This is a genomic window from Chamaesiphon sp., from assembly GCF_041738855.1.
Classification (GTDB): domain Bacteria; phylum Cyanobacteriota; class Cyanobacteriia; order Cyanobacteriales; family Chamaesiphonaceae; genus Chamaesiphon.
This window is the reverse complement of the sequence record NZ_JBGSPA010000004.1, coordinates 1-57,671: the sequence shown is the minus strand read 5'-3', so window position 1 is coordinate 57,671 and position 57,671 is coordinate 1. Positions and strand designations below refer to the sequence as shown.

55 protein-coding genes, 1 tRNA gene and 3 pseudogenes (1 of these 59 running past the window's edge) are annotated in these 57,671 nt (G+C 48.1%); 30 read left to right on the top strand and 29 right to left on the bottom strand.

Annotated features, from left to right (window positions below):
• The 3 genes from ACEW9I_RS00735 to ACEW9I_RS00725 all read right to left on the bottom strand — a co-directional run.
• Positions 1-1,053, bottom strand: partial view of an ATP-binding protein gene (locus tag ACEW9I_RS00735; RefSeq protein WP_373538460.1) — the 5' portion only. It extends 525 nt beyond the left edge of the window; the window shows 1,053 of its 1,578 coding nt (coding positions 1-1,053); its start codon is at positions 1,051-1,053; its stop codon lies beyond the left edge, outside the window.
• A 228-nt stretch (positions 1,054-1,281) separates the two neighbouring features.
• Entirely contained in the window at positions 1,282-2,697 is a 1,416-nt protein-coding gene (locus ACEW9I_RS00730; protein ID WP_373538474.1) for a reverse transcriptase family protein, read from the bottom strand.
• Positions 2,698-2,903: 206 nt separating this feature from the next.
• The gene (locus tag ACEW9I_RS00725) at positions 2,904-3,083 is read right to left on the bottom strand and encodes a hypothetical protein (protein WP_373538459.1); all 180 of its coding nucleotides are present in this window, start codon (positions 3,081-3,083) and stop codon (positions 2,904-2,906) included.
• A gap of 447 nt (positions 3,084-3,530) precedes the next feature.
• On the opposite strand from ACEW9I_RS00725, the gene ACEW9I_RS00720 reads away from it, so the two are divergent.
• Positions 3,531-4,124, top strand: a complete 594-nt coding sequence (locus ACEW9I_RS00720) for a hypothetical protein (protein WP_373538458.1) — start codon at positions 3,531-3,533, stop codon at positions 4,122-4,124.
• Positions 4,125-4,190: 66 nt separating this feature from the next.
• Here ACEW9I_RS00720 and ACEW9I_RS00715 read toward each other — a convergent pair whose 3' ends face one another.
• Together ACEW9I_RS00715 and ACEW9I_RS00710 are read right to left on the bottom strand one after the other, a co-directional pair.
• Positions 4,191-5,654: an isochorismate synthase MenF gene (locus tag ACEW9I_RS00715; protein WP_373538457.1), complete on the bottom strand. Its 1,464-nt coding sequence runs from the start codon at positions 5,652-5,654 to the stop codon at positions 4,191-4,193.
• A 13-nt stretch (positions 5,655-5,667) separates the two neighbouring features.
• A complete protein-coding gene (locus tag ACEW9I_RS00710) occupies positions 5,668-6,393 on the bottom strand; it encodes a DUF502 domain-containing protein (RefSeq protein WP_373538456.1) in 726 nt (241 codons plus the stop codon).
• Here ACEW9I_RS00710 and ACEW9I_RS00705 point away from each other — a divergent pair.
• Positions 6,382-6,579 carry a hypothetical protein gene (locus ACEW9I_RS00705; RefSeq protein ID WP_373538455.1) on the top strand — a complete coding sequence of 66 codons (198 nt, stop codon included), beginning with the start codon at positions 6,382-6,384 and terminating at the stop codon, positions 6,577-6,579. The two genes, ACEW9I_RS00710 and ACEW9I_RS00705, sit on opposite strands and share 12 nt — an antisense overlap.
• 86 nt (positions 6,580-6,665) lie before the next feature.
• Here ACEW9I_RS00705 and ACEW9I_RS00700 read toward each other — a convergent pair whose 3' ends face one another.
• Entirely contained in the window at positions 6,666-7,421 is a 756-nt protein-coding gene (locus ACEW9I_RS00700) for an HpsJ family protein (protein ID WP_373538454.1), read from the bottom strand.
• A gap of 166 nt (positions 7,422-7,587) precedes the next feature.
• Between ACEW9I_RS00700 and pgl the strand changes: the two genes are divergently transcribed.
• The 3 genes from pgl (at position 7,588) to ACEW9I_RS00685 (ending at position 9,918) form a co-directional block, all read left to right on the top strand.
• Positions 7,588-8,316, top strand: a complete 729-nt coding sequence (pgl, locus tag ACEW9I_RS00695) for a 6-phosphogluconolactonase (RefSeq protein WP_373538453.1) — start codon at positions 7,588-7,590, stop codon at positions 8,314-8,316.
• Positions 8,317-8,566: 250 nt separating this feature from the next.
• Positions 8,567-9,361 (top strand): FHA domain-containing protein, encoded by a 795-nt coding sequence (locus tag ACEW9I_RS00690; RefSeq protein WP_373538452.1) that lies wholly within the window; start codon positions 8,567-8,569, stop codon positions 9,359-9,361.
• Positions 9,362-9,606: 245 nt separating this feature from the next.
• Positions 9,607-9,918: an FHA domain-containing protein gene (locus tag ACEW9I_RS00685; protein WP_373538451.1), complete on the top strand. Its 312-nt coding sequence runs from the start codon at positions 9,607-9,609 to the stop codon at positions 9,916-9,918.
• Positions 9,919-9,932: 14 nt separating this feature from the next.
• On the opposite strand, the gene dnaN is transcribed toward ACEW9I_RS00685, so the two are convergent.
• The 5 genes from dnaN to grpE all read right to left on the bottom strand — a co-directional run bounded on the left by dnaN (position 9,933) and on the right by grpE (position 16,067).
• Entirely contained in the window at positions 9,933-11,099 is a 1,167-nt protein-coding gene (gene dnaN / locus ACEW9I_RS00680; RefSeq protein ID WP_373538450.1) for a DNA polymerase III subunit beta, read from the bottom strand.
• Positions 11,100-11,257: 158 nt separating this feature from the next.
• Positions 11,258-11,479: a sulfurtransferase TusA family protein gene (locus ACEW9I_RS00675; protein ID WP_373538449.1), complete on the bottom strand. Its 222-nt coding sequence runs from the start codon at positions 11,477-11,479 to the stop codon at positions 11,258-11,260.
• Between the two features lie 174 nt (positions 11,480-11,653).
• Positions 11,654-12,790, bottom strand: a complete 1,137-nt coding sequence (dnaJ, locus tag ACEW9I_RS00670; RefSeq protein WP_373538448.1) for a molecular chaperone DnaJ — start codon at positions 12,788-12,790, stop codon at positions 11,654-11,656.
• A 418-nt stretch (positions 12,791-13,208) separates the two neighbouring features.
• Positions 13,209-15,203 (bottom strand): molecular chaperone DnaK, encoded by a 1,995-nt coding sequence (dnaK, locus tag ACEW9I_RS00665; protein ID WP_373538447.1) that lies wholly within the window; start codon positions 15,201-15,203, stop codon positions 13,209-13,211.
• A 102-nt stretch (positions 15,204-15,305) separates the two neighbouring features.
• A complete protein-coding gene (gene grpE, locus ACEW9I_RS00660) occupies positions 15,306-16,067 on the bottom strand; it encodes a nucleotide exchange factor GrpE (protein ID WP_373538446.1) in 762 nt (253 codons plus the stop codon).
• A gap of 121 nt (positions 16,068-16,188) precedes the next feature.
• Here grpE and ACEW9I_RS00655 point away from each other — a divergent pair, with 121 nt between their 5' ends.
• From ACEW9I_RS00655 to ACEW9I_RS00635, 5 genes are all read left to right on the top strand, one after another.
• Complete coding sequence (locus tag ACEW9I_RS00655) at positions 16,189-16,350, top strand: hypothetical protein (protein ID WP_373538445.1); 162 nt, start codon at positions 16,189-16,191, stop codon at positions 16,348-16,350.
• A 189-nt stretch (positions 16,351-16,539) separates the two neighbouring features.
• Positions 16,540-18,531 (top strand): GspE/PulE family protein, encoded by a 1,992-nt coding sequence (locus tag ACEW9I_RS00650; protein ID WP_373538444.1) that lies wholly within the window; start codon positions 16,540-16,542, stop codon positions 18,529-18,531.
• A 179-nt stretch (positions 18,532-18,710) separates the two neighbouring features.
• Complete coding sequence (locus tag ACEW9I_RS00645; RefSeq protein WP_373538443.1) at positions 18,711-19,808, top strand: type IV pilus twitching motility protein PilT; 1,098 nt, start codon at positions 18,711-18,713, stop codon at positions 19,806-19,808.
• 187 nt (positions 19,809-19,995) lie between these two features.
• Complete coding sequence (locus ACEW9I_RS00640) at positions 19,996-21,222, top strand: type II secretion system F family protein (RefSeq protein ID WP_373538442.1); 1,227 nt, start codon at positions 19,996-19,998, stop codon at positions 21,220-21,222.
• Positions 21,223-21,310: 88 nt separating this feature from the next.
• The gene (locus ACEW9I_RS00635; protein ID WP_373538441.1) at positions 21,311-21,904 is read left to right on the top strand and encodes a hypothetical protein; all 594 of its coding nucleotides are present in this window, start codon (positions 21,311-21,313) and stop codon (positions 21,902-21,904) included.
• A 170-nt stretch (positions 21,905-22,074) separates the two neighbouring features.
• Here the strand turns inward: ACEW9I_RS00635 and ACEW9I_RS00630 are convergent, their stop codons facing one another.
• On the bottom strand, positions 22,075-22,836 hold the full coding sequence (locus tag ACEW9I_RS00630; RefSeq protein WP_373538440.1) for an RNA methyltransferase: 762 nt from the start codon (positions 22,834-22,836) through the stop codon (positions 22,075-22,077).
• A gap of 27 nt (positions 22,837-22,863) precedes the next feature.
• Between ACEW9I_RS00630 and ACEW9I_RS00625 the strand changes: the two genes are divergently transcribed.
• On the top strand, positions 22,864-23,007 hold the full coding sequence (locus ACEW9I_RS00625) for a DUF2256 domain-containing protein (RefSeq protein ID WP_373538439.1): 144 nt from the start codon (positions 22,864-22,866) through the stop codon (positions 23,005-23,007).
• Positions 23,008-23,165: 158 nt separating this feature from the next.
• Here the strand turns inward: ACEW9I_RS00625 and folE are convergent, their stop codons facing one another.
• From folE to ACEW9I_RS00605, 4 genes are all read right to left on the bottom strand, one after another.
• Positions 23,166-23,861, bottom strand: coding sequence for a GTP cyclohydrolase I FolE (folE, locus tag ACEW9I_RS00620; protein ID WP_373538438.1), 696 nt, complete (start codon positions 23,859-23,861; stop codon positions 23,166-23,168).
• Between the two features lie 63 nt (positions 23,862-23,924).
• Complete coding sequence (locus ACEW9I_RS00615) at positions 23,925-24,656, bottom strand: SDR family oxidoreductase (RefSeq protein WP_373538437.1); 732 nt, start codon at positions 24,654-24,656, stop codon at positions 23,925-23,927.
• Positions 24,657-24,846: 190 nt separating this feature from the next.
• Entirely contained in the window at positions 24,847-25,848 is a 1,002-nt protein-coding gene (locus ACEW9I_RS00610) for an acetyl-CoA carboxylase carboxyltransferase subunit alpha (RefSeq protein WP_373538436.1), read from the bottom strand.
• 194 nt (positions 25,849-26,042) lie between these two features.
• Complete coding sequence (locus tag ACEW9I_RS00605) at positions 26,043-27,077, bottom strand: long-chain acyl-[acyl-carrier-protein] reductase (protein ID WP_373538435.1); 1,035 nt, start codon at positions 27,075-27,077, stop codon at positions 26,043-26,045.
• Between the two features lie 276 nt (positions 27,078-27,353).
• Here ACEW9I_RS00605 and ACEW9I_RS00600 point away from each other — a divergent pair, with 276 nt between their 5' ends.
• The 7 genes from ACEW9I_RS00600 to ACEW9I_RS00570 all read left to right on the top strand — a co-directional run bounded on the left by ACEW9I_RS00600 (position 27,354) and on the right by ACEW9I_RS00570 (position 34,988).
• Positions 27,354-28,235, top strand: a complete 882-nt coding sequence (locus ACEW9I_RS00600) for a carbohydrate ABC transporter permease (protein ID WP_373538434.1) — start codon at positions 27,354-27,356, stop codon at positions 28,233-28,235.
• A 4-nt stretch (positions 28,236-28,239) separates the two neighbouring features.
• Positions 28,240-28,896, top strand: coding sequence for a lipoyl(octanoyl) transferase LipB (lipB, locus tag ACEW9I_RS00595; protein ID WP_373538433.1), 657 nt, complete (start codon positions 28,240-28,242; stop codon positions 28,894-28,896).
• 415 nt (positions 28,897-29,311) lie between these two features.
• On the top strand, positions 29,312-30,400 hold the full coding sequence (gene aroC / locus ACEW9I_RS00590; protein WP_373538432.1) for a chorismate synthase: 1,089 nt from the start codon (positions 29,312-29,314) through the stop codon (positions 30,398-30,400).
• Positions 30,401-30,685: 285 nt separating this feature from the next.
• Positions 30,686-31,531 carry a DUF6816 family protein gene (locus ACEW9I_RS00585; RefSeq protein ID WP_373538431.1) on the top strand — a complete coding sequence of 282 codons (846 nt, stop codon included), beginning with the start codon at positions 30,686-30,688 and terminating at the stop codon, positions 31,529-31,531.
• Between the two features lie 249 nt (positions 31,532-31,780).
• Positions 31,781-32,914, top strand: a complete 1,134-nt coding sequence (locus ACEW9I_RS00580) for a cyclopropane-fatty-acyl-phospholipid synthase family protein (protein WP_373538430.1) — start codon at positions 31,781-31,783, stop codon at positions 32,912-32,914.
• Positions 32,915-32,947: 33 nt separating this feature from the next.
• Entirely contained in the window at positions 32,948-33,565 is a 618-nt protein-coding gene (locus ACEW9I_RS00575; protein WP_373538429.1) for a glutathione S-transferase family protein, read from the top strand.
• Between the two features lie 154 nt (positions 33,566-33,719).
• Entirely contained in the window at positions 33,720-34,988 is a 1,269-nt protein-coding gene (locus ACEW9I_RS00570) for a lipid-A-disaccharide synthase (protein ID WP_373538428.1), read from the top strand.
• Between the two features lie 23 nt (positions 34,989-35,011).
• Here ACEW9I_RS00570 and ACEW9I_RS00565 read toward each other — a convergent pair whose 3' ends face one another.
• On the bottom strand, positions 35,012-36,418 hold the full coding sequence (locus ACEW9I_RS00565; protein ID WP_373538427.1) for a serine/threonine protein kinase: 1,407 nt from the start codon (positions 36,416-36,418) through the stop codon (positions 35,012-35,014).
• Positions 36,418-38,652: an ankyrin repeat domain-containing protein gene (locus tag ACEW9I_RS00560; protein ID WP_373538426.1), complete on the bottom strand. Its 2,235-nt coding sequence runs from the start codon at positions 38,650-38,652 to the stop codon at positions 36,418-36,420. The genes ACEW9I_RS00565 and ACEW9I_RS00560 overlap by 1 nt, the downstream gene beginning before the upstream one ends.
• Positions 38,653-38,927: 275 nt before the next feature.
• Between ACEW9I_RS00560 and ACEW9I_RS00555 the strand changes: the two genes are divergently transcribed.
• Together ACEW9I_RS00555 and petN are read left to right on the top strand one after the other, a co-directional pair.
• Positions 38,928-39,830 carry a ParA family protein gene (locus ACEW9I_RS00555; RefSeq protein ID WP_373538473.1) on the top strand — a complete coding sequence of 301 codons (903 nt, stop codon included), beginning with the start codon at positions 38,928-38,930 and terminating at the stop codon, positions 39,828-39,830.
• Positions 39,831-40,092: 262 nt separating this feature from the next.
• Positions 40,093-40,182 (top strand): cytochrome b6-f complex subunit PetN, encoded by a 90-nt coding sequence (gene petN / locus ACEW9I_RS00550; protein WP_015160344.1) that lies wholly within the window; start codon positions 40,093-40,095, stop codon positions 40,180-40,182.
• A gap of 45 nt (positions 40,183-40,227) precedes the next feature.
• Here the strand turns inward: petN and ACEW9I_RS00545 are convergent.
• The 3 genes and pseudogenes from ACEW9I_RS00545 to ACEW9I_RS00535 form a co-directional block, all read right to left on the bottom strand.
• Positions 40,228-40,539, bottom strand: a pseudogene (locus ACEW9I_RS00545) (antibiotic biosynthesis monooxygenase).
• A gap of 1 nt (position 40,540) precedes the next feature.
• Complete coding sequence (locus ACEW9I_RS00540; RefSeq protein WP_373538425.1) at positions 40,541-41,581, bottom strand: AAA family ATPase; 1,041 nt, start codon at positions 41,579-41,581, stop codon at positions 40,541-40,543.
• A gap of 80 nt (positions 41,582-41,661) precedes the next feature.
• Complete coding sequence (locus ACEW9I_RS00535) at positions 41,662-42,630, bottom strand: hypothetical protein (RefSeq protein ID WP_373538424.1); 969 nt, start codon at positions 42,628-42,630, stop codon at positions 41,662-41,664.
• 281 nt (positions 42,631-42,911) lie between these two features.
• Between ACEW9I_RS00535 and ACEW9I_RS00530 the strand changes: the two genes are divergently transcribed.
• Positions 42,912-43,532, top strand: coding sequence for a hypothetical protein (locus ACEW9I_RS00530; RefSeq protein WP_373538423.1), 621 nt, complete (start codon positions 42,912-42,914; stop codon positions 43,530-43,532).
• A 94-nt stretch (positions 43,533-43,626) separates the two neighbouring features.
• Here ACEW9I_RS00530 and ACEW9I_RS00525 read toward each other — a convergent pair whose 3' ends face one another.
• Positions 43,627-44,130 (bottom strand): molybdenum cofactor biosynthesis protein MoaE, encoded by a 504-nt coding sequence (locus ACEW9I_RS00525; protein WP_373538422.1) that lies wholly within the window; start codon positions 44,128-44,130, stop codon positions 43,627-43,629.
• 71 nt (positions 44,131-44,201) lie between these two features.
• Here ACEW9I_RS00525 and ACEW9I_RS00520 point away from each other — a divergent pair.
• Positions 44,202-44,288 (top strand) — tRNA-Ser (locus ACEW9I_RS00520).
• 67 nt (positions 44,289-44,355) lie between these two features.
• Here ACEW9I_RS00520 and obgE read toward each other — a convergent pair.
• On the bottom strand, positions 44,356-45,408 hold the full coding sequence (gene obgE / locus ACEW9I_RS00515; protein WP_373538421.1) for a GTPase ObgE: 1,053 nt from the start codon (positions 45,406-45,408) through the stop codon (positions 44,356-44,358).
• Positions 45,409-45,657: 249 nt separating this feature from the next.
• Here obgE and ACEW9I_RS00510 point away from each other — a divergent pair, with 249 nt between their 5' ends.
• The 3 genes and pseudogenes from ACEW9I_RS00510 to ACEW9I_RS00500 form a co-directional block, all read left to right on the top strand.
• Entirely contained in the window at positions 45,658-46,062 is a 405-nt protein-coding gene (locus tag ACEW9I_RS00510; RefSeq protein ID WP_373538420.1) for a type II toxin-antitoxin system RelE/ParE family toxin, read from the top strand.
• Complete coding sequence (locus ACEW9I_RS00505; RefSeq protein ID WP_373538419.1) at positions 46,049-46,351, top strand: helix-turn-helix domain-containing protein; 303 nt, start codon at positions 46,049-46,051, stop codon at positions 46,349-46,351. Before ACEW9I_RS00510 ends, ACEW9I_RS00505 begins: the two co-directional genes overlap by 14 nt.
• A 6-nt stretch (positions 46,352-46,357) precedes the next feature.
• A pseudogene (locus ACEW9I_RS00500) lies at positions 46,358-46,465 on the top strand (glutathione S-transferase); the annotation flags it as partial.
• A gap of 111 nt (positions 46,466-46,576) precedes the next feature.
• On the opposite strand, the gene ACEW9I_RS00495 reads toward ACEW9I_RS00500, so the two are convergent.
• From ACEW9I_RS00495 to ACEW9I_RS00485, 3 genes are all read right to left on the bottom strand, one after another.
• Positions 46,577-47,617 carry a fatty acid desaturase gene (locus ACEW9I_RS00495; RefSeq protein ID WP_373538418.1) on the bottom strand — a complete coding sequence of 347 codons (1,041 nt, stop codon included), beginning with the start codon at positions 47,615-47,617 and terminating at the stop codon, positions 46,577-46,579.
• 270 nt (positions 47,618-47,887) lie between these two features.
• A complete protein-coding gene (gene bioB, locus ACEW9I_RS00490) occupies positions 47,888-48,904 on the bottom strand; it encodes a biotin synthase BioB (RefSeq protein WP_373538472.1) in 1,017 nt (338 codons plus the stop codon).
• A 148-nt stretch (positions 48,905-49,052) separates the two neighbouring features.
• A complete protein-coding gene (locus tag ACEW9I_RS00485; RefSeq protein ID WP_373538417.1) occupies positions 49,053-50,003 on the bottom strand; it encodes a diguanylate cyclase in 951 nt (316 codons plus the stop codon).
• Between the two features lie 473 nt (positions 50,004-50,476).
• On the opposite strand from ACEW9I_RS00485, the gene ACEW9I_RS00480 reads away from it, so the two are divergent.
• From ACEW9I_RS00480 to ACEW9I_RS00470, 3 genes are all read left to right on the top strand, one after another.
• A complete protein-coding gene (locus ACEW9I_RS00480; RefSeq protein ID WP_373538416.1) occupies positions 50,477-51,454 on the top strand; it encodes a DNA polymerase III subunit delta' in 978 nt (325 codons plus the stop codon).
• Positions 51,455-51,514: 60 nt separating this feature from the next.
• Positions 51,515-52,933 (top strand): protein kinase, encoded by a 1,419-nt coding sequence (locus ACEW9I_RS00475; RefSeq protein ID WP_373538415.1) that lies wholly within the window; start codon positions 51,515-51,517, stop codon positions 52,931-52,933.
• 222 nt (positions 52,934-53,155) lie between these two features.
• Positions 53,156-54,868 (top strand): alkaline phosphatase, encoded by a 1,713-nt coding sequence (locus tag ACEW9I_RS00470; protein WP_373538471.1) that lies wholly within the window; start codon positions 53,156-53,158, stop codon positions 54,866-54,868.
• Positions 54,869-55,019: 151 nt separating this feature from the next.
• Here the strand turns inward: ACEW9I_RS00470 and ACEW9I_RS00465 are convergent, their stop codons facing one another.
• Complete coding sequence (locus ACEW9I_RS00465) at positions 55,020-55,154, bottom strand: hypothetical protein (RefSeq protein WP_373538414.1); 135 nt, start codon at positions 55,152-55,154, stop codon at positions 55,020-55,022.
• Here ACEW9I_RS00465 and ACEW9I_RS00460 point away from each other — a divergent pair.
• Positions 55,148-56,170, top strand: a complete 1,023-nt coding sequence (locus tag ACEW9I_RS00460; protein ID WP_373538413.1) for a PRC-barrel domain-containing protein — start codon at positions 55,148-55,150, stop codon at positions 56,168-56,170. The two genes, ACEW9I_RS00465 and ACEW9I_RS00460, sit on opposite strands and share 7 nt — an antisense overlap.
• A gap of 96 nt (positions 56,171-56,266) precedes the next feature.
• Complete coding sequence (locus tag ACEW9I_RS00455; protein ID WP_373538412.1) at positions 56,267-56,827, top strand: hypothetical protein; 561 nt, start codon at positions 56,267-56,269, stop codon at positions 56,825-56,827.
• A gap of 314 nt (positions 56,828-57,141) precedes the next feature.
• Here ACEW9I_RS00455 and ACEW9I_RS00450 read toward each other — a convergent pair whose 3' ends face one another.
• Together ACEW9I_RS00450 and ACEW9I_RS00445 are read right to left on the bottom strand one after the other, a co-directional pair.
• Entirely contained in the window at positions 57,142-57,411 is a 270-nt protein-coding gene (locus ACEW9I_RS00450) for a pentapeptide repeat-containing protein (protein ID WP_373538411.1), read from the bottom strand.
• A 75-nt stretch (positions 57,412-57,486) separates the two neighbouring features.
• Positions 57,487-57,671 (bottom strand): annotated as a pseudogene (locus ACEW9I_RS00445) (IS4 family transposase); the annotation flags it as partial.

Sequence of the window (57,671 nt, the reverse complement as noted above, 5' to 3'; positions counted from 1 at the left end):
GCCCGTACCTTTGCCGATGGGCTTGGTTGTAAAAAATGGCTCAAAAATTCTGGACATCAATTCTGGCTCGATGCCTACGCCCGTATCTGCAACTGTAATCGCGACATAATTACCGCCCCGTGTATAGGGGTGGAGTTTGGGATACTCATCACTGAGCACGATATTTTCTGCCATAATCGTCAACTCACCACCAGTTGGCATCGCGTCGCGGGCATTGACACACAAGTCGATCAGCACTTGATGGAGGTGGTTGGCATTGGCAGAAATCGTCCACAGGTGACTATTCTCGATTTGGAGGCTGACTGCGATCGATCTGGGAAAAGTTTGCCTGACGATATGTAATACGTCGGCGAGGAGATGTCGCGGTTGGAGGAGTGTATGTTCGCTATCGCCACTTCTGGCAAAAGCGAGAATTTGCGAGACCAATTCCCGTCCGCGCTGAGAATTTTCAGCTAGGGTGGTCAGTAATTTGTGCGTGCGCTCGTCTAGATTCTTGAGTCTGAGTGGGAGCAGCTCGGTAATCGCGACGATCGGCGTGAGGATATTGTTGAGGTCGTGGGCGATCCCACTTGCCAGGGTGCCGAGATTCTCTAGTCGTTGCGCGTGCAGGAATTGACGTTCCAATAGTTGATGCTGGGTGATGTCAGAATCGATCGCCAAAATCGATTGGGGGGTATCGCTAGTGGCGGCGACTAGATACCAATGACTGGCGACAGCGATGCTGTTTCCGGCTTTAGTGAGGAGCTGAAGTTCTCCGCTCCATTCGCCACGAGTGAGTGTCTGCTCGATCGCCGTTTGATATTGCGGATCTTCAAGATGGTAGAGAAAGTCTGTTACTTGTTTGCCAATTGCTGTCTCGGTGGGCCATCCATACATCTTGTGGGCACTTCGATTCCAATATTTTATTTCACCCTGAATCGACCACAGGAAGACGGCGTCTGTAACCAAATCTAATAAAACTGACTGCTCGCAACAAAGGTAGTGCAGTTCCTCAATTTGGGAAGGAGCGACTGATGCCTCATGAACAACTGTGGATCGATGACTAAACTCCATGCCTTATTCGAGGTATCGATACCCCGCTCTCGCTCGGCTGACTCTTCTAGCATAGCTCTAGATTTAATTCTTAACCATAAATTCTTAAACAAATATTAAATAAATTGATATTTTTGATATTTATATGTTAGTGACTCCTCGATGTCAAATTAGAGATTTAGGGTAGTAGATGGATGGTGGATGGTGGATGGCTTGCACTGAGCGTAGCCGAAGTGTGAATGGTGGGGACTATCGGCGTCGCTTGGCGTACTTGTTCTGAATGCGGTGGACGATCGCCAAAAATTCACGACCTTTAGTAGGATTGACCATCGCGACATAGTTGGCAAATCCAACGATCGATTGTAAGAGATCCGCGCCTTGTCCCCATTGTTTGCCAGCTAAACCATCTTTCTCGATCTGGTAGAGGGTGGCGCGAAACCGCCGGAGGGCGGCGCGATCGACATTGAGCTTCTCATTGACAATTACTCCCGTCACCTCTTGTTGCTGCGACTGTCTCAGGACACGGGTTTTGGCGGGATGGAGCGTCAATCCTTCATGAGTGACGATGCCGTGGGTACCTTGTAAGATATTGCCGATCTCGCGGAGCTTGTCGCTGTCAGTAGTCGAAAAAGTCAGATCGTCAGCATAGCGAGTGTAAGTATAGCCGCGATTGCTAGCCATTCGATCGAGTCGGCGATCGAGTCGTCTACAGAGTAAATTGGTCAATGCTGGGCTACTGGGCGCACCTTGGGGCAAATGCCGCTCGGTTTGGGCGATATAATAAGTCTTGCCATCTAGCTCGACGGCTGTCACCTCCGGCTCGGTGCAAATCAAACCCAAAATCGTAGCAATGGCTTCAGAGTACCCAAGCGATCGAAAAATCCCTTTGACGCGGTGGTAAGAGATCGATGGAAAAAAGTTCTCCAAATCGAGATTGATGACCACGGCTGCGCCGACATGGCGTTGCGCGTTGGTAACGATCGATCGACCCCGCCGGAAGCCGTGGGCGGCAGGATGGAGGACGATTTGCTCCAAGATATTGTCGAGAATCCATTGCTGGGCTTGCTTGAGCCGTGGTAACGGTGCGGAGATCTGGCGGACACCACCAGTCTTTTTGGGGATCTCAAAGCGCACATAGTGCGAAATTGTCGCCACCCGACGGGAGAAGGCGAGAAACCGCAACTGACCGATGGTGATGCCCATCGCGATCGCCAGATCGGCGGCGGTGTGCAAGATGGGCAGCCGATGCTGCTGCAAGCGATCGAGATCGGACTCGGTAAAATTTAGACCCGCCGAAACACCTTCCCCCAGGTAGCCGATCTCGCGCTCCTGCTGTGCGCTCCAAGCGGCGGCGCGGGCTTGTCGTTCGCGTTCGCGTCGCTCTTTGGTTTCTTGCTGCATGCGCCGCGACTCTGCCATCCGCAGCTTGACGGCGGCTTTTTTGAGTGCTTCCTCATCGTATAGGCGACGGTTTTCGGCTCTGAGGGTATCCAATTCGCGCTGGATCTCGCCACGACGGCGAATTTCATCTGCCGGATCGTTGGGGATCTCCCCATTTGCCGCCCAGAAGCCCAGCCGAATCATCTCGTCGAGGATGAATTCATCCTTCGAGGTTTGGCGAATTCGATCGTAGAGATCCTGACGAGTGCGGGGCTGTTCGGTCATGATGTTGTAGCTGAATAATTGGCGATCGCTAGTAATATTTATCAGACGGGATTGCCACATCTCGATCGCCTAGCAGCTCGGAATTGATACCTCAGTACTTGCGTACTGAAGCAATTGTATCATCAGGCTGAAAAATTGCCAAGACCTCTAACGGTGTCCAGCAGACGCTCGCTCGTCACCTGATGGGTAAGATCCCCATCAGGCGACTAATTACGACCGAAGGCGTAAAAGCGATGCTTGCAGGGTTGCTGCTGACAGCGATAAGGATAACGATTGATGAGTGAAAACAGCCGATCTTCAAGATCGACTCGTTGCGATCGGGCAATGTCGGCACTGCCGCATTTTGGGCATTTGCGCTCGACTTGAGCTTTGGCATTAGAAATCATCGGCTTAAAAGTAGATAGTGTGGGTAGATATTAGTTACCAAGTCTAACCAATCCCGATCTGGACTAAGTATAAATTAGGTATGATTGGACACTGATGCCAACGCTTAAATGCATCATTCTGGTCATAAATAAGCCAAATGGCTGATATATTTGATAAACGAGCTAACACATGAGTAAAAGTTATTTGTCATCGAGCGCGAAGATCGCTCGATCGAGGGATTGATTAGCCGCGCCAAATGTTTAATATTGCTGATAATTGTTTGCTCGTCCGCAGTGAATACTTTTACAGCTTTACGGAATCAGACATTGGTAAAATGTAGTTGAAATCAGAGCTTAATCATCTCTACAGCGACTTCAATCTGCAAAAGTTCCCACAACTTGTTGGGTCGATCGCTTCAATTTAATCCCTCATCTACCGAACCCCGTTGTACCTGCAAGGAGCGCATCATGGCATTCAACTCACACTCCGAATCTCACTACCTAGCTGAAGCTGAAGCTGAATTAATGGATTGCCTCCTCGCAGCTCCGACAGTTGAGTATCCTTGGAATCCAGCCGATCCTGACACCGCAGACTACTTTACCGAATCCGATCGGCATTTTAGTTGGGATGGTTGGTCGGATGACGAGATCGCACAGCAATCTCAATCTTTTTTGACGAGTGTCCAATCTTGTTGGGAGCCAGTTAGTACTGAGCCAGAACCAAGCCCACTCGCCGCAATTACCACCAAGTTCGGAGCTAGAGTCCCGCAACAGTGGCTGGCTCAAATCGCTGCCAATGTCAGCAATCTGGCGAATACCAATCTCGAACCTGTCGAACAACTAGTCCAATCAGTGCGGGATTTGCTATCAAATTGGGCGACTGACGATCTGTTGGTGATGGCACGTCCTTATGCTTATGCGATGCGGTGCAATCCCGGTGTAGACAACCCCGACAATATTGTCAGACCGTTAATATGGACAGAATTATCGGAAATAGAACGAGCAAAATTGACGATCGCGATCGCGCAATGTGCGCTCGATTCAATCTCAGATCGCAACTAGCACGCTCTGCCCCAGTGTTACCCGTGGCAATATCTACAACTATAATTTAAGGCGATAAGATCGAGATTACGCCAATGATAAATCGGAAATCTGTTGTGGAGATAGTTCGGTAAATAAGTCCGTAAAGTGGCGAATTTTGTTTTCGATTTCGTCCCACTCTTCTGCCGATTGAGAACCTCTAACGATGCCAGCACCTGCGAACAATAATAACCGATCGCGATCGACTAACCCCGAGCGAATAGCAACTGCGAACTCAGTATCATCGTAACCCACCCACCCCACAGGAGCTGCATACCAGCCTCGGACAAAGGGTTCTAGGTCTTGAATCAATTTTAAAGCTTGAGGTCTGGGCACACCGCCGACAGCGGGTGTCGGATGGAGCTGAGGCAAGATCTCGGCATCAGTGAGATCCGGCTTTAAGATTCCATGACATTGGGTATATAAATGTTGAACTTTATTGAGTTTGAGGATCGTCAACTGGCGATCGATACTGACGCGATCGCACAACCGATCTAAAGTTGTTTGTAAGTTATTGACAACTAATTGATGCTCGTGGATATCTTTGGCTGAATTGAGTAAGTTGTCACTCAATTGACGATCGATTCCTGCGGATGCGCCGCGCTGACGCGTCCCAGCAATCGCTTCAGTTTTCAATACTCGATCTTGACGGTAATACAGTCGCTCTGGAGAAGTACCAATAAAGGCAGTAGTGGGATCGATTTGGAAACAAAAATGATAAGTATGCAGATTGTGCGGTTTGAGCGATCGCAATAATGATTGCGGCTGCAAATCGGTCGTGAATGTTAGGGTTGATTGTCTGGCAAGGACAATTTTGTCCAGCTTTAAATCTGCAAATTTAGCTAGAGCTAAGTCGATATTTCGATGCCAATCGAGCTGAGTTGGTCGATCGACGCGTTCGCACAGGAGCGGCTGACTCGAATCTTCAGCCACTGCTCCTGAGTCGATTTCTGGTTGAGCAAAATCGAGTTGATTGAGTTCGGCAAGGATGGCACTCAAGGCTTGGTGAGCGATGCGATCTCGTGGTGCATCCAATCTTTCTCCACCTAGATCGCCTACCCAATTGCAGCAAAAATTACAGGCAAAAAAAGTATCGATGCCATCCGTCCATAGCTCGAATCTCGGTACGATAAACCGATAATTACCAAATAGTTTCCAACTTGGATCGATCGCTTGCTGTTGACTAAAACCGATTCCCCCATAGTAGCGAACTTGGGGAAAGAGCGGTGATAGATTTTGCCTCAGTTGCCCAAAAATAGTTGGGTAGTCGATCGGGATGTCCCCAGCGATCGCATTGAGAACACCGACTCCCGCCATTGCAAAACCACCCTGGCGATCGGACCAATAAGTTTTCACGTCTGCTGTTTGGCGTGCTAACCAATTCAATGGTTCGAGGGTGGCAATCTGGACTTCAACTCTCAAAATTTTTCCCGCCATCGCTGGTGGGAGATCGATTAAATCCTCTTTGAAAAATTTTTGAATCTCAGTGGCTATCTTCAGATAAAAATCCATTGTAAGCTATGAATTATAAATTGTCCTCCTGAGCGACAATGGGAGCAGTTACAATCGTCAGGGGAGGATCGACCACAGGTGCCCGACCGGAACTCAAAGCTGCTACTGCTACATTACCAGGATTGACAATCCCACCCGAAATTACTACTTTAAACGCATCTTCAATTGACATTTTCAGATCCAAGACATCGGTCTCGGCGACCACTGCATACCATCCGGTTGTAGGATTGGGAGTAGTCGGGATAAATAGGTTCAACATCCCGTGGGGCATCTGGGACTGAATCTCACTGTCGAGCGTGCCAGTTACAAATGCCAATGCCCAAATCCCTTTGCGCGGATATTCTACCAATACTACCCGCCGGAATTTGTTGCCCGAATCCTTGAGGAGGGTTTCTAACAATTGTTTGAGCGTTTTGTAGACTGCGCCTGCAAGTGGGATCGCCTGAAGGACTCTTTCACCAAAATCTAACAGCCACTTGCCCGCGATATTCCGCGCCATCAACCCAATTAGCAAGATCGTCAACAAGGGTGCCGTCAAGCCGACCAAGAGGTTCAATATCGATACTAGCACTGGCGGCAGTCCATCAAAGGGATCGATCTGCTTGGGGATACTAGTCAAAAAATTGATGACCCAGGTTGCCACATTGATCGATAGCCAGATGGTGGTGGCGAGGGGAATCACGACCAGTAATCCAGCTATTAAATCATTTTTTAAGTCCTGCTTGAAATGTTGGAACACAAATCTCCGACTGTTAGGACGATTGGTAACGATCGACTTACCTACTCATACTATACAAAGCTTTGTGCGATCTGGCGAGGGGTGAGATGCAGCCATCTGGCGATGATATTCGCTGGGATCGGTGGCTGGGATTTGAGTGCCGCCGTTGTCAAAATTCAACTAGTCCCTTCCCACCAGGGCAAATAGACAATCACCATCCACCCTTGACCCTTTTCAACCACTACCCTAGATATCTAATTTGACACTAGTGTCAAATTAGTATCGCCGATCGATTATTTGAGTACTCGTCTCAATCCAGCCCAGCCGATCGTGATATAAGCAATCGCCAAGAGTAGACTTGCCATACTAGTACGAACACCAGTTTTTAACAGCCGATCGCTGGCTTGAGTTTCAGCTTTCTGTTTTTGTTTTTGCAACTGTTGGAGGTTTTGTTCTGACTCTTGGGCAAATTTTTTGGGGTCGGCAAGCAACAGCTCTAGTTTGGATTTGGTAAGCTGGAGACCAGCTAGCCGTTCGCCTTGAGCTTGACCACTGGCGAGTTCTTTGTCAATGGCAGTAATTTGTTCTCTAATTTTGTCTTTACTTTGAGCGTTGATTTGTTGGAGGTTGGTTTTGATGCCTTGCTCTAGCTGGGTCACCTCATCACTGATTTTTTTGAGATCTTGGGCTTTAAAGTCATTGGTGGTCATCAATTGAAACGGAATAATCAAGATAAAAATCAATCCCAAGAGACTCGCCAGACTAAACGTGCCAATCCGCCAGGTGTTCCCCCGTTCGCCACCATCTTCAGTCGAGACAATCTCAATCCAATCACCAGCAATGACAAAGGCAATCCCCACCAATGGTAACAGCCCACGATCGACTAGCTGACTAGTGGCGTACAGCCACCAGCGATTGCCTTCCAGGATCAGGTTTTCAGGTGGAAATAACAGCATGAAAACTAGATCGATCAGGGAAGATAGAATCAGTACTGCACCTGCGGTTTTGAGTGCAAGGGGGGTCAGAAAACTACTAACAGTAGGTTGCATAGTCTAAATTATGGAGATGTTAAGAATCGATCTGGGCAGAATACGAACAAATGAATAGTGGAGGAGCTAACCAACTAGATTATCTTGTTTTGGGGAAGTTCCCATCGATCGACCCCTAGTCTCGCCTAAAATCTAATTATTCAGTTTAGCCGCTATCTCGACTTTTATGACTTCTGAAATACTCATTTCCCCAGAGCCACAAGCATTAATCGACACCGCTTTAGCTCTGATTGTGGAACGAATTCTGACGGCAGTTGGCGAACGACAATCTTGTGCGATCGCGCTATCTGGCGGTTCGACACCGCAACCATTGTACGCGGCTCTGGCTGGTGCTGACTTACCGTGGCAACAGATCCACATCTTTTGGGGTGACGAACGCTATGTCCCCGCCGAGCATCCCGATAGTAACTACGGGATGGCCAAACAAGTCTGGCTCGATCTGGTACCAATTCCGCCAGCGAATATCCATCCGATGCCGACAGATTTGACTGAGCCGCAACTGGCAGCGGCAGAGTACGAGCGACAAATCACGACTTATTTTGTGCCAGCAACTGGGGCAATTCCAGTTTTTGACATTATCCTCCTGGGCATCGGTGATGATGGGCATACAGCCTCTTTATTCCCCCATACGGCAGCTTTGACGGTAGTCGATCGCTTGGTAACTATCGGTGACAAAGACGGACAGCCCCGGATCACTTTTACCTTTCCGCTCATCAACCAGGCAAGGAGTGTCATCTTCCTGATTTCCGGCACTAGCAAACAAGCGGCTCTAGCCGAAATTTTTGCACCGATGGGCGATCTGGCAGCCTATCCAGCCAGAGGTGTCCGACCTCAAGGGGAATTATTATGGCTATTAGACGCAGCGGCTGGCGAACAGCTCGGTAGTGGCACATAGTGTGTTTGAGATAATACGTAACACAAAATACCCAACCCTACACTTAACTCTGATAGAATTGAGACGAGTTAAGTACTTAATACTTAAAATTTAATTTTTTGACGATCGTCCATCCGCAACTGTAAACACGACAATCCGGAGTGAGCAACTAACTGCGAAGCTTTTCAGCCAGCATTACCAGCCACTAGCTCCCTAGCTCCGGCCAAATTGGCATCAGTTAAGTCCCTAAAACTTAAAATTTAATTTTTTTATGATCGTCTGTCCGAACTGTAAACATGACAATCCGGAAGGAGCAACTAACTGCGAAGCTTGTTATACAGCATTGCCAGCCACGAAAGCTTGCCCAAACTGTGGAGCCTCGATCCAACTCGATGCGACATTTTGTGGACAGTGCGGTCATAACCTCAAATCTACGGAGTCGAATGCGCCTATTCTGCTGCCACCACCTGCTATTGGCGCGATAACTTCGCCGCCAGCAATGGCGAGTGTCAGCCTACCACCGACAGTGCTCACTCCTCCAGCGGCAGATATTTTTGTACTGCCACCCGAGCCGACACCAGCAGCCATCAGCCCTGAGTCGCCCATAGCCGAGCCAGCAGTCGCAGCACAGAAGACGAGTGAAGTCGCACCGCCAGTAGTCCCACTAGCTGTCGAGCTAGAGCCAGCAGTGGCACCCACGACAGCACCGCCACCGCCCCCAGTCCCATCGGTAGTGCGGCAACTCCTGCATCTCCAAACAAATACCCCAATTGAGATTCCACCACAGCTTCAAACGATCCATTTAGGTAAACCTAACGATCTAGTAGCTCCAGATATCGATGTATCGAGTTTTCCCTGTGCGGAGGTGGTGTCGCGAGTTCATGCAAATATCCAGTTAGAAGGAGAAAATTATTACATTGAGGATGTTGGTAGTGCTAATGGTACCTATATCAATCACAATGTTTTGGCAAAAGGCAATCGTCATTTGCTACGTCCTGGAGATCGGATCGGATTGGGGAAGGGGGATTTAGTCACTTTTCTATTTCAATCACCCACAGCACACTAGATCGAGCTGCATTGATAGTTTGCCGCCCGAGTCGATCGTCGCACTTCAAGGCGATCGACTAGCGGAATGACACTCGCATCGAGTAAGCTGCACTTAGAGGACTGATGCAAAGTTCGATCGAGTCCTCTGACCTTTGCATCAGTCAGGATCGAGTACCACTTACAGAGAGACTCACATTCTGCGGCAGTTGTTCGCACCGAGGTTGACTCGTATTCATTGGTTCAATTTTCACTAGTTACTACTAAATGTTATCTACGCTCGTCCTCAGTTTACTTAATTCCATTCCCGTACAGAGTTGGACATTTACCTCTGGTGATGTCATTCGGATTGGACGGGCGACAGATAACCAAGTAATTTTATTTAGTGCGGTTGTCTCTCGACATCATGCCGAATTACGATGGGATGAAACTAGTGGTTGGCAGATTTTTAATATTAGTCCCAATGGCACTTATGTAGACGGCGAAGCGATTAGCAGTATTAAAGTAATCGATGGTATGACGATCCGGCTGGCGACATCTGGGCCAAAAATTCAAATTAAAGTAGAAGTTGCTAATTAAATAGGTGACAGTGATTAGCTTCTGAGCTGGACTGGCATGACTAGATAGGTCATTTTTACACCACCGAGCGGGGTCAGGATGACGGGTTCGAGGGGACCATTGAGATTGATGGCGATCTCCTGGGTAAGCAGTGTTTTCAACCCATCCATCAGGTATTTGATATTAAACGCAATATCTAAGTCCGCGCCAGATATCTGTGCCATTAAGGATTCTCTACCGCTGCCTCGATCTTGGCTTTCGACGGTAAGATCGATCGACTGCTTGGTACTATCGATACTGAACTTGACAAGATTACTGCGATCTGCTAGCACGGCAATCCGTTCTAAAGCTGTCAGTAGTTGCTTGCGATCGAGCGTAATCTGGCGTTGGAACTGCTTGGGAATTAGTAAGCGATAATCAGGATATTTGCCTTCAAGTGTCCGCGTCGTCAACTTGCGATCGGCCCAGCCAAATACGACCTGTCCCTGTTCGAGCTGCAATCCCAACCTGTCAACTTCGTGCCCGCTCCCGAGCATTTTTTCCAGCTCTCGCAGTGCTTTGGCAGGGACGGTAACTTCAAACGATCCGGTGTTGGGTTGCGCTCCGCGCTCCGCTGGAGCATCTACACTTGGTTCGTAATCACTGGGATAGACCTCAACAATTCCTAGTCGGTGCCCGTCGGTGGCGGCAAATTCCAGCCGCTCCGGCTCAACTTTGAGATACACTCCAGTCAACACTTGCTTGCTTTCGTCCTGGCTACAGGCGACTAATGACCCTTTCAAGCCATCGATGAAGGCGGTGGCACTGAGTTGATTTGGTTCGCCGTCCTCGATCGCCGGTAGCTCTGGGAACTCTTCAGCACTCATTCCCAGCACCTGATAGCGACCGGAGGCGGAGGTAATTGTGACGAGATTTTCGCCCGCTTCATCGTCGATCGTAATCTCGCCGCTGGGCAATTTGGCGACAATATCCGTCAATAACTTGGCAGGTAGTGTCAACATTCCTGCTGCTGCTACCTGGGCACTAAAATTAGTTTGGATGCCCAAGCTGAGATCGAATCCAGTGAGCTGAATGCGATCGGGATCTTGACTGACTTCAATTTTGATATTCGCGAGGACTGGATGAGTCGGACGCGTGGATACAGCTCTGGCTACCAATGCTAAGTTGATATTTAGATCTTGCTGGGTGCAGACAAATTTCATGAATTAGGCTTTAGGTTTTAGGTTTTAGCGGATGCGCGATACGTAGGCTTTGCCGAGGGTTTAGCGACCCAAACACATGCGGAGGTTCCCTCCGCATGTGTTTGGGTCAAGACAGCACAGCAAGCGGGCTTTAGGGGTTAGGCTTTAGGTTTTAGGGTTTAGGCTGGGTTGCGGACTTGGAGAACGAAGAATTCTTGACGATCGATGATTTGGTCAATCGTGTAGCCTGCCATCTTGAGGCTATCGGGGACTTGTTCGATCGGTTCGCCAGCATCCAACCATACTTCCAATAGTTCTCCCGCCGCCATCTGTTCGAGCTTCATCTTGGTGCGGACAAAATTAATCGGACATGGTGTCCCGCGTAGGTCTAGTTGAGTCATTGATTTAGGCTTTAGGTTTTAGATGTTAGGCTTTAGGTTTAGGCTTTTGGAGGGTGGGCAGTAGATTTTGGAGGGTGGGCACTGCCCACCATCTAGGTATTAGGCATGATTCTTTCGACCGCTCGTACCGACCTCACATCCAAACCCTAATACTTAAAGCCTAAAGCCTAAAACCTACTTAAAGACATTACCAAAGATACTACCTATACCACCCTTGCCGACGCGATCGCCGCGTAGTTTGGCGAGTTTTTCGAGGAGATCGCGTTCTTCAGTACTGACTTTCGCTGGGATATCGATTTGGATTGTCAGCAAATGATCGCCTCGGCTGACCTCATTACCTAGGCGTGGCACACCTTTTTGTTCGAGTTTGAGGACGGTATTTGGTTGGATACCTGCGGGAATATTTAGCTCGGTTGCCCCATCGACAGTATTGATTTGAATGTGGCTGCCGAGAATTGCCTGGAGATAACTGATTTTGACTTGGGAGAGGATATTAATCCCCTCACGGCGAAACTCGGCATCTTCTTCGACATGTAAATAGACATAAAGATCTCCGGCTGGCCCACCACGCAGCCCAGCATCGCCTTCTTTACCGATCCGCAGTTTGGTACCATTATCGACCCCTTTGGGGATGGATATTTTGAGCTTCTTGGTTTCCTGCTTGCGTCCGGCACCGTTACAGACTTCACATTTATCTTCAATGACTTGACCGTCACCATTACAGGTCGGACAGACCGAGACTTGGGTGAAATTGCCAAAGGGGGTGCGAGTGTTGCGGCGGACTTGTCCGGCTCCGCCACAGGTGCTACAAGTTTGAGGGACAGAGCCTGGTTTTGCGCCTGTACTCTTGCAAGTGGTGCAGGCTTCGAGATGTGGAATCCGAATTTCTTTCTCACCGCCGAAGATGGCTTCGTGGAAATCTAGCTTGAGATCGAGGCGGAGATCTTCACCTCTGGCGGGGCCATTGCGACGGCGGGTAGTTTGTTGTTGTCCTGCTGCACCACCAAAGCCATTGAAGAAAGCATCGAAGATATCGGCAAACCCTCCCATATCGCCCGCGTCGCCATATCCAGGGGCTGATCCGCCGCCTGAAGACACTCCAGCTTCACCAAAGCGATCGTAACGAGCGCGGAGTTCTGGCTCGGAGAGGACTTCATTGGCGCGGTTGATTTCTTTGAAGGTGTCTTCCGCCCCAGGCTCTTTGTTGACATCTGGGTGGTATTTCCGCGCCAGTCGGCGATAGGCGCGTTTAATTTCTTCCTGATCGGCATCTCGTGAGGTGCCAAGGATTTCGTAATAGTCGCGTGCCATAGAGAAGTTCTATCTTACAAGGAGTGTGCGAAAAGCAGGATCGGGGGTGGGATGGAGCGGATCGGTAAGGAGCTAAAAACTCGATCGCAGCGCGAATTATTGTTACTAGTTTGACAACACGCTTTGGGCTTCAATCCTCAGCAGCGATACCGCTGGATCGTAGCGCGATTTACAGGCTTAGCAAAGCTCGATCGCCATTTTCGCTGCTGATTTAACAATGTGATATTTATTGTAAATGAATCGGGTCTAAGTGATGGAGTATTAACCGTAATTATCTATTCCCGTACCTGTGATAAATTAGCGATCTAGGGTGGATGGTGGATGGTGGATGGTGAATGGTGAATAGACAGGTTCTCTATTTTCCCAATCCCAGACCCTAAAGCCTAAAGCCTCAAGCCTCAAGCCTAGAGCCTCAAGCCTACTCCACGACTTCATAGTCAGTAGTAGCTGTCTCGTCATCATAATCTAATGTGAGTGTGCTGGCGACCTTTTTGGCTGGGGGTGGTGGGGGTGGTGGGGGTGCTGCGGCTCTACTGAGGGGCGCGTGTCTAGTCCGCCCATTAGGATTGGGTGGCTCAGTCTTGGTGGACTGGTTGGGAGTGGTGCCTTGTTGATAGACGGCTGCACCCATTGCGAAAATTTGTTGCTGGAGCCGATCGATCGCTTGTTGGACATTTTCTAAGTTGGCTGATGGTTCGAGCAGCAGCATTTGGAGTTCTCTGGCGGTCTTTTCGGCTTGTTCGCGGAGCAGATCGTTGATGAGATGACCGTTGTCTTTGAGGGCGATATCATAGGTGTGGAACAGGGCATCGGCTTGGTTTTTGAGTTCCACCAATTGGAGTCTGCGCCAGTCATCTTGAGCGTAGGTTTCGGCTTCTTTCCGCATCCGCTCGATATCGACTTTGTTGAGTCCGCCTGTATTGGTAATCGAGACGGTTTGTTCGCGTCCTGTCCCGCGATCTTGGGCTGAGACCTTCAAAATCCCATTCACATCGATATCAAATGCCACTTCAATTTTGGGTACCCCACGGGGCGCAGGGGGGATGCCTGTGAGCAGAAATCTACCCAGGCTCTTGTTATCTTTTGCCATTGCCCGTTCACCCTGGAGGACATGGATTTCGACGGAGGTTTGTCCGTCAGTGGCGGTGGAAAATTCTTGACCTTTACTAGTCGGAATGGTGGTGTTGCGCTCGATGATCTTGGTGAAGACTTCGCCCAGGGTTTCAATGCCCAGCGAGAGGGGGGTGACATCGAGGAGGAGGACATCTTTGACATCGCCACCGACTACTCCCGCTTGAACGGCAGCACCCATCGCGACGGCTTCGTCGGGATTGACCGATCGATCGAGTTCTTTACCGCCAAAGAAGTCTTGAATGGCACGTTGGACGGCAGGAATGCGGGTGGAGCCACCGACGAGGAGGATGCGATCGATTTCTTTAGTTTGGAGATCGGCATCTTTGAGTGCGCGCTGCACAGGTTCGAGCGTGGCTTCGATCAGAGCCGAGACCATTTCCTCAAATTTAGTCCGTGTTAATTCGATTTCTAGATGTTTGGGGCCTTGAGCATCGGCGGCGATAAACGGGAGGTTGATCGTCGTGCTCATCATGGTAGAGAGTTCGATTTTGGCTTTTTCGGCAGCTTCACGCAAGCGTTGCAGAGCCATTTTATCTTTCAACAGATCGATCTTTTCCGTTGTCCGAAAGTGTTTGATCATCCAGCGGACGATTTCATTGTCAAAATCATCCCCACCCAGATGGTTGTTGCCAGAAGTCGCTTTGACCTCATAAATGCCGTTACCAAGTTGCAGTACCGAGACATCAAATGTCCCCCCACCCAAGTCAACTACCATGATTTTTTGCTCGGTATCGGCTTTGTCCAAGCCGTAGGCAAGCGCAGCAGCAGTCGGCTCGTTGATAATCCGCAATACTTCTAGTCCCGCGATCGTCCCGGCATCTTTGGTAGCTTGGCGTTGGGCATCGGTAAAATAAGCTGGAACCGTGATCACGACTTGCTCGATTGGCTGTCCCAAAAAATTTTGGGCATCCTTCTTGAGCTTTTGGAGGATCATCGCGGACACCTCTTGCGGTGTGTAGGTACGTCCGCGAATCTGCACATCAACAGTATTGTCGCGCCCTTTGATGCAACTGTAAGGGACGCGATTGCGTTCTGTTTCTGTGTCTTCCCACCGCCGCCCGATAAAGCGTTTGATACTATAGACGGTGTTTTCCGCATTAGTAACGCCTTGGCGTTTGGCTAGTTGTCCGACTAATTGTTCGCCACCTTTGGCAAATCCAATGATACTGGGAGTGGTGCGACCACCTTCAGAACTGGAAATGACCACTGGAATCCCGCCTTCGAGGACGGAGACACAGCTATTGGTAGTACCGAGGTCGATGCCGATGACTTTTGCCATAAAATTGAGGCAATCTCTAAAAAAGTATGCAGGGAAAGGGGGATATTATCGATCGAGCTTGGCGGTGAGGAGGATAACTAAATCTCAGTTAACATCTGAGATTTAGTTATCGACTGACGAGTTAAACGTACCCACATCTTCTGGTGATAATTGTTCTGGAAGCGCAGCTACTTTGACCAAAGCGTGTCGTAAGATCCGATCGCCCAGGTAGTAGCCGCGCTGAAGCTCGTCAATCACGGTACCTTCAGGATGTTCTTCGGTGGGTTGACGCATGACGGCTTCATGCAGATTTGGATCGAATTGTTGCCCAGCCGATTTCATGGGTGAGACGCCAATCCGTTTGAGACTGTCCACCAGTTGTTTGTAGACGCTTTGATAGCTTTTGTGAATGCCCATTTCCCCATCACCTTGAGGTTTGATCTGGGTGCGAGCACGCTCAAAATTATCGACAACACTCAATAGCTCGATGATGGTGGCGCACTTGGTTTTAAGTTCGACATCTTCTTTTTCTTTGCTACTGCGCTTGCGGAAGTTGTCAAAATCGGCGGCAATCCGCAGATATTGGCTTTGAAAGGCATCTCTTTGGTTGGAGACCTCCGCCAGCTTTGTCGTCAGTGACTGAAGATCCGATCCAGACGGTGCGACCGTCTCAGGGTCTACAGATGTCTGCGCCGCTCTGGCGAACGATTCAGGAGTAGCTGCGCCGCCCTCAACTACCACGTCTGGATCGATTGCCGCTGTCGGAGCGGTAGCGGATGACGTTACGGTCTCTGCGGCGGGTTGAGGTTCGAGATTGTCTGAGGGTAGTGGTGATGAGAGCGTCTCATCATCTGGTCTACTCTGCTGCTGTGGGGTTTCACTCATCTTCATTCATTCTCTGTTAACAGACTGCTAGGCGATATTCGTAGCTAACTTTGCCAATGGCGACGCTATGCGTGCAAGTGGGTGCAAACTAACGGTTCGCACAAAAGCGCGAGTCGCTCGGTTGGCACAGCCGCTCGAGAGTCCAAATGACTCCCTAAATACATACTTTAAATATATATCGAGCGGTACGGCTAGTGCGGTAAATACGCCTTTTGAGTATAAATCCGATCGGCGATCGACGGGCATTTTTGCAGTAGCGATCGGCAATAAATTCAAGATTTAGCGGTGGAGATCGCCCCAGTTTGAATTGTGTACCCACATCAAATGGTCTCAACTCATAGTGCCCACCTTAGCGACACAAAGTATCATTGACCCTTCCCCCTTGACCCTTTTGCCTTTGCCAAACACCTGAGCGTTAGATTTAATCGATCTGTGGGCATACTGTAAAGCTAAGGAGATAACTACAGCAGCTATGACTCAATCTTCATCGCCCAAGCGGGCACTCATCGTCCGTAATGACTTTTCTCCGTTCGGCAATAAGCTGATCCAATCGGGTTATGTCAATGCGGAACAACTCAAACAAGCATTGGTCGATAGTCGTGCCAACAACCACCCATTGACAGATGTGTTGGAGTCCCTGACAGGCAAATCTTTGCCTGCGGAGTTGCAACAGCAATACAAAAAGCAACAGTTGTTTGAGCTGAAGATTGTCTATGGCTTGAATGCGGTGGATATCGCCTCCACTCAAATCAACAAGCTCCAAGTTCGGGAATTAATCAATACTTTTATTAGTGCTGATAGTTGTCGGCAACTTAAATTATTACCGATCGGGAGACTGGATGGCGATCCACCGATTCTGACCGTGGCAATGGTCAAACCTGACGACCTCCAAGCCAAAAATGACTTAGACAAAATCCTCCGTCCCCATGGGATCGGTTGGCGTAGTGAGGTGATCGCGCCTGAAGATTATCAAAAACTGCTAGATGGCTACTTAGACGAACGCATTCGGCAAGATGCGGCGGATAACTCCAAAAAAAATCTCAGTATCGAAATCGAGAACTTCGATACGCCCGAACTCGGGAATGCCGAGGCGGAAATCGACGATGAGATCGACGTTCAGGGCGCAGAAGCAGCACCTGTGGTCAAGTTGGTCAACCAAATTCTGGCTAAGGGTTTGATGGAAAAAGTTTCGGATATTCACATCGAACCGCAGGAAGAGGGGTTGAGAGTCCGGTTTCGGAAAGATGGGGTGCTGCGGCAGAGTTTCCCGATTTTACCCAAGCATATTATTCCCGCCGTCATTTCTCGCTTCAAAATCATCGCTGAGTTGGATATCGCCGAGCGGCGGTTGCCACAGGATGGTCGGATTCGCCGGACATTTGAGGGTCGCAAAGTAGACTTTCGGATGAGTACTCTCCCGAGTAGGTATGGGGAGAAAGTCTGTATGCGGATTTTGGATAACTCTTCTACTCAGCTCGGTTTGGACAAGTTGATTAGCGATCTCCCAACTTTGGAAATGGTGCGCGCGATGGGTAGTCGTCCCTTTGGATTGATTCTAGTCACGGGGCCGACGGGTTCTGGTAAATCGACGACACTTTATTCGCTGTTGGCAGAACGCAACGATCCGGGCGTCAATATCAGTACGGCTGAAGATCCGATCGAGTATGCGCTCCCAGGCATCAACCAAGTACAGGTGATCCGTGAAAAAGGGATGAACTTCGCATCGATCCTGCGCGCCTTCATGCGTCAAGATCCCGACATCATTCTGGTGGGAGAAACCCGCGACCAAGAGACGGCTAAAACCTCGATGGAGGCCGCCCTCACTGGTCACATGGTCATGACTACCCTCCACACCAATGACGCAGCAGGATCGATCGCGCGGCTGGATGAGATGGGCGTGGAACCGTTCATGGTTTCGGCGGCACTCATCGGAGTCGTCGCCCAACGACTCCTCCGCCGCGTCTGTGTCGAGTGTCGCACTCCCTACCAGCCCACTCGTGAAGAACTCGCTCGCTTTGGCTTGTCTGCGTCTGGAGACGCAGTTATCACCTTCTACAAAGCCAATGAGTTGACCAACGAGGCGATCGAATCAGCCAAAGCTGCTGGCGAACTCTGTAAAAACTGCAATGGTGTCGGCTATCGCGGTCGGATCGGTGTCTATGAGGTGATGCAAATTACCGACGAGCTAGCGACGCTGATCAACCAACGCGCTCCCTCCGCCATTATCAAGGAGACTGCCGTCCAACAGGGGATGAAAACGCTCCTAGCATACAGTCTCCAAATGGTGCAAGAAGGTCACACCACCCTCACTGAGGTCGAGCGAGTCACTTTTACCGACTCGGGGCTAGAAGCCGAACTCAAAGCCAAACGCAAAACTACCCTCGTCTGCGGCACCTGCTCCGCTGCCCTCCTGCCGGAATGGCTCGATTGTCCATATTGTATGACGGCAAGATTTAGTGACTAGGTGTTAGGTTTTAGGCTTTAGGCTTTAGGGTTTTAGGACGCTTGCATTCCCCTCACCCACACACTCTAATTCCTGACCTAACACCTAAAGCCTAGTTCCTGACCCAACACCTAAGACCTAAGAATTAAAGCCTAGTTCCTGACCTAAAGCCTAAAACCTAACACCTAAAGCCTAAACCTATGTCTGAATTAATGATCGAAGACCTCATGGAGCAACTCGTCGAAATGGGCGGCTCGGATATGCACATCCAAGCAGGTGCGCCCGTCTATTTCCGCGTGAGTGGCAAACTTGCACCTGTCGGTGCAGAACCGCTCAGCCCTCAAGATTGCCAAAAACTGATCTTCAGTATGCTCAACAATACACAACGCAAGGAACTCGAACAAACTTGGGAAATAGATTGTTCCTACGGCGTCAAAGGATTGGCACGATTTCGGGTCAATGTTTATAAAGAACGCGGTTGTTATGCCGCCTGTTTGCGGGCACTCTCTTCCAAAATTCCCAACTTCGATCAGATGGGTTTGCCCGAAATCGTGAGGGAAATGAGCGGTCGTCCTAGAGGCTTGATCTTGGTGACGGGGCCGACTGGTTCTGGTAAAACTACCACGATGGCAGCAATGATCGATCTGATCAATCGTACTCGTGCCGAGCATATTTTGACGATCGAAGATCCGGTTGAATACGTTTTTTCCAATGTCAAAAGCCTCATCCACCAACGTCAAAAAGGTGAAGATACCAAAAGCTTCTCCAATGCCCTCAGAGCCGCCTTGCGCGAAGATCCAGACGTGATCCTAGTGGGAGAACTGCGGGACTTGGAAACCATTAGTTTGGCGATTAGTGCCGCCGAAACGGGTCACTTGGTCATGGGGACGCTCCATACTAGTTCCGCCGCTCAAACGATCGATCGGATGCTCGATGTCTTCCCCCCCGAACAACAACCCCAAATCCGCGCCCAGCTCTCCAACTCCCTTGTCGCCGTCTTTAGTCAAGCTCTCGTCCAAAAGAAAAAACCCAAACCTGGCGAATTCGGACGCGTCCTCGTGCAAGAAATCATGATCGTCACGCCAGCCATCTCCAACCTCATCCGCGAAGGCAAAACCGCCCAAATCTACAGTGCTATCCAAACTGGAGCCAAACTAGGCATGAATACCATGGAGTCGATCCTCGCCAAACATATTCGAGAAGGTACCATCTCCTTTGAAGTGGGTGTCTCCAAATCCTCCCGACCCGACGAACTCCAACGTCTGATCGGATCTACGCCGATGGCAACTCGGAATTAGGCTTTAGGCTTTAGGTCTTAGGTTTTAGGTTTCAGAATGCTTATATTCAGCTAATACCCAGTGTCTAATCTACCTCCTCTACCCCTAAAGCCTAAAACCTAAAGGCTAAAGCCTTCCTATCCCTAAAGCCTAAAGCCTAAAGCCTCCCTACCCTTAAAGCCTAAACACCCCCTATCCCCTAAAACAGATGCCAACTTTTATCGCTGAAGTCCGTGACTCCCAAGGGAATGTCAAACAAGAAAAAATTGATGCTCAAACAGTAGAGTCAGCACGGACAAAACTCAAGAAAAAATATCAATTCATTCAAAATATTCGACCAGCCAGATCCTTTGATATCACCAAGATCGATCTCAAAGATATTGAAGCAGCCATGAATCCGGTGACTGTGCGGGATAAAGCTGTTTTCTCTCGTCAGTTTGCGGCGATGGTCAATGCTGGTGTCGCGATGGTGAGATGCTTGACAGTACTGTCCGAGCAGTGTGGTAACCCCAAATTACGCAAAGTCCTTGCCCAAGTCAGTGTCGATGTCCAGCAAGGAATCAACCTATCTGATGCGATGCGTCGCCACCCAGAATGCTTTGATACGCTGTATGTGAGTATGGTGCAAGCGGGAGAAGTAGGGGGGGTACTCGATGAAGTCCTCAATCGCCTCGCCAAAGTGCTAGAGGACATGTCTCGCCTCAAGAACCAAGTCAAGGGGGCGATGGCTTATCCAGTTGCGGTGGGTATTTTGGCAATCATCGTCTTCTTGGGGATGACAATTTTCTTGATTCCAGTATTTGCAGGTATTTTCAAAGGTTTGGGTACCGAGTTGCCGGAATTGACACTGTTTATGTTGGGTATCAGTGGGATTTTGACTAGTTGGATGGTCGTGATTCCGATCGTCGTGGTGGGTGGGTTGATTTTTGCTTACACTCAATACTATAAAACCACGATCGGTAAACTTACAATGGATCGGTTTTTCTTGAAGATGCCCATTATTGGTGACCTCAATGAAAAATCCGCTACAGCGAGATTCTGCCGGATTTTTGGGACATTGACGCGATCGGGTGTACCAATCCTCAACTCGCTCGATATCGTCCGCGATACTGCTGGCAATCAAGTAATTTCCAATGCGATCGAAAAATCCAAAATCGAAGTCCAACAAGGGGGAATGCTTAGTAACGCCCTGATGCGGGAAAAGGTTTTCCCACCACTAGCGATTCAAATGATCAGTATCGGTGAGGAAACTGGGGAACTAGATACGATGATGATGAAAGTCGCTGATTTCTATGAAGATGAAGTCGAACAAGCAGTCAAGGCTCTAACTAGTGTCCTGGAACCCATTATGATGGTCTTCCTCGCTGGGATGGTCGCTGTAATCTTGCTATCAATGTACTTACCAATGTTCAAAGTATTCGAGAAACTCGGTTAAAAAAGTTTAATCGCTTGATAGTGGATCGTTGATACCTCTAAAAAAATCACCGATCGACTATCGAGCGTCACCGATCGACTAATTTAAAATGTCTATTAATAGATCCGATTACGAACAGCTTTTGGCTCGATATAGCAACCATACTGAAGCAGTGGAACTACTCAAGCAGTATCGTCCCTATCTGGAAATGATTCCTAGTATGAGACGCTCTGAAGAGAGTTTGATTACGATGCCTTTACCTGTGATTAAACTGCGGAAGGTATTATTAGAACAAGTAAGTCAGTTTTCACCGATCGCTGCTACCTCCAAAACGATCTTACTGCCCTGCGATCTTGCCTATTTGATGTGCGATCCAGAGTGGAAAATTAAGATGGGTGGAGAGATTTTTATATTCATCCATCGTCCTGAAGAAGATCTCTCCGACTTACTCGCCCGCTGGCGCAAAACACAGGTATTATTAGACCATGATTATGAATGGGTAATGCCTCAATATTATCGACATATTATCAGTGAAGGTGCCGAACATATTTATCCATTATTTGTCTTGTTTAATCAGACACCTGCACATATCAAGCAGGGGCTAATCGGAGCACATTTACCAGTGACGATCGTCTCGATGGAGCAAACACATTTGGCTGACTTAATCCAACCCGATCCCCCAGAGGAGCGGCTACACCAATAAGGGAATTGCCGCAAAATAATCTACCAAATTATAGGGTGTGTTAGCGCAAGCGTAACGCACCAAGACAATACTAATAATAAATTTTCAGACATATTTTAAGGTCTAAAAATTGACTAAAATAAAACTGTAAATGATACGGTACGCTTGGGCTAACACATCCTACGTTTGCTCTAATCTACATTCCTATTAGAAGTCAACTGAGCCGTCTCGATCGCCCAATTGACTTGGCGTAAAATCCCTCTCAACAAAGCTACTTCATTGTGGGAAAGTTGAGCACGATTGTAGATACGGCGCAGCTTTTCCATCCGATGAGCAGCCGTATGGGGAAACAAATATCCAATTTCCAACAATAATATCTCTAATTGCTGATAATAACCTTCGAGTAATTCGACAGGTGCAACGTCCGATTCTAGTTGCACGTTTGGCAAATCGGGCGCGATCTCGCTAGCACATAGCTGTAACTCATAGGCACAAACAGCCACTGCTTGAGCCAAATTGAGCGAACTATACTCAGAGCCGACTGGAATACTCAGATACCGCCCAGCATATTTTAACTCAGCATTGGTCAAGCCACTATCTTCCCTGCCAAATAGTAAGGCTGTGGGTTGAGTGCTCTCGACTAGCCAGGGCAATGCTTGCCTGGGTGTCTCTAAGGGCGTAGGAATGGCGCGATTGCGGGCTGTCGTGGCGATAACTCTGGTGCAACCCTGCAATGCTGTGGGCAAATCTGGCACGATCTGCGCTGTTAAGAGGAGATCGATCGCATGTACTGCCATTCTGGTGGCTTCTTCACCACGGACTTCGCACTGAGGATTGACGATGACTAGTTGCGTCAACCCCATATTTTTCATCACTCTTGCAATCGAGCCGATATTGAGCGCACCTGCTGGCTCTACCAAAACAATCCGAATATGATTAAGAGAGGTACCCACTATAGCTCTATTTACAAATAACTAAACATGCCGCGACATCGACCGAAATCTGAATTACCAACGAAGATCTGTCCTGTCTGCCAACTTTCTTTCACTTGGCGCAAAAAGTGGGAGAGTAATTGGGATGAAGTGAAATATTGTTCTGACAGGTGCCGGAGACGGAAAGATTAGGCTTTAGGCTTTAGGTGTTAGGCTTTAGGGCAGGAGTTAGATTTCAAGGATTAGCGGGACGCTTGCGTCTTTGAAGTATCCTATCTCTCGATCGCGATCGTCTAAATCCTAACACTTAAAATCTCTACCCCTAAAGCCTAAAGCCTAAAGCCTAACACCTACATAAAAGCTGGCTGATGGCGAATCAGATTGAGAAACTCCTCTCTCGTGCGCTGATCCTCTTGAAATGCGCCCAACATAGCACTGGTAACCGTCCAAGATCCAGGCTTCTGAACGCCACGCATCACCATACACATGTGACTGGCTTCCATCACCACTGCGACACCTTTGGGTTCTAGTACCGCTTGGAGTGCTTCGGCGATTTGACGGGTAAGTCGCTCTTGTACCTGCATCCGTCGCGAATACATATCGACAATGCGGGCGAGTTTGCTCAAGCCGACAACTTTTTGGTTGGGGATGTAGGCAACGTGCGCTCTACCCATAAAGGGGAGCATGTGATGTTCGCACATACTAAAAAAATTGATGTCCCGTACGAGTACCATCTCGTTGTGACCTTCATCAAAAATCGCTCCATTGATAATATCGTCCAGAGACTGATTGTAGCCACTGGTCAGAAATCGCATCGATTCTGCTACCCGTTTGGGAGTCTTGAGCAATCCCTCTCGCTCTGGATCTTCACCTACTCCGAGGATAATCTGACGCACCGATGCCATCATGTCTTCGAGGCTGACTTGTTCGGGGTCATTGATTTCTACTGGCGCACCATTGAGGGTGTTACGATCGGGCCTAGGATCGATTTTGCCGAGCTTATCTTTGCCAGCAGAATTACTACCTTTGGGAGATGAAATAGTCATGTTTTGTCTGATATAAATATAGAAATGACAGGGACGAAAATAAGTTGGTAGATGTCCTGTGGACTAGAAGGCACCACCACTCGGCACGATTGTTAGCTCTTCAACTACTGCACCAGCAGGGGCAAGTACGGCGTACAGGATGCCCTCTGCTACCATTTCTGGGGTCAGCATGGCAGAGCGATCGAAATCAGCTTGAACGGTGTCTGTATCCCATAGTGGCGTATTGACTGAGCCAGGACAAATCGTTGTCACCCGAATGCCATTTGCCCGTTCCTCGCCAGCAACGGCTTGAGTAAGTGCCGTCAAGCCAAATTTGCTGACAGAATAGATGCCCCAGTTGGGAAATACCTGCTTGCTAGCGATCGACGAAATGTTGACAATGACACCAGATTTTTGGCGGCGCATCTGCGGTAAGATCCCCTGGATGCACTGGAACACGCTAGTCAAATTTAGGTCGATGACTCGCTGCCAATCAGCTAATGGCGTCTCGCCGACGGTTCCGGTATAAGCCATCCCTGCATTATTGATGAGGATGTCTAGATTGTCAAAGTCTGCGGCGATGGTGGCGATTTGGGCGGCTACTCGATCGATCTGGGCTAAATCCACTACATATATTTTGGCGGTCACGCCAACAGCAATTGCCGCTTGGGCTACTGCTGTTAGCTTATCCTCAGATCGTCCGACTAAGGCTAGATTTATCCCTGCTTTGGCAAAAGCTAGAGCGGTAGCTTTGCCAATGCCACTACTCGCGCCTGTAATTAATGCCGTTCGGTTCGTTGTTGCGATCGAATTCATCTAGTGCAGGAAATTTGCTCAATTCCGAGCAATGTGTAAATTTTTGTTACGGGTTTATTATAACATCGATTGCAAATGGGCGTGAATCAGCATCACTGAGTGAGCCGAGCTAGCGGAGGTCGATGGCGGCAGGATCGGCTCAAGCTGATACTATCAGCGACGATCGTCCACTTAGCAGCCCGATCTCCAATCATTCATTAAAGACTCCCATCTGGCGAAATTTAGCATATCTAAGCGATCGTAACTCAGTTGAGGGCAGTAATTGCAATTGGTGTAAATTCTTTAAGATCGCTTCTTTGAGCACTTGTGCCGCCCGCACGGAGTCAGCATGTGCGCCACCGAGCGGTTCTGGCAAAATCTGGTCGAGAATGCCCAGATTTTTTAAATCCTTGGCGGTAATCTTCAGCACTTCCGCAGCTTGAGCATTGATCTTGGCTATTTCCTCCGGTTTAGCTACTTTCATGGCATTTTTCCACAAGATCGACGCACAAGCTTCAGGACTAGCGACATAATACACAGCGTGCTCGAACATCATCAAGCGATCGCTTACCCCAATCCCCAAAGCTCCCCCAGAACCACCTTCACCGATGACCGTACAAATAATCGGTACCTCCAATCGAAACATCTCGCGGAGATTGTACGCGATCGCTTCACCCTGTCCTAATTCCTCTGCCTCTAGCCCTGCCCAAGCCCCAGGTGTATCGATAAAAGTCAGAATTGGCATCCCGAACCGATTGGCATGTTCCATCAACCGCATCGCCTTCCGATAGCCACCTGGAGCCGCCATCCCAAAATTTCGGGCGACATTATCTTTGGTATCCCGTCCCTTTTGATGCCCCAACAAAACTACCGGAATACCTGCCAGCCGACCGACTCCGCCCACCAAGGCTGGATCGTCCTTGCCCCGCCGATCTCCATGTAGTTCGATCCACTCATCACAAATTGCTTGAATATAGTCGAGCGTACTGGGGCGACGGGGATGACGAGCTAGCTGGAGCTGCTGCGCTGGCGTGAGACTACTAAAAATTTCGTCCCGCAGTTGCACGTATTTAGTCTCCAATTGCAAGATCTGACTGGAGATATCGACGCTACTTTCTTCGGCAAGTTCGCGAATTTGATCGATCCGTTGTTGCAGTTCTGCCAACGGTTTTTCAAATTCTAATAAAAAGGGCTTCTTTTCAGTGCCAGCCATTGGAGAGGGGGTAGAGGGTAGAGGGTGGGAAGGCTTTAGGCTTTAGGCTTTAGGCTTTAGGGGGTAGAAGGTAAGGTGGATACTGTCTTGTCTCCCTATACCCTCGGCTTTGCCGAGGAGCGGAAGCCGCTGCCCACCAGCTAGGTTTCAGGTGGGTAGATGTTGGAGTTTAGATGCGCGATCGATCCAAGTTATCAACTAGCCCCGACAAATGATAACAAGGGACGAAAACCGTGCTTGAGTGAGGCTTGACCGATTTGTTCCATTTTCTCGATCGTAATCTGATTGCGTCCCCAGGAGAAGCTCGTATGTAGCTGCTCAAACTCCAACAACATCGCTTCGGCAAAACAGGCGAAAAGTTGACGGGCGGGGGCATCCATATTGACGATATTCATGATTTTCCAATCGATATCGAGCGAATGCTCGACAATGCCGCCATTCATCACATATGCGCCTGGAGACTGGATTTTGGTGCCCAAGTTTTTGGGATAGCCGCCATCGATCGATAGACACGGCTGCTTGAGCTTTGTGGCATCGATTTCGACACCCTTGGGCATACTTGCCACCCAGACGACGATATCCGCTTGGGGCAACGCCTCTTCCAAACTCACGATTTTGCCACGCCCTAGCTCTGCTTGGAGATTGTCTAGCCGCTCTTGATTGCGTGCTACTAGCAGCAAATCGGCGATATCCGTACGCTTGTCGATCCAGCGACACACTGCACTCCCGATATCCCCCGTAGCACCGACGACAGCCACAGTAGATTTGCTCAGATCGATGCCCAGCTCGATCGCGCCTTGTTCGACCTGGCGACAGATGATATAGGCTGTATGGGTATTGCCCGTGGTAAACTTGTCAAAATCTAATTCAACATTGCGAACTTGTTTGTTTTGCTGGAGGTCGAATTCTTCAAAGATAATTGATGAAAACCCACCCAGGGCGGTGATATTGATGCCCTGTTTCTGCGCGTGTGCCATTGCATTCAGAATCTTGCGGATGGCGGCTTTGATCCGTCGGGTTGCCAACATTTCCGGTAGGAAACACGATTCGACGTAATAGCCTTCGATCTGTTGTCCAGTAATACTTGTAACTGTAATATGGTCTACTATCTGCGGTGGAGCACTACACCAAAAGTCCAGCCCTTGGTCGGCGTATTCTGGAAAGCCTAAGTCTTTAGCGACGGCTTGGGCATGTTCTAAGCTGGTAAGGTGACCGATAAGACCAAACATGAAGATTTTACTAATGATGCCTGTTGAGCAGAGGGTAAAAGTCCTAGATGACAACGATATCTAAATAGTTCCCTCTACACAATAGTATAAAACAGGGACTAAAGTAGGCTTTAGGTTTTAGGCTTTAGGCTTTAGGGGTGGATGGTGGATGGTAGATGGTGAATAGTGCTTTAATGATTTCCCAGTCGCCTAGTCCCTTAGTCTCCCAGTTCCTGTTAACCAACTCTTTCGCTGACTCTGCTTGCTCTGCGTCCTCTGCATAACATCCGTCTCCCTATGATTCGCCTTCGTAAACTCAACTGGACACCTTACCTATTCCTGGCACCTGCGTTGCTATTGCTGGGTCTGACGGTATTTTTACCTGCCTTGCAGGCTTTTTATTTGAGCTTTACCAATTATGACCCGATCGCGGGTACGGCAGATTGGCAGGGATGGGCTAATTTCGATCGACTATTCAGAGATGAGGTATTCTGGCAGACGATTAGAAATACGATCGTTTATTTGTGTGGTGTCGTACCGATTTTGGTATTTGCGCCGCTGCTGTTGGCAATTTTGGTCAACCAAAAGCTCACAGGAATGAGTTTCTTTCGGGCGGTTTATTATGTGCCTGTAATTATCTCGATGGTAGTGGCGGGAATTGCTTGGAAGTTTATTTATGCGGAAAATGGCTTACTCAATCAACTATTGAAAGTTGTCGGTATTCCTGCAATTCCGTGGCTGACTAGTCCTGGATTAGCTTTATTTAGCGTGATGGTGGTGACGATTTGGAAAGGGTTGGGTTATTACATGACTATTTATTTGGCGGGATTGCAATCGATTCCAGCAGATTTATATGAAGCTGCTGCGATCGATGGTTCGGATAGTTATACTCGGCACTGGGATATTACAATTCCCCTGATGCGTCCCTATCTGTTACTCGTTGCTGTCATCTCAGCGATCGCTGCTACCAAAATCTTTGAAGAAGTCTATATCATGACTCAAGGGGGACCTCGCAATAGTTCTAAGACCGTCGTTTATTACTTGTATCAACAAGGTTTTGGTTCGAGTAATCCCGATCTCAGTTATGCTTGCACGATCGGTTTAGTGCTATTTTTAATCGTATTTACACTCTCACTAATCAATCTCAAGCTATCTCAAAACAATGTTAATCTGCCATGAGAGGATGTCTATAAAAAAACGTAATTGTATACTTTATAACTGCCAGCAAGTTGACTATCAATCTGCATGGGATTGGCAGAAATCGCTGCAAAAAGAGCGTATTCTTAACTCCAACTGCTCCGATGCACTGATCGTCCTCGAACATCCACCTGTATATACACTCGGTACTGGGTCTAGCTTAGAATTCCTCAAGTTCGACCCTTTGCAAACTGAATACGAGCTATATCGAGTCGAGCGAGGTGGTGAAGTAACTTATCATTGTCCTGGGCAAATAGTTGCTTACCCACTTCTCAATCTTCGCTATTATCAACAAGATCTGCATTGGTATTTACGACAGTTGGAAGAAGTTATTATTCAGATCTTAGACCTGCATAACTTGACTGGCGAAAGGATTGACGGTTTGACTGGTGTCTGGATTGAAGATCGTAAGGTTGCGGCGATTGGTATTAAAGTTAGTAAATGGATTACGATGCACGGTTTCGCTCTCAATGTCTGCCCAGATTTAAGTGGATTCGATCGAATCGTTCCTTGCGGAATTGTCGATCGATCTGTTGGCAGTATGGCTGAGTTTATTCCTAACATTAGTCTCGATTTAGTACGTCAGCAAGTTATCACAGTATTTGGTGAAATTTTTGAGGTTGAAATGTTAGCTGGCGATTGATAACATTTAGATGAATGGATTTGGGCGATCGATTTAAGTTAATTTAAGACTAGGAGTGATGCTGCTTTCATGAACTGCTAAATTTCATACTCCCCATCCACAAACATATCAGAGTCGTTCTTGCCAGTAGTGAAGAGCTTTAGCAGCATCTGGTAATGCAATTGCTTCTGAAATGAGTTGGTCTAGGGTTAGCATTGGATCGTTTGGCTCCAGAGAACTATTCTGATTTTAGCATTCTGCACTTAATACTCTCGATCGATTCGGTTCGTAAGTTAGGTAGAGAGACAGTGAAACCCAACCTACAGGGAGAACTCCCACTCACCCTCACCACCACCAATACTTCTGATGTAGCTCAAATCTCCTCTTCTCTGCCGTGCAGGGTAAACTAATAACTAACAACTGAAGATCGCGTAAGATGGGAAACACCTTTGGACATTTATTTAGAATTACCACCTATGGCGAGTCACATGGGGGTGGGGTAGGTGTCGTCATCGACGGTTGTCCGCCGTTGGTTGAGATTAGTGCATCTGAGATCCAAGTCGAACTCGACAGGCGGCGTCCGGGACAGAGTAAGATTACGACGCCCCGCAAGGAGACTGATACCTGCGAGATCTTGTCGGGGGTATTTGAAGGGAAGACTACGGGGACGCCGATTAGTATTTTAGTTAGAAATAAAGATGCTCGATCGCAAGATTATGATGAGATGGTTGAGACTTATCGCCCTTCTCATGCCGATGCGACTTACGATGCCAAGTATGGGATTCGCAATTGGCAAGGTGGGGGGAGATCTTCGGCGCGGGAGACGATAGGGAGAGTAGCGGCGGGGGCGATTGCCAAGAAGATCCTCCACATTTTTAATAATGTCGAAGTCATCGGCTATGTCAAGCGGATTCAGGATATCGAAGCGGCTGTAGATAGCAATACTGTGACGATGGCACAGGTGGAGAGTAACATCGTCCGCTGTCCAGATCTGACGTGTGCGGAGCAGATGATCGATCGGATTGAAGCGATCGGGCGTGAGGGTGACTCGATCGGCGGCGTGGTAGAATGCGTGGTACGCAATGTCCCCAAAGGTTTGGGCGTTCCAGTATTTGACAGGTTGGAAGCAGATATCGCTAAAGGTGTGATGTCACTCCCCGCGACTAAAGGGTTTGAAATCGGTTCGGGGTTCGCAGGGACGTTGCTGACTGGGAGCGAACATAATGACGAGTTCTACACCGATGAGGATGGCGAAATTCGGACGCGTACCAATCGCTCGGGCGGCACTCAGGGAGGGATTTCCAATGGTGAAAATATCATCATTCGGGTTGCTTTTAAGCCCACAGCGACGATTCGCAAGGAGCAAAATACGGTTACTAAATCGGGTGCAGAGACTACCTTAGCGGCTAAAGGCAGGCACGATCCTTGTGTGTTGCCGCGCGCGGTACCGATGGTGGAGGCGATGGTGGCATTGGTATTGTGCGATCATTTGTTGCGCTATTATGGGCAGTGCAAGGTACTGTGAGACCCACCCGCACTATAAATGTGCTGCCCTGTGGGTAACCTCACATCTTGCATCAAAACAAAGTTACTAGTGTTTTAGTGAATAGTGGATAGTGGATAGTGAATAGTTTTGGTACTTAAGCATAAGTTTTGAGACTGTTTTTATCAGTTTCTGTCTACTGGTGCAAGATGTGAGTAACCCTGTCTTGTCAGTCTTTTTATGCGGAGGGAACCTCTGAATAAAACCGCCGCTCCGAGGAGGGGATTTTTTAGTGCTGTCATCGCCTATTTGAGCTGAGAACGAGATATGAATAGTTTAGTCCGCAAAATTGTCACAGGGACGATCGCGATCGCGTTGTGGTGGGGTGGCTCTGTGAGCGTGCTAGCTGGGGTTCTGAGCGACAGGATCGACCGCTACCCCAATTGGGATCGTCAGTCCCAACTTAGCCAGCATGATGGTGAATTGACCTATCCTGAGTGGTTTCGGGGACGGTGGATCGTCACGAGTACGCTGCTCGAACAGATTGCGCCGTTGGCACCGGAGGTAGTGACGCCAGGATTTGAGAGCAATCGGCAATATATCAATAAACCGATCGAGTTTACCGTCCAATTTGTCCCGACAAATCCTACTAAAGTTGCTAAATTTGCACCGCTCAATCTACCGCGACTGAAATCTAGTTTACCTGCACCTCAAATCGTCGCTGACAGAGCATTTAATGGATTGAGTATTGCTACCGCCTATCTCGGTGCGGCTAATGTCAAATCTGTCAAAATCGACCCCCAAAATCCAACAAAACAGCTTACTCAACTTACCCAAGATCGCCAGCTAGAATCATTTGTGACTGGATTCGATCGCGAAATACCCACACCCGTTGGCGTAGCCTCTCCCCTGGAGAATCGATTTATCTCTACTGAATTGTCACAGCAAGTATTTCGGACGAGTGCGACGATCTATCTTAATACTGTCGAAACCACAACTAGTTACCAATTTTCGGCTACGCCGACGCCCACAATTAGCGCGACGCAGATCTCCGCTATCTATCTTTCGCCGCAAGATCCTGACTACTTACGCTCGATCGCCAAATTGGGGTATCCAGTCGCGCTATATAAGTATCAATTAGATTTAGTACCAGCGATCGAGTCACCAATTTAGCACATTTGCGTCAATGCTCACGATTTCCTCACATTTATGTGTTTCTCTAGTAATAGATAGATTGAAAGTTAATCTCAAACTATTTAGATCGTCGATCGAGCGCGCTATATCTACAATATTTAGGCTCAAACGGCTGGTTGATAGTGTAGATCCACAAGCATCAAAAATCGACTACCCGCAAAACTTTTGGCAGCGGTAATAGCTTTGAATATCTATTGGTACAACCTTTGATCTGCTGAGGCGATCGCTATGACTTCTGAAAATCTGGTTACAGCTACTTCCAGTTATACCCCGAGCGAGAGCAATCTCGATCGGCAAAATCCGATCGCCTATCAAACCACTCGCTTCCTGGCTAGTGCGCTAAATACGGTACAAATGGGATTGGCGGAAGCATATATCAATGGTTTAGAGATTCCCGATCCAGTGTTTAGATCGATGATGAATACATCAATGTCGCTGTTGTTTCAACACGCACCTGGATTACTCGCTCCCTATGAATGGGTATTGCAGGAATCCGATCGATTGGCAGAATCTGCGCGAGAATTGATGCAGGTGCAGTATGACTTACCCCAAGCGATGCTCAATCAGATGTTGGGAGATTGGCAAGTCATCTATCCCAAGTACAGTATGGGATTGTGGGAAAATGGCGCAACAGATCTAGCAGCCGCTCAGATGCAAATGATCGATCGCGTTATTGAAAAACTAGAAATCGTCGATGGCGATCGAATTTTGGATTTTGGTTGTGGCTGGGGTTGCGTACCAAATTATATTATGTCCAAATTCCCCAATGTCCGATTTACAGGCGTGAACTTGAGTCATCATCAGTGTGAATATATCCGCAACAAAATGCAAGATCCCCAGAGCTATCTGAGTGGGGGCAGATTTACACTCCTTGAAGGCGATTTAAACGAGGTAGAATTTACCGAAAAATTTGATAAAATCCTCTCAATCGGTGTTTTTTGTCATGTCGGAAATCTCACTAATGCTTTTCAAAAACTGGCATCTCTACTCGAAAGTGACGGTAAGGTATTCATTCATCTGATTACCGCGCGGATTCCAAATAATATGTCATCGGGATTCACTCACAAGTATATTTTTCCCCACGGTCGCTATTGGAAGTATGATGCAATCCCCAGTCACAATCGCGATCTCCAGACGATCGATCGCTGGTATGTCAATGGCATGAATTACCATCACACATTTGCCGCCTGGTTGCAGCGATTTGATGATGCACAGGCAAGCGTACAGCTACTCGACTATGGGATGGACTATGCTAAATTCCGGCGGATCTGGCGGTTCTATCTCATCATGCTCGGTACGGCGTTTGCGGCTTGTGATGGTGAATACAATGGCAATGGTCAATATCTCCTGACTCATTCATAATGAGGATATAAATCGTTTCAGAATTTATCAACCGTGTCAAAGCTAATTGTCTATGGACTAACTGCCAGTACCTATGTCCGCACAGTGCGGCTGCTACTAGAAGAAATTGGTGTAGAATACACCATTGAGAGCGTTAATATTTTCAATGGTGAAAACCAAACAGCCGAATATCTCGCCAAGCATCCCTTTGGTAAAGTCCCCACCTTGGATGTAGATGGAGAGCTGCTGTATGAAACGGCGGCGATTACACAGTATCTTGATACCGTTTTGGCGAACCACAAGTACAGTCCCGCCGAGCCATTGCTGCTCGCGCGGATGCGGCAAATCATGGGCATTATCGATGGTTATTTCTATGCTCCGGCGATCGGGACGATCGTCATTCAGCGACTGACTGGTAAGATCGATGAAGCGAAACTCAACGCAGCGATCGCACCTGCGAAAAAGGCTCTAGAAGCGATCGAATCCCTCGTTACCACCAATCCATATCTCCTCGGTAGCGACATCACGATCGCTGATTTCTATCTAATTCCCCTGTGTGTCTACCTCTCGACAACCCCAGAGTTTGCGCCACTGACTGCTCAAACACCAAAATTATTAGCTTGGTGGGAGATTGCTAGTCAGTTGCCCAATGTCAAGAAGGTGTGTGTGTAGTCTCCGATCTACAGATCTACAGGATTTGCGAGAGCAGCCTTTGGATCTGCCCATACCGTTACATTTCGCGCTCGCGATGCTTTCGATTGCGGTGAAGATTTAGAAACGCGTTCGGAAGCACTAGAATGGATTGGGTTAAGATCCTCAATGCTTAATGAAAACAAACCAGCAGATCGATATTATCATTCTCTCCAATGCGCCTGGGGAAGTCACCACGTGGGTACGTCCCGTCGTGCGGGCATTGCGGGCTAAATTGGGGGTCGATCGATCGCATGTCCGCATTTCAGCAATATTGTCACCCTGTCCGAATGCTAGTAGGCGAGAAGTCCAGATTTTGGAGAGCTATCTGGAGATCGATCGAGTTCAGGGTGCAGAGCACTTCACTAACTTTCTAGTATGGGGTAAAACTGCCCAAAATTGGGACTGGCGATCGCGTGGGGTCGTTATTTTTCTGGGAGGCGATCAGTTTTTTCCAGTGATAATTGGCAAGCGATTGGGTTATCAGACGGTAGTTTATGCTGAATGGACAGCCCGCTGGCACAGCTCGATCGATCGATTTGCTGTAATGAATGCCGCAGTTACCGATCGAGTCAAACCGCAATATCGCGATCGATTTACAGTTGTTGGCGACTTAATGGTAGAGAGTCAAAATAACTCGATCGCCACAGCAACTGTTACTGAAAACGATCCAATTTTAATCGGATTATTACCTGGCTCCAAGGCGGCAAAATTGGCGATGGGATTGCCATTGATGCTAGCAATCGCCGAATATATTCAAGCAGCTCATCCGCAGGTAAAATTTGTGATTCCCGTCGCGCCGACGCTCGATCTTGCTACGCTAACTAGTTATGCCGATCCTACTCGAAATCCGATCCTCGCACTTGTCAATGGTGCCACGGCGACGTTGGCACAGAGTGGAAATACGCCTTATCTTCAGACAGCCACAGGATTGAAAGTAGAGCTACACACCGAATTTCCTGCTTATGAGTTGCTGTCAAAATGTACTCTCTGTTTGACCACAATCGGGGCAAATACGGCTGAATTAGGTGCATTAGGTGTCCCGATGATTGTTTTGACTGCCACCCAACAAATGGATGCCATGCGCGCCTGGGACGGAGGCTTAGGGATCTTAGTCAATTTACCATTCATCGGTACGCCGATCGCCAAGATCGTTAATGGCATTCTTTATCGCAAGTATAGCACTCAGAAATTATCATGGCCGAATATTTGGGCACAAACAGAGATCGTCCCTGAGTTATTTGGACGGCTCGATGCCAAAACTGTGGCTGAATTTACGGAAGGTTATCTGCAACATCCTGAGAAATTAGTTGCCATGCGATCGGATTTACGTAGGGTACGCGGTGCAGCAGGTGCAGCCGATAAGTTAGCCGCGATCGTGGCAGATTTAATCTTAGCGAAGTAGATTGAATCACTGTGCTGTCTGCACTATTTAGAAACTCGATCGATTTGCGGATCGAGGTATTGTAAATATTCCAATATTTCTCCCACTAGCCACATCTGCTCGGCACGATCGAGATACTTACCAAAGGTGTAGAGCGGCAGATATCTAGTTTCACCCTGTGCATACTCGACCTGATAGTATTGCTGCACCGAAGTTTTAAACTGAACACCACCTTTCAAGCTCAATCTTCCTGCTGTTCGGCAATGTACATTTTGGATATCTTCCAACTTCAGCGTCCGCCTTGAGATCCAGATACTACCTATTTTCGTCTGACAAATCACCTGTCGATCGACTATTTCTATTTCGCGCTGACAGATGACAACGGTACAGAAATGCCAGAGTAAGTATATCATCCGTGGAATCATGATGATGCCAAATATTAGCAAAGGTGTCCACAATTTGCCAGGTAAAATAGCGACGCGCATCAACCACCAGCCGGAGATCGCGAGTAATAGTAATAATGTCGCACTCACAAAAGTTTTTTGACTGCCCCGCGTCGCCAACCAAATCGGCGGAATGACTATTTTCATAGTTTCACCCTGCTGTGAAATTTGGGCGATCGGTTGTTGGGGACGTGACATTTTTGGAGTCACTTTACCATGCAGATATTTGAGAGCTTGAGTAGCGTTTCGGTAGCGATCTTCTGGGATCGGTTCTAATAATCTCTCTAGCCATTTTGCAAAATCTGGTGAAGTTTTGACGCGGCTGCGAAAATCTATTTTCATCTGCTTGATGGGTAGATCAGCCGGATCTTGTCCAGATTTGAGATAGAGTAATGTCGTCCCCAATCCATACAAATCGGTCGCTAACACTGCTTGTCCGCGAAATTGTTCGGGAGCCATATAACCGTAAGTTCCGACGATCGTACTGCCACCTGTGATGGTGAGATGATAGGTATCGCGTACCGCTCCAAAATCTACTAAATAAATCTCGCCCGACTCACTCCACAACAAGTTTTGTGGCTTGAGATCGCGATGAATAATCGGGGGCGTAAATGTCTGAAGATAGACTAAAATCTCCAGAATCTGGGTAGCAATGTCCCGTAGTTCCGCTTCACTAAATATATACCCCGACTCCACCCAATTGGTCAAAGTTCGCCCTGGCGCGATCGCTTGCACTAGACAAAAAGCATCTTCTCCCGCGATCTCAGTCTGAAAAGCATCTAAATAACGGGGAATCGCTGGATGTGTTAATTGGGCGAGGATTTTGGCTTCGCGATCGAATAATTCCAGTGTCTTCCAATCTTTCATCCCGCGCAAACTCAAGACTTTAATCGCAACTTCGGTTTGAGATCGATTATCTAATGCCCGATAAGTTTTACCGCTACCACCTTCACCTAATACATCTAGAATTCGGTACCTATTTCCCAATATCGATACGATTTGTTCCATTATTTTACTCCGACATTATCGGATTCAGGGTCACACTTAGACGATCTAGGTGCTGCGGCTTTGATTAGTTCCAGTGCATTTTTACCTTGACGATTTTTCTGAAGTGGATTTCCTCCATAGTCAATCAGTCGATCGGTTATCGGAAAAAAATCTTTTCTAGCTAATACATGTAGGGCAGTATCACCATTTTTATTTACAACTTGAATGTCTGCTTGATATCGGATGAGTAAGTCAAGTATATAAAGTGCTAGCGATCTTTTCTGGCGACAGTGCGAGACTTCATCAAGATTACCAAGCAAATGTAATGCTGTATTGCCATTGCGATCGACAAGATTGGGATCGGCACCTTTAGCTAGTAGCAATTTGATAATTTTTGGAGATGCTTGAGTTTTGTCCAGCGGCGGCACGGTAGAGCTAGTAAAAGTAGCTGGTGTAAAGCTATCACCATAACCATAACGAGCGGCAGCAGCAATCGCTATAGTTAGTGACGTTTCACCACTTTTTTCTGGGACATTGATTTCAGAATTTCGTGATAGTAATAGTTTTACTATATCAAAATCATTTATTGAAATCGCATTCATTAGTGGAGTTTCGTCCTTCCTATTCCTGGCATCGGCTCTTGCTTGATTGGTTAATAAAATATCAACTACTTGTCGGCTAATGTGTTTACTCGCTACATGTAAAGGTGTATCCCCTTTGTTATTAATTTGATTGACATCCACTTTTGCTAATACTAATTGCTGGGCGACGGATGCGATTTCAGTCCGATCGAATCCTCCTGTGCTAGTCGCTAAAATATGCCAGAGCGAAGATTTGTTATTTGGAGAGAGCGCGTGAGGATCGGCACCATATTCGAGCAAATACTTAACTGCTAGAGCATTTTGTGATTTTATTGCAAACATTAGTGGCGTTAAACCATCGCGATCCTTGAGATTAATATTGGCTTTAGATTCTAATAAGTAAAGTAAGATCTGGATGCGTCGATCGCAATCTTTATTTTTGTCCACCTTAACCTGCGGACAATATATTTTAATCGCCTGATGTAATGGGGTTAAACCATGATTATTAAGACGATCGATATCTGCACCGTTATCGAGTAAATACTTAACGATTTTAACTTGTTTACGCTCGATCGCACAATGCAGTAATGAACCAGTTTCAATCGCCTGCTCATAATCCTCTCCACTATCTTGGATAACAACATTGGCATTGATACTGACACCGCGATCGAGATAGTTATGAAAAGATATTACGTCATTGCGCCCGATCGCGTTACAAATATCATACATGGGGAAGCCAAATCTGGTGATAAACGTATATCGATATTCATAAATTAACGGGACAAATATCGCCAAGATTGTAGCGGCAACCGCTGCACCTTGCCACGGGAAACTAACTTTAGCCCCTCGTTGAGTGCGAAACCAATTCGGTGTTTGTAAAGCAGTTAGAGCCGCTGTTGCGGATGGAAATCTGGCAGATGTATCTGGCTCCAATATCGTCTCTAACCAGCCAGCAAAACGATCGGAAATATGCACATGAGCGCGAAAACTCAGCTTCAATCGGGACTGAGGTAGATCGGCAGGCGATCGATGAGTCAATAGATATAAAATAGTCGCACCCAAGCCATACAAATCGCTCGTCGGTACCGCCGCACCGCGAAACTGTTCAGGAGCCATGTAGCCGAAGGTACCCGCAACTGTACTGCCTTTGAGCAGGGTATTGTGATAGACATCTTGTACCGCTCCAAAGTCAACTAGGAAAACGCGTCCGTCATCATTGCGAATGATATTGTGCGGTTTGAGATCGCGATGAATCAGCGGTGGCGATTGTTGGTGCAGGTATTGCAAGATTTCCAGCAACTGACTGGCAATAGCTCGTACCTCGGCTTCAGTACCGCGCCAGCCAGCAGCAATCCAGGCTGTCAGGGGTTTCCCAGGTGCGAGTTGTTGGACGATATAGAAGGCACGATTGGTGGGAGTATCGACATGAAAATACTCCAGATAGTTGGGGATCTGGGGATGGTTGAGCTGCTCGAGGACTTTGGCTTCGCGCTCGAAGAGTTCGAGCTGTTTCCAGTCATTGAGGTGGCGTAGCGAGAGGATTTTGATCGCGACGGTAGCTCCATCGACGAGGCGGATCGCGCTGTAGGTGCTACCGCTACCACCTTCACCCAAAAGTTCGACAAGCTGATAACGTGCGTCAACAATGGTACCTGCTAAATTGGCAATTTGCATAAAATTCGTCAACTACGATCGCTCAGGTTGTGAAGCTGCTACAACCATCCACAATACCCACCGGAAGCTTTCCCACCACATTAACAAAAATTCACATTTCCTACTCCCTTCCCAGTACACATTCACCATCTACCATCCATACTTGTATTACCCCCAAGTAAAATTAGATCGACAAGAATCGCCCAAGGCGATCGAAACCGACTATCATGTTTAGCGGTACTTACGGCGATCGTCAGTACCTCGCACTGAAGTCAGGGAGCTATTTTAGATCGATCATGGGATTAGTTATCGCCACTGTCAATATGAAAGGAGGTGTCGGCAAAACCACCCTCACTGTCAATCTAGCTGCTTGTCTTGCCAAACTACACGGGAAGCGGGTGCTAGTCGTCGATCTCGACACTCAGATCAGTGCTACTCTGAGTCTGGTCACACCGCAAGACTTTGCCAAAATTCGCCGCGAAAAAAAGACGATTAGCTATTCGATCGCTAAAGTTCTCAAGCCAAATTCTCGCTATAAGTTTGAAACCAAAGATTTGATTACCCCCGATGTTTGTTGGGTGAAAGGATTGGACTTACTAGCGGGTGATATTGATATCTATGATGAGTTTTTGGTATCGGAAAAACTCCATCAAGAAACAATCGATAATCCCAATATAGACTTTATCGATGTCTGGAATGGCTTTGAAGGATCTTTGATCAAAGATATTTTGGCTCCAGTCATTGATGACTATGATTTTATCATCCTTGACTGCGCTCCTGGCTACAACTTACTCACCAGAAGTGGGATTATGGCAAGTCATTTTTATATCATGCCCGCCCGTCCTGAGCCACTATCTCTAGTCGGGATGCAGTTACTCGAACGCCGAATTGCTAAGCTACGCGAAACACATGAAGATGATAAAAATTGTCTAGAAAGTAGCCTGCTTGGGATTGTATTTATCCTGTCTGGGAGTACATTGTTTGCACGTTATTACGATCGCGTGATGGAGCGAGTCACTCAAGACTTTGATACTGGCAAAATATTTCAAACGCGCATCCCGATGGATGTCAATGTGGCTAAAGCGATCGATAGTTTTCAACCTGTGGCGATCGAGAATCCTGGATCTGCTGGTTCCAAAGCATTTGTGAAGCTCAGTCAAGAGTTGTTGGTTAAAGTTCAGCAGTTAGCGGGGGGGTAATGAAGGGTGGATGTTAAACAGTTGACAGTTGACAGTTGACAGATGGTGGATAGAGCGTAGAGCGTAGCCCACCAGCTAGTTTAGATGTTCTCGGAGCCTACCCAAGGTAATGGATATTCGTGCCGACTTACTGACAATACATGGTAGCACAATCGGCGGAAGTAGCCGATCGGAGGTCACCGAGACTCCGTTCGAGTTGTTTGCAAACTAGGTCAGGAAAGGATTATGATAGACGAAAGTATGAAATATATTAAATCAAACTATGGATATTCTTACTCTAGGCTGGGTTTCACTGTTAGTACTATTCACCTGGTCGATTTCGATGGTTGTTTGGGGTCGTAACGGCTTCTAAGTGCAAAGCATCGATCGTTACCATTCTACTTGTCAAAGCCCAGCATCAACTGTTGGGTTTTTGATTAGCGATCGCTAATTCAAAATGTTCGACGGTGGGAAAAGGATCGTAAAAGTGATGCAACAATTGCCGCCATTGTACATACTCAGGCGATTGTCAAAACCCGATCGTATGGTCTTCGAGATTGCGCCACCGCACTAATAACAAGTATTTGCCTGAAACTTCCAGACAACGGTGCAACTCATGAGATCGATATCCCTCGATTGCGGCAATCAGCGGGGTGGCAGTTGCAAAAGCTGCATCAAATTCTGGCTCTTGTCCGCTAACTACATTTAACATTACAGCTGCCAGAATCATCTCAATTTTCCTCGCAATTTGAATAAGATTTAGCGACAACCTCCGCCGCGATTAGTTGACGATAATCTTGTAGAAACTGCTGAATCGAGGGATCTTTTTCAATCAGTGTAGCAAAAATTCCCAATTGTCCGCGCGATCGCATCAAACCCACCAAATCTGATACAAATAATTGAATCCACTCCGCTGTAGCCACTTGTGTGAGCCACCGGAACGCATGATATGCGCGATTGGCATCAGTAGCGTGAATAGTCAAGCCGATGGCTGTGGCATAGCGGGCAGACGGCTCAACGGGAAACAGAATATGACTGCCTTTGCCCTCTAAGATCGGCAGCAGAGCTGGCAACAGTTGATATGTCGCAATAAAAGCTTGAAACTCCGCACTAGCTGCTACTCCGATCGCTGGTGCCAGATCCAAACCATTGGAGTGTAAACTACTTGCCATCATCCACGATCGCGGCGAACACCAAGCAGGTTGATGAGGATCGAGCTTGTGCAACAAGCTGGGGCGAAAGCACAAGAAGGCAATAATTTGTTCGTGAATACCTTGCCCGAGCGCGTAAGTCTTGAAGCTCTCAAAATCTGGCTCAACGTGCAAGTGCAAAAACCGATTGGCTAATGGTGCTGGCATGTCAAACACCCCCGCGCGATCCTCCTTGCGGTTGCCTGCTGCCCACACAAACCACCCATCGGGGACGACATAGGAACCCACGCGGCGATCCAAGATGAGCTGCTGTGCCATCCCCTGCATCGCTGGTGGAGCCAGATTGATCTCATCGAGAAACAAAATACCTCTCCCCTGCTGGGGTAAAAATTCGGGCGGAAACCATTTGGAAATCCCTGCTGCGGCGACAGGTAGCCCCCGCAGATCGGTTGGGGCTAGTTGGCTCAACCGGATATCGACAAATTGGATCTGATGCGTGATGGCTAATTGTGCGACGATGCTCGACTTGCCAATCCCCGGCGCACCCCAAATCATGGTACTCAGTTGGAGATTGGTGGTAATCAGCCGATCGAGATAAGTTTTGACATCTTCAGGATTCATTAGCGCAGCGGTGGTTGGGTGTGTTTGCGTGCGAGTGTGCGAGTATTATGAGTGTGGCGATCGTCCACTAGTCCCATCCCTTACCATTTCAGCAATTTACGTAATTCCGATCGCAGTTGCGGCGATGTATTGGCATTGCTGACAAAAGAGTCATAAATTAGTCGATCTAGTTGGCTGTGAGCAGTATAGGTTGCCCAGATTTGATGCCAGATCCGATCGATTGTCGAACTGGGAGTCTGGGGATGACGCACCACGGCTAACTGCAATACCTGCCACTCGGTTTGAGCTAGTTCTACCAATTGATGAGATTCGGTGGTAATTTGTTTCGCTAGCCACAGAGATCGAGCTGCTCCTTCATCAGGTGCCAGCGACATCTGGAGTGCTAGTCGCGCCGTAATCTGGGGATGTAGTGCGACTAAAGTTGTAAATATTGGCACGTTGGTTTGTCTATATTTGGTGAGAATCTGTGCTAGTACCGCGACTGATGCCTGAGCATTTTCGGCGACAACTTGCGCGACATTGGCACCGATATTGATGATTTCGGTGAATAGATCGATCGATGTCTGGGGATGTGCGGCGACAGCACGGATCAGTTCTCGATCCTGGTGACGAGATTTTTGAGCCAAATTTGCCAGTAATGCGCTGGGAGTATGTGGATTGTAGGCTACCGCCAGCCAGAGACTATAGTCCTGTTGGCTGACTGCATACTCCATGAAATTTCTCGGTACCCGTTCGCATTGCAGCAAACTAGTGAGGGTAGAGTGGGGAATTTCCGCCGCCAGATGCAGGTGCTCTAGCTGTAAGAGCGCGAAAATGGCATTGTCCAAAATGGCTTCGGGAAAATCAATCCCCAGTTGCCACAGCACGTCTACGGGTGTGTTGGGGTTGTTGGCAACGAGTCGCCGCTGCTCCCAATCTGCCTCGGTGGCAATTTGACGCAGTAGTTGTGGATCGGTATTGGGGTTGCTCGCCATCTGCGCCGCAGACGTCCCAAGATTTACTGTTGTTGTCGTTTTATCAGCTATTAGCCGACCTGTAGTTACTTCCATGCTTGGTTTGCGGATCTCTCGGTTACTCACTCATGGATCAGAGTACCCAGCCAGCCAGCCAAAGATGAAGGTTACGCAAATACTTCAGTGAAAGTTGGGATATTTAGCTGGAAATTGAGCTAGAGATGTTCAGTATTTTTGCTCAACTCGATCGTCAGTAGTAGCATTTTTTTTAGGTGCCATCTTACACTAGGAAGCATAGTTTTGGCACAACACAGAGTAACCACAGATCTCGTTAATATCTATACTTCACCCAGTCTTCAGCCTATCTAGCTAAAGTAATGATTAGAATTCCTTTCAATCGGTGTGTGATTTTAACCACACTCGACTTTTCCCAAATTGCCGATCGATTAGAAAGTGCCATTTATGTCGGACAGCCCTGTGTGACAGACACTTCCGGGGATCTCGGATCTACCGCTGCGCCAAATTCTCAGCGGTATATCGGACAGATTCGGGATTTCAAATTCTTGGCGACTCGGATCGTCGGTCACAAATACCTGCATCTACCGCTCTTTTGCTTGCCGTCGATCGAAGGCAAGATCCAGGCTTTACATCATGGCTATGAGATTTCTTTGAGCGTCAAGCTACATGACATTACGCTAGTACTACTATTAACTTGGTTGGGCGGACTGTTTATGGCAGTCTACTCGATTCTCGACGATATTTTGGTAGGCATCAAAACCCCTGAATATTTAATGGGTGTACAAATTTTGGCAGTCGGATATCTGGCTGTACTTGCCTATTTTTATGTGGATGCTTGGCTAGCGACCAAATTTTTTAGAAGTTTATTTGTCAGAGAATTGACTGGGTTTGCCAAAAATACCTTTGTCAACCCACCGAGCTGGAGTTCGAGTCTTCAGTTTCGAGATGCTGGCGCACCTGATGAGTCTTCAACGATGTGACTGCGGAAAAAGCTCCTATCATTCCCTTCCGATCCTGGCAATGTTTAGTCATTGGAAAGATGGTGAATGGTGGATGGTGGATGGACGGTCGCGATTAATGCTCGTCGATGAGATCGCAAGCTCCGATGCTCACCCAGGTACTGGCGATCTGACCGTTGGGGTGACTATACCACTCTTTTTTCCAGATCGGGGCTTGATGTTTGAGGGTGTCGATCGCATGCTTACACGCCTCAAATGCCTCACCCCGATGGGGACATCCCACAGCTACCAATACGCTGATTTCGCCGATCTTCAGCTTACCCACCCGATGGTAGATGACGATCCGATTGGCATCGTGCCACTGGCTGCGAATTTCCCACCCAATCGCCGCAAATACGCGCATCGCCATTGGCTCGTAAGCTTGGTATTCCAAATATTCTACCGCTTGTCCGTCCGTGCGATCGCGTACTGTCCCGCTCATGATTACTACAGCTCCATTGCCTGGGGCATCTGCTAGCTGGTACACTTCATCTAAAGATAGGGGCGCAAAACCGATCGCAAATCGATCGTCAGGATGAGCCGAGACTTGAGTCAATGCGATCGAGGTAGTTGTCATCATCGATTTAAAGTATCTTGTAAAAATCTAAGTAACATGATATATTGAAAAACATCGGCTAATTACCGCTAGTTGGATAGGTGGCTGAGTGGTCGAAAGCGGCACACTGCTAATGTGTTATGGGAGTGATCCCATCGAGGGTTCGAATCCCTCCCTGTCCGTAATTGAATCATTATCTAAATTAAAGAGGAGGGGCAATCCATGGATTGTCCCTCCTCTTTAATATATCTACTTCAGCACGGGAAATGCAGCGCGTTCTAGAGCTAACTTCTGGGCAAGTCGCTCGGTAGCAAGCTTGTCCAACTGCTGCCATACTTGTTGGAGCAGTGGCTCCAATCCCGTCCGCGTGGCGGATGAGATCAGAAATACTTCCTGCTGTGCGACTTCACCCAGCGCAGCTGCAATTTCGGCGACTTCTTCATCATCGACTGCATCGATCTTGCTCAATGCCAGGATTTGGGGTCGGGTAGCCAAATCCTCGTTATAGGCGATTAGCTCTTGTTGAATCGTCTGGTAGGCACCGATCGGGTCATCGCCAGTTGCTTCGACTAGGTGCAATAATACGCGCGTGCGCTCGATGTGGCGGAGGAAGTCATGTCCCAATCCCGCACCTTGGGAAGCACCCTCGATCAGTCCAGGAATATCGGCAAATAAAGTACCATCCCCAGAAGGCTTGCGGACGACTCCCAAGTTGGGTACTAGGGTAGTAAAGGGATAATCAGCTACTTTCGGACGGGCGGCTGAGAGTGCGGAGATCAGTGTCGATTTGCCAGCATTGGGCAAACCGATAATCCCGACTTCTGCCAATAACTTCAGTTCGAGCCGAATGCGTTTTTGCTGGGGTGGTTGTCCTGGTAGTGCGTATTCAGGTGCGCGGTTGCTGTTGCTCAGAAAGTGAGCGTTACCCAAGCCACCTTTACCGCCAGCCACAACTTTGAAAGTCTGTCCTGGCTCGACTAGATCGACTAAAAGCTCGTCTGTCGCCGTATCATAAATCATCGTGCCGCAAGGTACCTCGATATTGAGATCGTCTCCCGATGCACCAGTGCAATTGCTCGAAGCACCTTTACCACCATTTGTCGCTTTGAAGCGGCGGTTGTATCGAAAATCTAATAAGGTTTGGAGGTTTTCGACCGCTGTAAATAAGACAGAACCACCTTTACCACCATTACCACCAGAGGGACCTCCCGCCGGAACATATTTTTCTCTCCGAAAGGTGACTATCCCATCGCCGCCACTTCCTGATTCTACTTCTACTTCTGCGAGATCGATGAATTGCATGGTTGGGCGATTGGGTATAAATGAGTCAAGTTTTATTTTAGCTCACTATCTGGTTTTGCATAAGCTTACCCTTGCAGATCGACAGCGATCTCGCAAGTCCGCTTCATCCGAATTGCTATGTAGATTTCACGCCGCTACAGTTCCCATTGTTTTGCAATCATGACAATATAACATCTGAATGCGAGCGATCTATGACAAAATCGCAAAAATGCGATAAACTGGTTGTAAGTTAAATCCTAGCTCAATTTAATGCCAGCAACACGAATTGTTTTATTTCAAGATGCCAAAGGAGAAGTGCCAGTCTTAAAGTGGTTAAACAAGCTAGCTAAATTTGATAAAAAAGGATATGCCAACTGCATTGCACGAATCGAACAGCTATCCGAATATGGGTTTGAGTTAAGACGACCCGCCGCAGATTTTCTCAGGGATGGTATTTACGAGCTAAGAGCCAAGCATGTCCGAGTGCAATACAGGATCTTATATTTTTTTCACGGTCAAAATGTGGTGATTCTAGCTCATGCCATTATCAAAGATGATGACGAAGTTCCAGACAGGGATATCGAACTAGCACTGACATCTAAAGATTTATTTATACTCAATCCTGAGATTTATACTTACGTCGAACCAGAGGAAGAACCAAATGACGAATACTAACGATGCCTTGAAAATTATTCGGAGATCGATCGCTGACGCTCCAGAATTGCAAAAACTGGTCAAAGAAGCATCTATAAATGCTCGAGTTTCATTAATTATCTACGATGTTCGCAAGCAGGCTGGACTAACACAGCAACAATTAGCAAATTTAATTGGCACTACTCAATCGGTCATCGCTCGGTTAGAAGATGCTGATTATGAGGGACATTCTTTATCGATGTTGGCAAGGATCGCAGCCGCTTTAGATCGGAAATTAGAAATTAAAATGTTGCCAAAAGAAGTGGTTTAAAATATTATGTATACCCTTTATATCATCAACAAAAACTACTCCTCTCGATCGTTGCGCCCTTGGGTGTTGATGCAAGAAAAAGCGATTGCTTTCACCGAACAAATCATTCCCTTCCCCGCGATTGGGCTAGATCTGTAACATACGAACTAAAAAAAGGTGGGTATGTGCCCACCCTTAGAGTTTTTTTGATTTATTCTCCAAAGCCTAAAACCTAAAACCTAAAACCTAATTATTGGCATTAAAATCGCGGAAGCTTTGATAGAACTCGGTTTCTTCGTAGATATGACACTTATCGGTGATGTCTTTCATCAATTCCCAGGTGAACTTGCGTTCCTTGATATATTCACCCCAGTTGGCTTTGATGATGGCGTGAGCTTCCCAGAGACGATAGGAAGGGATCGCAGTCGAAATATGATGGGGAACGTGAACGTTGATATCGTGACAGAGAAATTCCACCCAGCGCGGATAGTCACAATGCACTGTACCAGAGAGTTGGGCGATCGCTTCATTCCACTCACCCTCGGGTGTAAAGGGAATATCGGCGGCAGTATGGTGGACGATCGTAAAGGTACTCATCCAGAAATGATAGACCAACCACGGCACCACCCAAAATTTGATAAATCCCCAGATCCCAAGCGTCCCTAGCATAACTGGGAAGATGACTGCGGCACCGATGATGACGAATAAGGCGGAGAATTTGACATCATCGCGGGTCTTGCCTTCAGGGAATTTGCGCCAGTCAAAGTGGACTGCTGCCCAATGGGGTAAGGATGCTAGCCACCACAACCGACCGCGCATTGCTTGATAGACTACTTGTAACCAAGTAGGTGCGTCTTGGTAGGCTTCGGGTCGCCATGGTTGCCACGCATTGTCTACGTCCATTTTGTTGGTATGCTTGTGGTGTTTGGCGTGTCCGTATCGCCAGCCGTGGAAGGGATAGATCAAGGTCAGCATGAACAGATGACCGACGATATCATTGACTTTGCGACTATTGGAGAACGAACGATGAGCGCAGTCATGACCGATCGTAAAGCAGCCAGTCATCGCTGTACCTGTGAAGATCCACGCTAAGGGCAAGAGATACCAGGGTGAGTAAGCAATTGCTGCCATCCCTAGTGTGACGCTGACGATCGTTTTGACGGTCATCAGCAGGGCTTTGGTGCTGTCTTTAGCAAAAACTTCTTTTGGTAAAGATTGAACGATGTGTTTGAGTTTGAGATGCGGGGACAGCGCGGTGGCTGGATTCGGATCGATCGATAAAGTCATGTAGCGGTTTAGGTCTCCAAAGATGATAAGGCACAATCGTTGCTACTGCCGATCGGTCACCGTTTTATTGACACGGTGACAATTATGAGTTTGTAGCCAAACTAAGTACCGTTTTATTTACAATCGTTCATAATTCTACATTACTCTCTGACTGGGGTCTAGTAGATCGACAAGATCGGTGGCGATCGATACTGTTGTCAGACGGTAAATAAGCTTGTTTTGACGATATCAGTCTCTAGCATACCCATTCTGAAGAATATTGGCTCGTTGCTATGTAGTAGGAAGAGGTATGGCAGAGCCATCCGTAGCCTCTAGCACGAAGCCCAGATCGGCGATTGTTTGCCAGTCTTGAGTGGCGGATTGTCCAGGAGTGGTGAGATAATCACCCACAAAGATCGAGTTGGCTACATACAATCCGAGCGGCTGGAGCGATCGCAGATGTACCTCACGTCCACCAGCGATCCGAATTTCCTGGGATGGTAACAAGAATCTGAACAAACACAATATCCTTAGGCATTGCTGTGGTGTCAACTGCTGGATATCTGCAAATTTAGTGCCAGGAATCGGAATCAGAAAATTGATCGGGACGCTAGTGACGCCCAATTGGCGCAGGGACAGTGCCAAATCGATAACATCATCATCTGACTCCCCCATCCCGAGAATGCCGCCAGAACAGGTCGTAATCCCCGCAGCGTGGACATTTTTGACAGTCTCAACTCGATCGATATAAGTATGAGTTGTGGCAATATGTTCGTGGTTAGATTCAGACGTATTGAGGTTATGATTGACGCGATCGACTCCAGCATCCGCGAGGCGATAGGTTTGCTCTGAAGTCAATAAGCCCAGACAAGCGCACACTTTCAGGTCATAATTTGCCTTGACTGCCCGTACTGCCTCTAGCACTTTACCAAAAGTTGCCTCATTTGGCGATCGACCCGAAATCACCATGCAAAAAGTCCCCGCTTGGAGTTCGGCGGCGCGTTTGGCAGCATCCAGGATCTTTGACTGCGCCATTAGGGGATATTTCTCGATTTCGGCGGTGGAGATCTTGGACTGAGAACAATAATGACAGTCTTCAGGGCACAACCCGCTCTGAGCGTTCAGTAAATAATGCAACCGCACTCGATTGCTCCAGTAGTGACGACGCACCCGATAAGCAGCGGCGATTTGTTCGAGCAACACCTCATCTGATGCCTGAAGGACAGCAAGGCTCTCAGTCCTAGTCAAGATCTCCCCTGCAAGCGATCGATCGGCCAAGGTATTCCAGATGGGTGTCGTCAGTAACATCGAACTTTTGGTTTCTAGTATTGAGCAATCATCCATTATCGCAGGCAGGTAGCCAAATCGATCGCCTAATGTCGAGAAAATTTTGAGATCTCTATCCCAGTCACTCGCACCACCCACCACCCACCATCCACTATCCACCATTCACCCGCTACGCAACAATCGTCGTCACGCGATCGCGTCCTTGAAATTTAGCTTGATATAAAGCGCGATCTGCCGCATGAATTAAAGCTTGAAAATCATTCTCATGGGTGGGAATAATTGTGGACACACCGACACTAATAGTCACATAAGGACACACCGACGAAGCTTCATGTGTAATTTGGAGATTTTTAATTGCCGATCGGACATTTTCAGCAACTGAAACTGCACCTAAAGCATTAGTATTTGGTAGGACGATCGCAAATTCTTCACCACCATAACGGGCAACGAGATCGCCACTGCGGCGCACCGTATTTCGCATCGCCATCGCCACTTTCACTAGACATTTATCACCATTGGGATGTAGATAGCGATCGTTATAGTTTTTAAAAAAATCGACATCGCACATGATCAGCGACAACGGAGCCTTGATGCGCTTCATTCGCTCCCATTCACGCTGGATATAGTCATCAAATCCGCGTCGATTGGATAACTTGGTCAAGCTATCTAAATTGGCTAGTAACTGGAGGTTTTGATTGGCTTGCTGTAACTCATTCAATTGATTCTTGATCAGATGGGATTGACGAATCAAATTTCGCACCCGCTGCCGCAAAATTGAGAGATTAATCGGTTTAGTAATATAATCAGTCGCTCCCGATGCAAATGCGCGATCTACAGACTCATTATCATCGAGTGAAGTAATCATCAAAATCGGTGTCAAGCGATCGCCAAGATTCTTTAATTGTTCGCAAAATTCAAACCCATCCAAAATCGGCATCACAGCATCAACCAGAATCAGATCGGGACGATGTTCCTGGTATGCCAAAATCCCATCTTCGCCATCTTTTGCTAAAATCACCTCAAAACCTTCTTGTGCCAGTGACTCACTCACTCGCGCTCGCACAACGAGATCGTCATCAACTAGTAAAATTCGTTGAAAGTTGGGTTCAGGCGTGTTCATAATGACTCGTGTAAATAATCCACTTACTCATCTAGATGGTGTGTCGCTCGATGAAGTTCGGCAGCATTCGAACGATGTGACGGCACCTAAGCTTGAGCGGATGTCTTAACCAGTTGACAGTTGACAAGTCGCCTAGACTGCGTTTTGACAGACAGCGCAACCTTGCAGGGGAGGCTCTAGCTTCCTCCCTCGATCGAGGGGGGTTGGGGTCGGGTAAATATATCCGCATCAACTCAACCGAACTTGTGTAGACACCATGGAGCTGTCGATCGGGAGAGGATATCAACTCCACCATAGTGTACCCACAAAGCGTTCAGAGAGTAGCATATAGGTAGTTTTTTCTTTGAGACTATTGCTCTAGCTGGATCTTTGGCACGGGTCGATCGCCATTAAGCCGATCGTCATCTGTTCACTATGCCAGCTAAGCTCCGATCGATGATAGTATTAGCGTACTCTCATTGCCAATTTGCAACTTGACTCAATTTAGCTCCGCCTTGCTCGGACAAGCACCCGCCATAGCACTGTTGACGCAATCCATCCGCCGCCAACGGCTAGCACCTGCATATCTATTTTATGGTGCGGACGGGATTGGCAAAAGTTTGGCGGCACGGTGCTTTATTGAGTCGATCTTGTGCGATGACGTCCCAGCGCAGGATCGCGCTTTAGTCGCCCAAAAACTCCGCCAAGGCAATCATCCCGATGTCCTGTGGGTGGCACCGACATATAGTCACCAAGGCAAGCTCCTCTCTGCCGCCGAAGCTACCGTCGCAGGCGTCAAACGGAAGGCACCGCCCCAAATTCGGATCGACCAAATTCGCGAAATCGGTCGCTTCTTGTCACGTCCGCCACTCCTGGGCACCAGATCGATCGTGACGATCGATCGAGCAGAGACAATGGCAGAAGGTGCCGCTAATGCCCTCCTCAAGACCCTGGAAGAGCCAGGAAAAGCGACTATCATCGCGATCGCCGCCAGCGTCGAATCTTTGCTACCGACGATTGTATCCCGCTGTCAGCAGATTGCCTTTCAGCGACTCGATCGCACTTCCGTCGCCACGATTTTAACTCAACTCGGTAAAGCGGAAATTCTCGATCGACCGGAGATTTTGGGACTAGCTCAAGGGAGTCCAGGGGCGGCGATTGCCATCTGGGAGCAGCTAGCCGCTCTGCCTGCGGACTTGCTGGAGCATTTGACCAAATTACCGATTAGCCGCCGCCACGCCCTTGAATTAGCCGCTCGGATCGATCGCGAGTTGGATTCATTGGAACAATTATGGCTGGTTGATTATCTTCAATATACCTACTGGCAAACATATCGTAGCCGTCAGCAAGTCGAGACTCTGGCCCACAGCCGATCGCAGTTACTCGCCTACGTTCAACCTCGCTTAGTCTGGGAATGTGCCTTGCTCAAAATTGGGTCGCTAGCAACATCGACTCGATCGGGTCGGGGATAATTGTTACGATAATGGAAAGATCGCTCTCCACCGACCACTTTTTCCCTACTCCCACCTTTTATGCTCGAGTCATCTTTGCTCAGTCCTGGTAATATCTTGGGTAATCGGTATGAGATCGTCCGCGAACTCGGTAGAGGTGGATTTGGGCGCAGTTATTTGGCGATCGATCGCAATAAGTTTCACGAAAAATGCGTCCTCAAAGAATTTGCGCCGCAAGTACACGGACAAGCTGAATTAATCAAAGCGAAAGAGTTATTCGAGCGTGAAGCCGGAGTTTTGTACAAGCTTCGACACCCACAGATTCCAGCTTTTCGCGAACTATTACGGGTGCATGAAAATCAGTCTGAATCCCTGCTACTAGTCCAAGATTATATCGAGGGCGAGACTTATCTGAGCAAGTTAAATCACCGCCTGAGCCAAAGTCGAGTTTTTAGTGAAGGGGAAGTTGTCGAACTACTGCATACACTCTTACCAGTTCTGGACTATATTCATCGGCTGGGAGTGATTCATCGTGATATTTCACCTGATAATATCATCGAGCGAGAGCGCGATCGATTGCCGATTCTCATTGACTTTGGCTGTGTCAAAGAGATTGCCGCGACAATTGTCTATCAGTATAGTCATGCCAAAGTTGAAACACGGATCGGCAAGCAAGGATATGCGCCCGAAGAACAAATGATGCGCGGTAAAGTATCCCCATCGAGCGATCTGTATGCCGTCGGTGCCACCGCACTGACGCTCCTTACAGGCAAAGATGCCAGCACGATTTACAATCCAGCAGAAGCTAGTTGGGAATGGCGCAAATATGTCCAGCTCAGCCCCGAACTGGGGACGATTGTCGATCGATTGCTGCAACACAATCCCCAACATCGCTATCAATCAGCCGCCGCAGTTATCGCCGTTTTACCTGCGATTACCAACTATACTGCGCCGACTATTTCCACCCCCACCCTTATCACTACCAACTCTAATCCGATCGCGCACGCCAATAAAATCTCGCAACTCAAAACGATCGAACTTAGTCCCAGAAATAACGCCGCAGTTGCGACTACATCCACCCAACTACCGACTAGAGATCCCCACGAGTGGAAAAAACCAGCTTGGCAAGTCACCAAAGTGGTAAGTGTAGTTTTTTTTACCTGCTTAGGAATTAGTGCTGTAGTAAAATGGGTGCAAGCGATCGACCCGATCGGGATGGTCAAACAGCAATTTGACAACGCTACTACCAGTATCGTCAAATCGATCCCCAATCCCTTCAAAGCCCCGCCATCCGTCCAACAACGCCAACAGGATCTCAGTCAAAAACTCAAGCAACTCAATATCCCCGCCGCGAAATTTTATCGTCAAGTCGATCGCGTATTTTATGCCAAACACCCCGCACTCAACGCTCGCCCTCTGACTAGTAAACCCGAAGACGAACGACTCCGCCAGGAATGGCAAGATCTCGCGATCGAACTATTAGCCAAACAAAGTAACTAACAATATTTGCCATCCACCATCCACCATTCACTATCTTGACACTGGGAAAGTAATAGCCACTTATATGTCCAAGATTCATCAAAATAAATGGTAATACTTTCTCAACGCATCGCCACTAAGTGGTTGATTATTAGTGCGATCTCTTTACTCCTGACCGTCACAGTCGTCCCTACTTTATGGCGATCGCTTTATACCAAACCGATCCAGCACAATACAATTCTGATGATCGGTGATGGGATGGGATGGGAAATAACCAGAGCCGCTGCGATCCAAAGTGCGATCGCTCAAGGCAAATCAGGCAAAACCCTCAAGGATTTTTATGTGCAGGGGAAAGGCTCAGGGCTGAATATGCAAACCCTTCAGCACTACGCCCTCAGCACTACCTACGGCACGACGATCGCGGGCAAAGATGGTAAGTATAATAGCAACCAAAGTGCCCTGGATGACTCCAATCCGCTCACTGGAGCCAGTGCGATCCGTCCTGACTTCAAATTTGACCCCAAATTTAATCCTGGGCAACCTGGCAAGGATAGTCCTGCCCCAGCCACTCCCACAACTGGAAATCTAGTCGGTTACGATCCGGTGCGAGGTGGTGCCAATCCCTGGACGCTGGGTACCGATCGCGAGTACATTAAAGCCAGCTATCCCGACTCAGCCAATACCGCCACCACTCTCTACACTGGCGTCAAAAGTTACAATAATGCGATCGCGGTAGACATCTACGAGAAACCCCTCACCACCATCCTCAAAACCGCAGCCGACCAAAAAAAATCTACAGGCTTAGTGACATCAGTCCCGATCGATCATGCCACCCCTGGAGCAGCTTCCGCCAATGTCAATCGGCGCAGCAAATACGATCTCAACGCACCAGGCGCAACGCCCCTCGACAATATCCTCCAGCAGCAACTGCGGATCTACCAACCCACCGTCCTCCTCGGCGGCGGACATCCATTGTCCAATGCCAGAGACCCACTACCCACAGGCATCGAGTCAGTTCACACCTATATTAGCGAATCTACCTATCAAGAACTGAGTACCAAGCCCGATCGCAATATCTACCAATACACCTTCCTCGAACGTGGTGCCAACGCCGCTCAAAAATTAGCCCAGACGGCTGCGAAGATCGATCCGAATGCGGGTCAGCGGTTGCTCGGTATCTATGGTGCGCGGGGACAAGCGGGCAATCTCCCTGTCAGCTCGGCGCAGGGTGACTATAGTACGACGGGATTCGATCTCGGTACAGTTCACAGTACGCGGGGCTTAGAACCAGATCTCCAGCGACCGCTCCAACAGGAAACAGATTCGCAGTTTGTGCAGCGGGAACGGAATGAAAACCCCACACTCAACGAACTGACTACCGCCGCATTAACAGTATTGAGTAAAGATCCTGAAGGTTTCTGGTTGATGATTGAAGGTGGTGATATCGATTGGGCGGCGCATGACAATCATCTCGATAATCTGATCGGGACAACTCTAGATTTCGATCGCTCCGTCCGTACCGTCATCAACTGGATCGAAACTCACGGCGGCTGGGGACGCAATCAACTTATCATCACCGCCGATCACGACCATTATTTTACACTCAATAATGATTTTCCAGATCGCCTCCGCCGTCAAGGTGCCCAAAAGTTGACAGCACTAGATACCACCGCTGAAGCTGGACACTATTGGGGTTCGCAACCGCTCGTCGCCAAAGATGCAGCAGGTCAAGAGTTACCCGAAACAGGCAAATACGGCTGGGGCAGTCATACCAATCGCCCCGTACCAGTCTATTATCAAGGCTATGCCTCCGATGTCCTCACCAAATCGATCGGGCAAGGCTTCAAACTCTACGATAATGATATCCCTGGCATCCCTGGTCTCACCGACCAAATCCACATCTATCAAACCCAACTAGCCGCCGTCAAAACATCCGTTACTGCACCAGCAAAGTAACGAACATCAATAGCTCATTCAGGCGACAATCGCGTTGGTTAACGTGAGTATCTCCTGTCGGAGAGGCTACGCCAACGGGTTAAGGGTATTTACTTTGTTCAAGTACCGCCCTCGACTAAAGTCTCTAGGCTCTTCTCCTACCAAACTGACGTTAAAATTCGATCGATAACTTGTGGTAGAGAAAACCGTACAATAGATGAGAGCGGCGGTCGAGATAAAATGGTAAAGATAGACTGCCCTTACCCTGCGCCCCCGTACTCCGCATCCCAATCTGGTAATATGACATCCGAACTGATTCGTCAACGCTCCGATCTGATCGATACTCAAGTGATTGCCAAAGACACTGGCAAACGGCTGGGGATTGTCAAAGAGCTACTGGTCGATATCGACAGTCGCGAAGTAGTCGCGATGGGTTTACGCGACGGTTGGCTGGCTGCTCCAGGCGGACTGGTAAAATATATGTTCCTCGCCACAGTTGAGAAAATGGGCGATGTGATCCTCGTACCTAACGATGACGCGATCGCAGATCTCGATCCTGAAAATTATACCAATCTAATCGGCTGTGAAGTAATTACCGAGACTGGCGACATGCTGGGGAAAGTGCGGGGCTTCAAATTCAACTGCGATGACGGTCAACTCACCTCCATTATTATCGCCGCGATCGGCTTGCCATTGATTCCTGATAATGTGATTAGTACTTACGAATTCTCGATCGATGAAGTCGTCAGTAGTGGCCCCAATCGATTGATGGTCTTTGAAGGCTGTGAAGAACGCCTCGACCAACTCTCCGTCGGTTTCCTCGAGCGCATCGGACTGGGTAAAGCACCTTGGGAAGACGAGTACAGCTACCGTCCCGCCGTCATCCGCCCTGAGAATCAACTCGCTGCGGGTACCCCCATCGCACCCCCCGCACCAGTAATTCGTGCGGCACCGCCAGTCCAACAGCCTGTCTGGGCAGAAGATGACAACTGGCAAGAAGTACAAGCTGCGCCCCTGCCCCAACGACTCAAAGCCGAACCTCTTTATTACGATGATGATGAGGGTGAAAACTGGAACGATACCAGCCGCGAACAACCAGTACGCGCCACCAAAGTTTATCAAGATGTACCCTACACCCTCTCTTCACCTGTCGAGCAGCCGCTAGCAGAAGACATCCTTACCCTCGATGATGACATCTGGGGCGATGATACCCAATCGCCAGCATATCAACCCCAAAAAATCAACATCCCGCCAACGCCCCAAAAAGTCGATCTCCCCCAAAAGGTCGAGCAAGTAGAGTATCAAGAAGAAGAACAACACTAAGTCTCTGTCGATCTATCAAATTGTCTGGTGTGTTAGCGAGTAGCCTAACGCACCAATTACTTGCTGGTTAATACGTACCCTTTACCTAACGCTCCTGTGACGCCCGAAGATATTCGATCGATCTTGACTACCCGCTTTGATACTACTCTCAAAATTGTGGATGCTGATTCTTACCAGATTGAGACGCCAGCATATCGACTGTTAGTGATTCTGTCAGCAGAACAATCCTGGGTACGCACATTGATCCCCATCGCCCCCGCCGCAGATGCGATGACCTTTATGGAGGAGTTCCTAGCTGCGAATTTTGATGATACCCTCGAGACACGCTATGCAGTACAACAAGGCGTACTGTGGGCAGTCTGGCAACATAGTGTCGCTGGCTTGACTGCTGAAGATTTTCAGACCGCCATCGATCGCTCGATCGAACTCAAACAGGTAGGAATCGATCGCGCCTTCCAAAATTTTGCCACCAAACAGGTCAAAGCGATCGTCAATATCGCCAAGCAACGTGGGGATACATTGGAGCAAACAATGCAAACACTTGACAGATTCTATGCCGAGGGTGTGATGGGCGATCTCGGCGCGACGGAAGAGATCCGCACTGAAATGATGACGGCTTGGCAATATCAGCTAGAGCGGTTGTGGAATGAATCGTAATTTGATAACTAGCTGGGCGTAATTAAATATAAGATATCGTGTAGGGTGGGCACTGCCCACCAGCTAGGTTCCAGACAATAATCTATGTTATAAATAATTGCATCTACCTACTTATTTGTGAGGATTGAACTAATTTCAGTCGAAATATTCTCGATGAAATAGCTCGATCGATTGGTGAAGAGATTGCGAACGTGGAGATACGATCGGTAATCGAATTAAACAGTTCAAATGCTCATTGCTTCGACTCTAAATGGTCTGTGGGCAATGCCCACCCTACGTTTCTAGCTGAGTTAGCTTTAAATCAATTACAAACATCAGTCGAAGTATTCGGGTCCCTCAATAATGTGCCCTTCCTCAGCAATAGTATTGTGGAAAAAAGCTTCAGCAAACTCAACCTCGACAGTTTCAGCACCCAACAAGGTAGCATTTTCCAAGTTGGTTCCCTGCATAGCAACCCTTTCAAGATTGGCATCGCTCAAGTTAGCTCCACTGAGATCGGAACCAATAAGACTTCCACCGAGCAAATTAACTCCAGCAAGATTGGAATTTTGCAAGTTGCACCTGCGAAATTTGATTTCTGGCAAAATAGCTCCGCTCAAATCAACTCTATTCAGATCTACTTCAATGAAAATTCTCTCCCCCGCAGCATCGGTGACAAGTTAAGCCTGTAAGCTAACTGTCAAGAGAGTTTGAGGAGACGGCTCAAAGAAAAATGGGTCGTCAGGATGCCTATGTTCAGGAAAAGGGGCAATAATCAACTTAACATTGGGTTGGCGGATAGTTTTGACAACACCTAGATCTTGATTTTCAGGAGCAGAAAAATATTTAATGGGGTCGTTCGCTA

Coding starts and splice junctions, on each gene's coding strand:
- ACEW9I_RS00730 (WP_373538474.1), bottom strand. CDS start 2,697: ATGACCGAACAGCCCCGCACTCGTCAGGATCTCTACGATCGAATTCGC.
- ACEW9I_RS00725 (WP_373538459.1), bottom strand. CDS start 3,083: ATGATTTCTAATGCCAAAGCTCAAGTCGAGCGCAAATGCCCAAAATGC.
- ACEW9I_RS00720 (WP_373538458.1), top strand. CDS start 3,531: ATGGCATTCAACTCACACTCCGAATCTCACTACCTAGCTGAAGCTGAA.
- ACEW9I_RS00715 (WP_373538457.1), bottom strand. CDS start 5,654: ATGGATTTTTATCTGAAGATAGCCACTGAGATTCAAAAATTTTTCAAA.
- ACEW9I_RS00705 (WP_373538455.1), top strand. CDS start 6,382: ATGTTGGAACACAAATCTCCGACTGTTAGGACGATTGGTAACGATCGA.
- ACEW9I_RS00700 (WP_373538454.1), bottom strand. CDS start 7,421: ATGCAACCTACTGTTAGTAGTTTTCTGACCCCCCTTGCACTCAAAACC.
- pgl (WP_373538453.1), top strand. CDS start 7,588: ATGACTTCTGAAATACTCATTTCCCCAGAGCCACAAGCATTAATCGAC.
- ACEW9I_RS00690 (WP_373538452.1), top strand. CDS start 8,567: ATGATCGTCTGTCCGAACTGTAAACATGACAATCCGGAAGGAGCAACT.
- ACEW9I_RS00685 (WP_373538451.1), top strand. CDS start 9,607: ATGTTATCTACGCTCGTCCTCAGTTTACTTAATTCCATTCCCGTACAG.
- dnaN (WP_373538450.1), bottom strand. CDS start 11,099: ATGAAATTTGTCTGCACCCAGCAAGATCTAAATATCAACTTAGCATTG.
- ACEW9I_RS00675 (WP_373538449.1), bottom strand. CDS start 11,479: ATGACTCAACTAGACCTACGCGGGACACCATGTCCGATTAATTTTGTC.
- dnaJ (WP_373538448.1), bottom strand. CDS start 12,790: ATGGCACGCGACTATTACGAAATCCTTGGCACCTCACGAGATGCCGAT.
- dnaK (WP_373538447.1), bottom strand. CDS start 15,203: ATGGCAAAAGTCATCGGCATCGACCTCGGTACTACCAATAGCTGTGTC.
- grpE (WP_373538446.1), bottom strand. CDS start 16,067: ATGAGTGAAACCCCACAGCAGCAGAGTAGACCAGATGATGAGACGCTC.
- ACEW9I_RS00650 (WP_373538444.1), top strand. CDS start 16,540: ATGACTCAATCTTCATCGCCCAAGCGGGCACTCATCGTCCGTAATGAC.
- ACEW9I_RS00645 (WP_373538443.1), top strand. CDS start 18,711: ATGTCTGAATTAATGATCGAAGACCTCATGGAGCAACTCGTCGAAATG.
- ACEW9I_RS00640 (WP_373538442.1), top strand. CDS start 19,996: ATGCCAACTTTTATCGCTGAAGTCCGTGACTCCCAAGGGAATGTCAAA.
- ACEW9I_RS00635 (WP_373538441.1), top strand. CDS start 21,311: ATGTCTATTAATAGATCCGATTACGAACAGCTTTTGGCTCGATATAGC.
- ACEW9I_RS00625 (WP_373538439.1), top strand. CDS start 22,864: ATGCCGCGACATCGACCGAAATCTGAATTACCAACGAAGATCTGTCCT.
- folE (WP_373538438.1), bottom strand. CDS start 23,861: ATGACTATTTCATCTCCCAAAGGTAGTAATTCTGCTGGCAAAGATAAG.
- ACEW9I_RS00615 (WP_373538437.1), bottom strand. CDS start 24,656: ATGAATTCGATCGCAACAACGAACCGAACGGCATTAATTACAGGCGCG.
- ACEW9I_RS00610 (WP_373538436.1), bottom strand. CDS start 25,848: ATGGCTGGCACTGAAAAGAAGCCCTTTTTATTAGAATTTGAAAAACCG.
- ACEW9I_RS00605 (WP_373538435.1), bottom strand. CDS start 27,077: ATGTTTGGTCTTATCGGTCACCTTACCAGCTTAGAACATGCCCAAGCC.
- ACEW9I_RS00600 (WP_373538434.1), top strand. CDS start 27,354: ATGATTCGCCTTCGTAAACTCAACTGGACACCTTACCTATTCCTGGCA.
- lipB (WP_373538433.1), top strand. CDS start 28,240: ATGTCTATAAAAAAACGTAATTGTATACTTTATAACTGCCAGCAAGTT.
- aroC (WP_373538432.1), top strand. CDS start 29,312: ATGGGAAACACCTTTGGACATTTATTTAGAATTACCACCTATGGCGAG.
- ACEW9I_RS00585 (WP_373538431.1), top strand. CDS start 30,686: ATGAATAGTTTAGTCCGCAAAATTGTCACAGGGACGATCGCGATCGCG.
- ACEW9I_RS00580 (WP_373538430.1), top strand. CDS start 31,781: ATGACTTCTGAAAATCTGGTTACAGCTACTTCCAGTTATACCCCGAGC.
- ACEW9I_RS00570 (WP_373538428.1), top strand. CDS start 33,720: ATGAAAACAAACCAGCAGATCGATATTATCATTCTCTCCAATGCGCCT.
- ACEW9I_RS00565 (WP_373538427.1), bottom strand. CDS start 36,418: ATGGAACAAATCGTATCGATATTGGGAAATAGGTACCGAATTCTAGAT.
- ACEW9I_RS00560 (WP_373538426.1), bottom strand. CDS start 38,652: ATGCAAATTGCCAATTTAGCAGGTACCATTGTTGACGCACGTTATCAG.
- ACEW9I_RS00555 (WP_373538473.1), top strand. CDS start 38,928: ATGGGATTAGTTATCGCCACTGTCAATATGAAAGGAGGTGTCGGCAAA.
- petN (WP_015160344.1), top strand. CDS start 40,093: ATGGATATTCTTACTCTAGGCTGGGTTTCACTGTTAGTACTATTCACC.
- ACEW9I_RS00540 (WP_373538425.1), bottom strand. CDS start 41,581: ATGAATCCTGAAGATGTCAAAACTTATCTCGATCGGCTGATTACCACC.
- ACEW9I_RS00535 (WP_373538424.1), bottom strand. CDS start 42,630: ATGGAAGTAACTACAGGTCGGCTAATAGCTGATAAAACGACAACAACA.
- ACEW9I_RS00530 (WP_373538423.1), top strand. CDS start 42,912: ATGATTAGAATTCCTTTCAATCGGTGTGTGATTTTAACCACACTCGAC.
- ACEW9I_RS00525 (WP_373538422.1), bottom strand. CDS start 44,130: ATGATGACAACTACCTCGATCGCATTGACTCAAGTCTCGGCTCATCCT.
- obgE (WP_373538421.1), bottom strand. CDS start 45,408: ATGCAATTCATCGATCTCGCAGAAGTAGAAGTAGAATCAGGAAGTGGC.
- ACEW9I_RS00510 (WP_373538420.1), top strand. CDS start 45,658: ATGCCAGCAACACGAATTGTTTTATTTCAAGATGCCAAAGGAGAAGTG.
- ACEW9I_RS00505 (WP_373538419.1), top strand. CDS start 46,049: ATGACGAATACTAACGATGCCTTGAAAATTATTCGGAGATCGATCGCT.
- ACEW9I_RS00495 (WP_373538418.1), bottom strand. CDS start 47,617: ATGACTTTATCGATCGATCCGAATCCAGCCACCGCGCTGTCCCCGCAT.
- bioB (WP_373538472.1), bottom strand. CDS start 48,904: ATGTTACTGACGACACCCATCTGGAATACCTTGGCCGATCGATCGCTT.
- ACEW9I_RS00485 (WP_373538417.1), bottom strand. CDS start 50,003: ATGAACACGCCTGAACCCAACTTTCAACGAATTTTACTAGTTGATGAC.
- ACEW9I_RS00475 (WP_373538415.1), top strand. CDS start 51,515: ATGCTCGAGTCATCTTTGCTCAGTCCTGGTAATATCTTGGGTAATCGG.
- ACEW9I_RS00470 (WP_373538471.1), top strand. CDS start 53,156: ATGATCGGTGATGGGATGGGATGGGAAATAACCAGAGCCGCTGCGATC.
- ACEW9I_RS00460 (WP_373538413.1), top strand. CDS start 55,148: ATGACATCCGAACTGATTCGTCAACGCTCCGATCTGATCGATACTCAA.
- ACEW9I_RS00465 (WP_373538414.1), bottom strand. CDS start 55,154: ATGTCATATTACCAGATTGGGATGCGGAGTACGGGGGCGCAGGGTAAG.